Genomic DNA, 57,671 nt, shown 5'->3' with positions numbered 1-57,671 from the left:
AACTTTTGGCGGTGATAAAATGGGATCCGAAAAGCTGACAGTGGGAAAAGCATTAAAGTTTGCACGCCATGATTTTTTAAACGATTTACAACTTATGTTACTAAACCTGGACCTTGGCAATTCATCTGAAGCTAAAAAAACACTAATGGATACAACAGAACGCATGAGGCAACTATCGATGCTGGAAAAACTGCGTTTGCCCGAGACGGAAGTTTGGTTAACGACTTTCGAATGGAGGCATACTGCCTTTTCAAAAGTACTACAAAGTAATATTACAGCTGCTGAACGTTCAATCGACGATGCAGCACTAACCGATTATTTGGAACGTTTGATCAAAAGTGTCGAAACGGTTGTAGATCCATGGAATGAATACAACGTTCATATAACCGTGAATGCCAGTGAAATGAATTGGTCTATTCAGTTGAAAATAGATGGTCCACTTAAAGGCGTTCCGCTAATTCCAATGGCCGCCAATGGTATTGAAGTGACTGAGGAAATTCAAGATGAGCAATGCATGTTCACAATCAGTGGACAATAGGAGGAAGTAAAATGTTTGTCGATCACGTAAAGGTATATGTTAAAGGTGGTAACGGCGGGGATGGAATGGTTGCATTCCGCCGGGAAAAATATATTGCTTATGGAGGTCCAGCAGGTGGAGACGGAGGTAAGGGCGGCGACGTAATCTTCAGGGTGGATGAAGGATTACGGACGCTAATGGATTTCCGTTACCAACGCCATTTCAAAGCTCCTCGAGGTGAGCATGGCGGAAGTAAAAGCATGCACGGTAAGGGCGGAGAAGACATGGTCGTAAAAGTACCGCCGGGCACAATTGTGAAGGAAGTTGAGTCCGGAATTATCATTGCGGACCTTGTTGAACATGGCCAAACTGCTGTCATCGCAAAAGGTGGCCGTGGGGGACGTGGGAACTCACGCTTCGCAACACCACAAAACCCTGCTCCAGAACTCTCCGAAAAAGGGGAGCCGGGAATCGAAAGAGAAGTCACTCTTGAGTTGAAAGTTCTTGCGGACGTGGGATTGGTAGGTTTTCCGAGTGTAGGGAAATCGACATTATTATCCGTTGTGTCTGCAGCTAAACCTAAAATTGCCGATTATCATTTCACAACGCTTGTACCGAATCTTGGCATGGTTGAACTAGAAGGCGGAAGAACCTTCGTCCTTGCAGATTTGCCGGGTCTTATTGAAGGTGCGCACGAAGGAGTCGGGCTTGGTCACCAGTTTTTACGACATATCCAGCGAACGCGGGTCATTATCCATGTTGTCGACATGTCTGGACTTGAAGGCCGTGACCCCTTCGAAGATTTTCAGACAATCAATGAAGAATTGGAAAAATATAATTTGCGTTTGATGGAGCGTCCACAAATTATAGTCGCGAATAAAATGGACATGCCTGATGCTGAGGGAAATCTGAAGGAATTCAAGGAAAAGTTAGCTGACGAAGATGCGTTGATCTTCCCGATTTCGGCACTCGCTCACGAAGGGTTGGATCAGCTACTATTTGCCGTTGCCGATCTGCTTGAAACAACTCCAGAGTTTCCGATGTATGAAATTGAAGACGAGGAAGAGGAGAATCGCTCCGTTCTTTACAAACATGAAAAAGAAACGGCTGATTTTAAAATCACTCGTGATGATGACGGTGCATACGTACTTTCCGGTTATGCAATTGAACGTCTATTTAAGATGACTGATTTCAACTTTGATCAATCCGTCCGTAAATTTGCCCGTCAAATGCGCGGAATGGGAGTCGATGATGCACTTCGTGAACGTGGTGCAAAAGACGGGGATACGGTTAGACTTCTTGACTTTGAATTTGAGTTCCTAGAATAATGTCTTTTATAGTTATTGTGTCCAACATCTACTCCGGGTGGCAACCGCCACCCTCCGCTTTTGATTTAAGGAGGCATTCCATGAAACCATTGGGGGAAGGGCAATTTTATCTTGTAAGAGAAGATGTGCTCACTGAATCGATGTTGAAAATGCTTGAAGCGAAAAGATTGCTCGCTAGCGGTGAGGAAAAAACAATTCAAGAGGCGACCAAACGGGTTGGACTTTCCAGAAGTGCTTATTATAAATATAAGGATACTGTATTCCCGTTTGAGTCGATTGCCCGTGAGCGTGTCTTAACAATATTCATTCAATTAGAAGATCGGAAGGGTTCACTTGCATTGCTTTTACGAGTCATCTCGGAGGCAAAGTGTAATGTGCTGACAATCCACCAGACTATACCGGTGCAGGGTCGAGCAAATATTACGCTTTCATTGGATGTAACCGAAATGGAGATTAGAATGGAGGAGTTCATGCATAGGTTGAAAGCCCCGAATTTTATTGACTCCGTTCATCTGATCAGCTCAGGGGCATTATAATAATCAGTTGCTTTAGGAGGTACTGAAAATGGTTGAAAAACAATACACGCCAACGGTCGCTTATTTGGGTCCTGAAACGTCATTTACTCATGTGGCTGCAACACTCCTCTTTGGAGATGTGGGCCTGGTACCACAACCAACGATACCCGATTGTATTGAAGCTGTAGCGGAAGGGAAAGTCGCTTATGCGATTGTTCCTCTTGAAAATGCACTCGAAGGGTCAGTACCGATGACAATCGATTATTTATTCCATGGGAGTGAGTTGTTTATCAACGCTGAAATATCAACTCCAATTGAACAGCATCTCATGGTGAATAAAATACGGAAGGATGAGTCGGGACAACTGCAATCGATTCATTCCCATCCAGTGGCGCTTGCTCAATGCCATAAATATTTGCAATATCATTACCGCCGTACGCCATTGATGCAGACTACATCTACTGCCGCAGCTGCAAAATACGTTTCCGATAACCCGGAACTAAATATTGCGGCTATCGGTAATCGATTGTCTGCTGAAAAATACGGACTACATATAGCAGAAGAAAATATCCATGATTTCCATTTTAATCATACCCGATTTGTTGTTTTGTCCCAGCGAAAGGGCTTTTTGGATATACCTTTCAAGTCGGAGTCGTCAAAAACAACATTAATGGTGAAATTGCCGGAAGACGATCGTTCGGGGGTGCTTCACCAAATACTTTCCGTTTTTGCCTGGCGCAAACTCAATTTAAGTAAAATTGAATCCAGGCCTATGAAGACGGGATTAGGAAATTATTTTTTTATCATAGATGTATTGGAAGATGAAGAGCATCCTATGTTGAGAGGCGCACTTGAGGAACTTACATCATTAAATTGCGCTGTTCGCTCATTCGGATCGTATTATACGTTTTAACCAAGGCCCTTGAACCGAATTAATTTCGGCTCGGGGTCTTTTGTATTTAGTAGATACAGATTGTTTTTTGATGAATAATAGATCCAATTCCGCAATATACATAGTATGAGAGGGCGCCAATCACGAATTTGCGTCACATAGACGGGCGTTCGTTCATACGATGGATTGATGGAAGGGGGATTTTGTTAGTGGATGTCCATATTGTTGTAAAAGGGGATACGTTGTGGAAGATTGCACGACAGTACGGTATCCCTTTTGAAGATTTGAAAAGGGTCAATGCCCATTTGGCGAATCCGGATTATATTGTACCAGGAATGAAAATATTCCTACCGAAGAAGGCGGAACATAAGCCGGGCGGGAAAGGTCCGGAAAAAATGCCTGAGAAACACCATCATCAACCTGCAGCGCCGCCAATGGAGAGGCACCATCATCAACCTGCAGCGCCGCCAATGGAGAAGCACCATCATCAACCTGCAGCGCCGCCAATGGAGAAGCACCATCATCAACCTGCAGCGCCGCCAAAGGAGAAACACCATCATCAACCTGCAATTCCGCCAATGGAGAAGCACCATCATCAACCTGTAGCTCCGAAGCAGCCAATTCCTTTGCCGCATGAGAAAGAAAAGGTGAAGCCTATGCCGCCAGCAGCGCCGCCGCAAATGAAGCCACCTGTTCCACAACCGCCTGTAATGCAACCACCGAAGCTACCGGAAACGCCACCAGCACCACCAGTGATGCCGCCACCTGCACCGCCGGTAATGCCGCTACCAGCACCGCCGGTAATGCCGCTACCAATGCCGCCAATGGCTTTTCAGCCTTGTTTTCAGCCTTGCTGTCAACCGATAATGCCTTTTCATTGTGGTTGGGTGCCGATATACGATGCCGATTGCATGCCGATTATGCATCCAGGTTTTGCACAGCCAACACCACTCCCGGCGATGCAAATGCCTCCACAGCAACTTGGAACTCCATCTTTCCCTGCTCAATCGGGAGTAATGCCACCGTTGATGGATATTAGTGAGGAAGAAGAGTACGAGGAATCGCCGATTCACCCAGGGGGTGGAATGGGTGTTTCACCAAATTATCCAATTAGTGGGTGGGAGTTAACTGAGTCTCCAACAATGGAATCTCCAACAATGGAAATGCCAATGGAGAACGAGATGATGAATCTACCACCTGAACAACAGCCATATATTCCGCAAATGATTTCGCCTGGATTCCAACCAAATCAAGGCGGTATGTTGCCGCGTCCTCAGGACGTGTTTGGAGCTAATTTCCCATGGCATATGTATTGTTCTTGTGGATGCCATCAGTTCCCAGGACATTTTCCGGGATTTGATAGTGGATTCTACCCAACGAATATGATGCCGATGCAATCAATGCCGGCGATGCAACCGATGATGCAACCAATGCAACCAATGCAGCCGATGCAAATGTTTCCAACGCAAATGTACCCAATGAATATGCAACAGTTCAATTTAATGGATAATAACGGCTGCGGATGCTGACCGGCGTATGGCGCTGGAAAAGAACATTCGTAAAGTAAAGGATAATGTATGGAAATTGCAAGAAGGCGAAGCCTCCTACTCATTAAAAAAATATAAAACCCGATCTACGGCAGTGAAAGTAGAGTATGTACATCGGCAGCTCCAGACAATCAGATTCCCGCATATTGTTCCGATCATTTCGACGGAAGATCCGTTATATATCATGCAGCCTTGGATTGAAGGAACAAAACCAGTCAACTTTAGAAAAAGGGTAGACCGAACGGATTCACTAATGGCTCTTCAAGCGTTGCATGAGACAAAAGAGATGATTGATTGGGATGCTTCCCCGTATCTGCATAGATATCAACTTATTGATAAATGGCAAGAAAGATTGGAACGTTTCATCGATAATCGCAATGCAAGTGAAAATTACCTTGGTAAAAAGACGGTCGACGAAATTATTCTATATGGAAAGAAAGCTCTTCCTTTGATAAAGAAGCAATACCGTCAACCCTTTGGCCAAACTTTACTTCACGGCGATGTCGTACACCATAATATTTTGCGTGATGAAAATGGAATGATTCGCTTTATCGATTTTGATCTTGCATGTACGGGGCCTCCCGGAACTGAGCTTGCGCTTTGGATGCATCGTGTACTACCGAATATCGGCTATAACCTTGAATTTCTTTTAGCGGAACAATCCGCCTTAAATGATTTAGATAATGCTTCAAAATCAATGCTGCTTTATCCAAATGAGCTGTTAAGGGAATGGCTTCACCTTTTAAACTTACCTAAGAACAAGCAATATAATCTTGCAAGGAAACTCATACCATTTACAGAAAGCGCCCTCTCTTCCTGGCCGAAGCTATGGTATGATGTCGAACGGAATATGAACTAATTCAGTGCAACCCATTATAGATGAGCCAATAAGCCGCTTTGACAGCGGCTTATTTTTTTTGCTCCCACACACCGGGGGAGGCATTAACACATCTATAGATAGAAAATCCGTTCGTATGCTATAATAGTTTCTATACTTTAGGGGGGCTTATAACAGACGACTCAAGGTTAAAAAATAGAAGAAATTTCAAGTTTATTATATTTTTTTGTATAACGAAATTAGCGGTGATAGAGAATGAAATATTATTCTATTGGCGAATTCGCTGAATTGATCGGGAAAACGAGTCAGACATTAAAAAAATGGGATTAACAAGGGGTTTCCAAGCCGCATCATGTTAAAGCGGTTATCGATATTATTCGTACGAACAGCTCCGTCACTTCTTAGGCGTTTAAAGGTGAACGACAACTGAATAAAGTGGTGAGGTTATTGCAGGGTTAGCTCGCAGAATCAAAAAGATGACCTGGATAAAAATTGAGAATGTCAAAACGTATTATGTTGCAATAGGTTATCAATTTGAAATCATAACGGATGTTGAAAGCAGGATGAACTGCAATAAAAAGGGATTAAACAAACTAATCGTTAAGCAAACAAAGCCAAGAAGATGATTAGGAGTTGTTAGAGAATGATTCTTGCGAAGAAAATCAGACTCCGACCAACTAAAGAACAAGAAAAACAGTTATGGAAGTCTGTAGGTACTGCCAGATGGGCGTATAATTGGGCGTTAAACAGACAACAGGAAAACTTCATGCAGGGAGACAAGTTTATTTCCAATAATGACCTGCGGAAAGAACTGACAAAACTGAAACAAATGGAAACATTTTATTGGTTATTTGACGTATCAAACAATGTTACAAAACAGGCGATAAAGGATGCTTGTATAGCATATAAAAATTATTTCAAGGGGAAGGCCAAGTATCCTAAATTAAAAAGTCGTAAAAAATCAAAGCTATCCTTTTATAATGATACCGGCAAATTAAAAGTGAAAAGGAATTTGGTGTTGATCGAAAAGGTAGGTTGGATAAAAACAAGTGAGCAGATTCCGATGGGGGTTTCTTATACCAATCCGAGAATTAGTTTTGACAATAAATATTGGTATATTTCCGTGGGGATTGAACAAGAATTTGAACAGCCTGAACTAACAGATGAAATCATTGGAATTGACTTAGGGATTAAAGAGTTGGCTGTTTGTTCCAATGGTCAAGTATTTAAGAATATCAACAAAACCAAAGAAATAAGAAAGACCGGGAAACGCTTGCGTAGGTTGCAACGAAGCGTATCGCGCAAATACGAGATGAATAAGGAGGGAGACCGTTTCGTCAAAACGAGCAACATTATAAAACTTGAAAACCGGATACAACACCTACACAGGCGATTATCCAATATCCGAAACAATCATATTCACCAGGCAACTAACGCTATCGTGAAAACCAAACCAAGCAAAGTTGTGATGGAGGACTTGAATGTGAGTGGCATGTTGAAAAACCGCCATCTTTCAAAAGCAATTGGAGACCAGAAATTCCATGAGTTCATTCGCCAAATGAAATATAAGTGCGAAAAATATGGAATTGGATTCACTAAATCGGATCGTTTTTACCCGTCCTCCAAAAAGTGTTCATCATGTGGAACGATTAAAAAAGACCTGAAACTGTCTGATCGTGTGTTTTCATGTGAATGTGGATTGAAGTTGGATCGGGATAGAAATGCATCATTAAATTTGGCAAGCTATGAAGGATTAACAGTTTTGTCACCAACAAGACACTGTTAATGTGTAGGGTTCGTTGTACCCGAATTTACGCTTGTGGACTGTTAGAACAAACGAAATTAGCTTCGGCAAAATCGGACAGGATGAAGCAAGAATCAAACAGGCTTTATAAAATTTTATAAGGTTTTGGCAACGGAGAATGATTTGTACGATTATATTAAAGGGATTGTCACACGTGTGACACCGGAATACATAACGCTCGAGCAGGGGGGCGTTGGATGGCAGATTATGACTCCTAATCCATATGCATTCCACAGGACTGAAGAAATTCAACAAGTATTTACCTACTTGCATGTCCGTGAAGATATGCAGTGGCTGTTGGGATTCAAATCACTGGAACAGCGCGAACTGTTCAAAAAACTCATCACTGTTTCGGGTATCGGTCCGAAAGGCGCACTTGCAATTTTGGCGAGTGGCATCCCATCACAAGTAATTGGTGCAATTGAAAGGGAAGATGAAACCTTCTTAGTCAAATTCCCAGGTGTTGGTAAGAAGACTGCGAGGCAGATGATCCTTGACCTAAAAGGAAAACTTGGAGATCTTTTCTCCGAAATCGAAATGCCGGATACGGAGGCTACACTTCTTTCAATGGCTGAAAATGACGCGTTGGAAGAAGCGATCCTTGCATTGCAGGCGCTTGGCTATTCTCAGCGGGAACTGACCAAAGTGAGAACAGAGATGCAAAAGGAAGAATTGGATACGGAAGGTTATATGAAACTTGCGCTACGCTTATTATTGAAACAGAAGTAGGTGGAATCTGTTTGGAAGGAGGAATAGGCAGGCATGGAACGAGTCATTTCAAGCGAGAATTCCAATTATGACGATAGCTTCGAACAATCGTTGCGCCCGCAGACGTTGCAACAATATATTGGACAGGAAACTGTAAAGGACAATCTGAGTATTTTCATCCAAGCCGCAAAGGGTAGAAATGAAAGCCTGGATCATGTCCTTCTTTATGGTCCTCCGGGACTTGGAAAGACAACATTGGCGACAGTTATTGCCAATGAGATGGGTGTCAATGTGAAAATGACAAGCGGCCCCGCTATAGAACGGCCAGGGATCTTGCAGCCGTCGTCTCATCATTGGAGCCGGGAGATGTCCTTTTCATCGATGAAATACATCGCTTGAACCGGTCAATCGAGGAAGTGCTGTATCCGGCAATGGAAGACTTTTGTCTCGATATTGTTGTCGGGAAAGGGCCATCCGCAAAGTCGATAAGACTTGACCTACCTCCATTCACACTGATAGGTGCTACAACAAGAGCAGGCTCTCTATCCGCGCCGCTTAGAGACCGTTTCGGAGTACCACTTCGTCTTGAGTTTTACAGCGAAGAACCGTTAAAAGAAATTGTCACAAGAAGTGCAAACCTATTCGACGTCGCTATCGATGAAGGTGCGGCTGTAGAAATTGCCAGAAGGTCAAGAGGGACACCGCGGATTGCGAACAGACTACTACGGAGGGTACGGGACTATGCACAAGTCAGGGGAAATGGAAGCATTACTTTTGCAATTGCTAAAGAGGCCCTTGAAATGTTGCAAGTCGATTCCCATGGCTTGGATCATATCGACCATAAATTACTCTTAGGTATGATTGAGCGATTTCGTGGCGGCCCGGTTGGAATTGATACGATTGCTGCAAGTATTGGGGAAGAGTCGATTACTATTGAAGACGTTTACGAACCCTATTTGCTGCAAATCGGCTTCATCCAAAGAACACCTCGTGGTAGAATCGCTACACGACTTGCCTACGAACACTTCGGCCTAACAGCCCCCGAAACAATAAATTAAATGTACTTAGTTAAAGATAGAAGGAGTCTTCGCAAATTATGGATGTAAATGATTTCGACTTTGAATTGCCGGAAAGTCTAATAGCACAAACACCATTAAAAGATCGTACAGCAAGCCGACTAATGGTACTGGACAAAGTTACAGGAGAAATTGAACATCATCAATTCCGTCAAATTGTCGATGAGCTACAGGCAGGAGATGTACTCGTACTTAACGATACACGCGTCCTTCCCGCCCGTTTAATCGGAATTAAGGAAGATACCGGTGCATCAATCGAAGTCCTTCTCCTAAAAGAATACGGCCAAGACGAATGGGAAACACTTGTGAAACCTGCAAAACGGGTCAAAGTCGGAACTGTCATATCGTTTGGTAATGGTACGTTACAGGCAGAATGCACTGAAATATTGGAACAAGGTGGCCGAGTATTCCAATTCCGTTATGAAGGCATCTTCTATGAAATTTTAGATGAACTCGGACAGATGCCTCTACCTCCATATATCACCGAAACACTCGATGATCAATCGCGCTATCAAACTGTTTTTGCAAAAGAAAGAGGATCCGCTGCAGCTCCTACTGCCGGTCTTCATTTTACTGAAGAGATCCTGCAGGAAATCAGAGACAAAGGCGTTGGTGTTGAGTTTATCACTTTACATGTAGGTTTAGGTACATTCCGTCCAGTCAGTTCTGATACGATAGAAGAGCATACGATGCATTCCGAGTATTATCACGTAACCGAAAGCGCTGCAAACGCGATTAACGAGGCAAAGTTAAGTGGTGGAAATGTCATTGCTGTTGGTACAACCTCTGCTCGCACACTTGAGACAATTGCTTCGCAAAATAATGGGAAAATTGTTCCTACGAGCGGTTGGACTTCCATCTTCATCTATCCGGGGTATGAATTCAGTATTCTTGACGGGATGTTGACGAATTTCCACTTACCGAAATCGACGTTAATTATGTTAATATCGGCCATGACGACGCGGGATCATATTTTAGCTGCATATAAAGAAGCAGTGAAAGAGAAATACCGATTTTTCAGTTTTGGTGACGCAATGTTTATCAAGCCTCCAAAAAAGTAATGGGAATAAGATTCCTAAATTAGAAAGGGTAGTAGTTAATGGCAGCAATCACATACGAACATATTAAGACGTGTAAACGGACGGGTGCCCGTTTAGGTATCGTCCATACGCCACATGGATCATTCGAAACTCCTGCCTTCATGCCTGTCGGAACGCAAGCAACCGTCAAGACAATGTCTCCAGAAGAGCTTAAAGCGATGGGTGCAGGAATAATTCTTAGCAATACGTATCACCTATGGCTAAGACCGGGACATGACGTCATTAAGGAAGCTGGCGGCCTTCATAAATTCATGAATTGGGATCGGCCAATCTTAACGGATTCAGGCGGTTTTCAAGTATTTTCATTGAGCGAATTCCGTAAAATAGAAGAGGAAGGTGTCCATTTCCGTCACCATTTGAATGGAAGCAAACTTTTCCTCAGCCCGGAAAAAGCGATGGAAATTCAGAATGCACTTGGTTCGGACATCATGATGGCATTTGACGAATGCCCTCCATATCCCGCGACATTTGAATATATGAAAGCGAGTGTCGAACGTACATCTCGATGGGCGGAACGTTGCCTGAAGGCGCATGCCCGTCCTGAGGATCAAGGTCTTTTTGGCATCGTGCAAGGTGGGAATTCGAGGAACTTCGTAAACAAAGTGCAAGAGACCTTGTTTCATTGGACTTCCCGGGTTATGCTATCGGAGGATTGTCCGTCGGTGAACCGAAAGATGTCATGAACCGTGCGCTTGAATTCACAACTCCTTTGTTGCCGGAAAACAAACCGCGTTACTTGATGGGAGTCGGTTCTCCGGATTCATTGATCGATGGTGCGATACGCGGAGTTGATATGTTCGACTGTGTTCTACCTACGCGTATTGCTAGGAATGGAACACTTATGACGAGCGAAGGACGCCTCGTTGTGAAAAATGCGAAATACGAGCGCGATTTCGGACCATTGGATCCGAACTGCGATTGCTATACTTGCAAAAATTACAGTAGGGCATACATCAGGCATTTGATCCGTGCGGGTGAAACCTTCGGTATTCGATTAACGTCTTATCATAATCTCCATTTCTTATTGAATTTAATGGAGCAAATTAGGGAAGCAATCCGCAATGACCGTCTCGGAGATTTCCGAGAAGAGTTTTTTGAGCAGTATGGATTTAATAAACCAAATGCAAAAAACTTTTGAATCTTGTATAATAAACCGAGAGAAAAGGGGGAATAAAATGGGTGACTCATTAGGAACTTTGCTTCCGATTATCGCAATGTTTGCAATTATGTGGTTTTTGTTGATCCGACCTGCACAAAAAAGGCAAAAACAGACTAAATCAATGCAGGAAAGTTTAAAACGCGGTGACAAGGTTATTACAATTGGCGGAATTCACGGTGTAATCGACGCAGTGGATGAAGGTTCTGTATTCTTGAAAGTAGCGGACGGTACAACTTTGCAATTCGATAGACAAGCTGTTGGTCGTGTTGTGGATGCAAGCGCATCTTAAAACTTTTAAAGAGGCAGTCACACAGTTATACTGTGGTGCTGCCTCTTTCTTATTTTGTATATTCCGAACTACGATTAGGCATCCTTACTTGGATAGGAGGGATTGCTTTGTCTGATTTAGTAATAATTGGTGCAAGGACAGTATTTTTGTATGTGTTAGTATTAATCATTCTCCGGGTAATGGGAAAACGAGAAGTAGGGGAATTAAGTGTTATTGATGTAGTTGTGTTTGTTATCATCGCGGAAGTCGTAGCAATTGCTCTTGAATCGCCTGAAAATAAATTAAGCCATACGATATTGCCCATGCTTATCCTCTTAGGTATCCAGTTGTTAACTTCTTATATTTCTTTGAAGAGTAAGAAATTTAGGGATCTTGTTGATGGAGATCCAACTGTTATCATTGAAAATGGTGTCATACTAAGAAAAGGAAATGAGGAAACAAAGGTATAATATGGATGATTTATTCCAACAACTTCGTGAACAACAAATTGGTTCGGTACGTGAAGTCTCCTACGCTTACTTAGAACCTTCGGGAAATCTTTCGGTTTTTAAGTATGATCAAACTCAGCCAGTTCTTGCGCTTATTTCAGATGGTGTAATCCAAAGCAGTCATCTTCAAATTATTGGGAAATCCAAGGGGTGGCTCGTTGACGAATTGCAAAAACAAGGTGTCAATGATGTCAAGCAGGTTTTCTATTGCTCATTTGAAGATGGAAGGCTCCACCTCCAACTAAAAGAAGAGTATCAATAAAGTTTTGCAAGTCGTTTTAGCATTAATACATCATTTTTCTTCACTTGGCCGAATAAAAGCAGGATTACAAGAAGGAATGCTGTCGTAATTATGCATTCAAACAACAAGCCGAATTGTCCGATTGGAAGGAAAATAGGACGCATGACAGCTGTCAGGATGAATGATACATATGGCAATGCAAACATTGTAAAACCTGCAGCTGCGGCTTTGTTTTTCCTTAGTGTGGCGATATGGAGGAAAGAGGTGACAAGCACACCAAAGCCGATCGCCAGAACGGCCCCTGTTTCCTGTAGCCCGGGTTGTGATGCCAAAACGAACATCACTCCCAATTTTGCAATTCCTCCATAGACTGAATTCATCATTCCTGCTTTTGCATCTCCAGTCGCTTGCAAAATGGAATACAAAGGCCCCTGAATATAGTAGAAGAAAAAAACAGGTGCCAATAATGTCATATAGGATCCGCCTTCGGTAATTTTGAAGAGCTTTTCTGCAAGATCCTGTCCATGAACGTAAAATACTGCTGCTGCAAAAGCGCCAGTCAAGGCGGATAGTCGTAATGCCAGTTGAATCCGTTCTTGTAGCTTCTTTTTATTGCTCGAGGCTGCAGCCCCGCTCACGGCTGGTACAAGCACTACAGAAAGGGCATACGGAATGAATGAAGGGAAGAGCAACAGAGGTATCAGAACCCCTGAGATGATACCGTAAAGCGATGTGGCGGCAACGGCCCCGACTCCAGCCATGGAAAGGGCACGTAAAAAGATAATTGGCTCTAAAAACCAAGTGAATGTACCGAATAATCTGCTTCCCGAAGAAGGCAGGGCAATAGACAAAAGTGGTTCCATCGGGAATTTCTCTTTCTTTTGAACGGGATACCGTTCACGTTTCTTATGCTGCTGATATTTATACCATAAATAACAAGCTGAAAGAGCCTCCGCAAGAAGGGTGATACCCATTGCATATGCGGCATTCATAGCGGTGTTATCTGGCGTTAAGAACATCGGCAACATCCAAGTTATTAAGGCGATACGGCAAATTTGTTCAATAATTTGGGACCATGCTGTTTCTTCAATCCTAACAATCCCTTGAAAATATCCACGTATAAGACCGCAAACTGCCGCGATCGGTATAATGGCGATTCCAACGTATAAAGTAGTTGAAGAAGCCGCATTCCCTAATAATGTTTCTGATAAATAAGGAATAAATAAAATGGATAATGGAAGGAAAATGACCCCAGTTATAATCGTTATGACGGTTGCTGTTCTCATGACAGCCGGCAACTTGGCGGTTTCTCCATTTACCTTCAGCTCTGCAATTACTTTTGCGACGGCAATTGGGACACCTAATTGGACAAGGGATAAAAAGAAGATAAAGGCAGGATAGGCAGTCATATAAATACCTACAGCCTCTTCGCCAGCTACCCGCATAAACTGGATTCGAAAGACGAATCCTAATAGCTTGGTCATAAAAACGGCAATCATTAATATGGCGGTTCCACGTATGAAAGTGGACATTCATAAACAACTCCTTCTAAATTCCGGTCATTTCGTTTACACTAAATCTATGCACAAGTTTGTCTATTTACGACTGAACAGGAAAGGATGGGGAGTGTGATGATTCAATTCGGACAATTATTCAATCATGCAATACCCGCAATCGAAAGCAAAAGGGATGAATTCCGGTTATATGGCTATTCGACTGTAACAAGTGAAGAAATATGGAAATTCTGTATCCGTAGAAAATGGCGCAAAAAAAATATCGAACAGATGCCCATCCACGAGATTGTGAACGGCATCCTTCGATTGTCAGCTGCTGAGTTTATGACCTTTACTCAAATTGAAGAGCAACGGGATGCGAATTGGTTCTCAGATTTACATAGCGAGGAGCTTCAATTGCTTTTATCACCAAATAGTAAGGAGTAAAGTTTTACATTTATGGAACGAAGCTATTTGACAGATGGCTGTCACTGTTTCATAATTGGAGTATTGTATTTTTAAAAACTGTACATGGCAATCATTTCACAGCTCCGTACAGAGGGGGAACAATTTTATGAAAAAAAGAAGTAGGATAGTGGCGTTTTTACTCGTGCTTGTTTTATTCGGGTCATTAGTAGGCGTTTCTATTAAACCAATTATAAAAGATGTACGACTTGGCCTCGATTTACAAGGAGGATTCGAAGTCCTTTATGAAGTTCAGCCTCTGAAGGAAGGTCAACAGATTACGGAGTCCGTAGTCGTGGATACCTCAGGCGCTTTACGGAACCGCGTTGACGTCCTCGGTGTTAGTGAGCCAGTCATCACAGTTGAATCGAATAATCGGATTCGAGTTCAACTCGCAGGTGTCGAGGATCAGGAAGAAGCTCGTGAGCTATTATCGACTCAAGCGAATTTAACATTCCGCGATGCAGACGATAACCTTCTTCTAGACGGAACCGATCTAAAAGAAGGTAAAGCAAAAGCTAACTTTGGACAATATGGCGATCCGGTTGTTACGCTTGAAATGAAAGATCCGGACAAGTTCGGAAAAGTAACGTCGGAAATTGCAAAAAAACCGAAACCTGAAAACGTCATGGTTATTTGGATGGACTTTGTAGAAGGTGTTGACTCTTTCAAAGAAGAGGTAATGAAAGAAAAAACGAAGTTCATATCCGCACCATCTGTAAGACAAACAATCAATTCATCCAATGTTGAAATTTCAGGAAGCTTTACTGTTGAAGAAACAAAGAAATTGGCTGGAATCTTGAATGCCGGTGCACTTCCTGTCCATCTTGAAGAAATCTACTCCACTTCCGTTGGTGCTCAATTCGGTGCACAAGCGTTGGATAAAACGATTTTGGCAGGAATTATCGGTATTTCATTAATTTTCATTTTCATGTTGTTTTATTACCGTATTCCTGGAATTGTGGCAGTTATTACATTATCCATCTATATCTATTTAATTCTTGTTGTTTTTACAGGCATTAATGGTGTTCTTACACTTCCTGGTATTGCGGCCTTGATGTTAGGGGTCGGTATGGCGGTTGATGCGAATATCCTGACATACGAAAGGATTCGAGAAGAACTGCGGGTAGGAAAGTCAGTGAAATCTGCCTTTACGACTGGGGCGAAATCTGCATTTACCGCTATCTTGGATGCCAATATTACAACCTTGCTTGCAGCAGTTGTTCTATTCATATTCGGGACAAGCTCAGTTAAAGGTTTTGCTACAATGCTCATTATAAGTATAATGGTCAGCTTCTTGACAGCTGTATGGGGCTCAAGGTTATTGTTAGGCCTACTTGTTCAAAGTGGTGTTCTTGACGGGAAAACAGGTCTCTTCGGTATTTCGAAAAAACGAGTCCATCCAATTGAAGAAGGTGTGGACACGCTTGACCTTACAACGAAATTCGATCGATTTGATTTTGTTAAGACGCGCAAGATGTTCTATGTCCTTTCCATTGTATTAATTATTGCAGGTATAATTGTATTAGGGATCTTCAAGTTGAATCTTGGAATCGATTTTGCAGGTGGTACACGTGTCGAAATCTTATCGGATACTCCATTAACGACAGAGGAACTCTCAAATACACTTGAGGAAATAGGCCATCCTGCGACGGATATCGTTATTTCCGGTGATACGAACAATATTGGTGTTGTACGTTACAAGGAAGAGTTCAAACAAGAAACTGTTAATAAAATCAAAAGGGATCTAATGGCTCAATATGGTGCAGATCCTAACATTTCAACCGTTTCCGATACGGTTGGTAAGGAATTAGTGAAGAATGCTTTCTATGCATTGCTTTATGCTGCACTTGGTATCGTCGTCTATGTTGCATTCCGATTTGAATGGCGGATGGGTGTTGCCTCCATTGTCGGTCTAATCCATGACGCATTCTTCATGGTTGCCGTATTCAGTATTTCAAGGCTTGAAGTGGATATCACATTCATAGCCGCGGTACTGACGATTGTCGGTTATTCAATCAATGACACGATTGTCACCTTTGACCGGATCCGAGAGAACTTGCATAAGGTTGGCAAAATCAAAGACGCAAATGAATTGGCGGTAATTGTCAATAAATCATTACGTCAAACATTGAGCCGTTCAGTGAACACTGTATTGACCGTCATCTTTGTTGTAGTAGCATTAATTGCACTTGGTGCGGAGGCAATCCGTCCATTCTCAATTGCATTGTTGATCGGTTTACTTGCGGGAACTTATTCATCCATCTTCATCTCCGCTCAAATCTGGTTTGATCTGAAGAAGAAGGAACTGCAAAAGACGGGAACAATAAAAGTTGATAAAGAGAAAAAGAAATGGGGATCAGACGAACCTGTTGTCTGATTTAGAAAGCATGTACAATGTTTAAATCCATAATGGAACAGGGTATACATAAATGTATATCCTGTTTTTACTTGTATGAAAGGGATGTGGTGAAGTATGAAGATGCAATGGTCGTTGATAATAAGTCTTATTTTTGCAATTATCATTGCCGTTTTTGCTATACTGAATGTTGAGTCGGTACAAGTGAATTACCTATTTGGAAAAGCACATCTTCCACTCATCCTTGTTATACTGTTCACAGCATTTTTAGGTGCTGCCATAAGTGGATTCATAACAATGTTCAGATCAATTAAAGCAAATCGACGAATCAATGAGTTGAAAAAGGAAATGACAGCGAAGGAAATCCTAATTGCTAATCAGCAAAATGAAATAGCGGCTTTGCTACAACATATAGCTGACGTTGAAGTTAGGAATGACAATATCGATGAAAAGCAGTAAATATTGCATCCATATCTGAATATGTGGATGTTTTTTTATTTGTAAAAGAGTTAGCGAATTGTTAATTCGGGATAATTCCTTTCAGTGGTCACTTATATCCTCTATAATAAGCATTAAAGGAAGTGATGAGCGTTGATAGAATCGATGAAAACCTGGACGATCAACCGTCCAGATGAACATATCGTAAATTTATTCATGAACGAGTTAGGCATTCCGTCAATACACGCAAAAATCTTAGTGTCGAGAGGTATTACAGATCTCGATCAGGCTAAGTCATTTTTACATATAGACGAAAGTTGCCTGCATGATCCTTACTTACTTTTTGACATGGAAAAAGCGGTTACGCGAATCATGCATGCTATTGAAAGGGACGAAAAAATAACTGTTTACGGTGATTATGATGCTGATGGAGTTACGAGTGTGACCGTCTTGACAACTGCTCTTGAGCAATTAGGTGCAACTGTCGATTTTAAAATACCTAATCGTTTTGAACACGGTTATGGGCCTAATATTGAATTATTCAAAGTGATGAAAGAGGAAGGAACTGCTCTTATTATCACCGTGGATAATGGAATTTCTGGTTTGGAGGCGATAGCGTTTGCAAAGTCCGTTGGAATGGATGTTATCGTCACTGATCACCATGAAATCGGCGATGAGCTACCAATTGCGGATGCCATCATCCACCCACGGCATCCTGAAGGGATCTATCCTTTTGGGGAGTTGGCGGGAGTCGGCGTGGCGTTTAAATTGGCATGTGCCCTGTTGGGGGAAGTGCCAGAAGAACTTTTTGAGATAGCTGCAATCGGTACTGTTGCAGACCTTGTTCCGTTGAAAGATGAAAATAGGTACATCGTCAAGGAAGGCATAAGACGGATGCGGATGTCCCATAGACCGGGTATCCAGGCTCTAACAAAAGTTAGCGGAACGGAGCAATCTTCCTTATACGAAGAGTCATTGGGCTTTATGATCGGTCCAAGGATTAATGCTCCAGGGCGCTTAGGTAGTGCGAATCCAGCCGTCCATCTATTAAAAACGGAAGATATGATGGAAGCTGTGTCCATTGCAGAGCAATTGGATTCGTTGAATAAGGAGAGACAGGCGCTTGTCGCAACTATTGCGGAAGAGGCTGAGCAAGAGCTTATTGAAATGTACGGGGACATGCTGCCGTATGTTATCGTCCTCGCGGGGGAAGGATGGAACCCAGGGGTAGTCGGCATAGTCGCCTCCCGATTGACTGAAAAATATTATCGACCGTCAATAATACTATCAATTGATAAAGAATCAGAAAGTGCAAAAGGATCCGGACGTAGCATTCAAGGTTTTGATTTGTTCAAGGAATTGTCGAAGAACGCCGATTTACTGCCGCATTTTGGAGGCCATGAAATGGCGGCAGGTATGTCACTTTCCCTTGAAGATGTCAATTCGCTAAGAGACCGTTTGAATGAACAAGGGAAAATGGCGATGACAGATGATATTCTGACACCACGTCTAAAAATTGATGTGCCACTTGAGATAGGTGAAATAGAAGTTGATGTGCTAGAAGGGTTAGAATCGCTACGACCTTTCGGGGTAACTTTTGAAAAGCCAGTTTTCCTAATCGAGGATCTGTCTGCAACAACGATTCGAAAGATCGGTGCAAATAAGAATCATTTAAAACTTGAATTGTCGGATGGTAAAAATAGCATTGATATTATCGGATTTGGAAATGGGGCTATCGCCGATGAGATAAGCCCTGGAGTTAAATTATCCGTTACAGGGGACTTGCAAGTGAATGAGTGGAATGGCAGGAAAAAGCCTCAATTGCTGTTAACGGATTTACAGTCAAATGAACGTCAACTATATGACTTGCGTGGAATTCGTGAACCGAATAGATGGATTTCAATTATCCCTCAAAAGAACAATCTTTTCATCGCTTTTCAGGAGGCGTCGATTGGTCATTTTCAATCCTTGCTTAAAAATGTCCAGATTCATCAATTCGGACAAGTGGAATTGATGGAAACGGACCATGTGATCCTATTGGATATGCCAGAGTCTACGGACCAGTTAAAAGAGTTAATCGACCTTACGAAACCAAAACGGATATATGCGCATTTTCATGTCAATGAATCTGTGTACTTTGAAGGAATTCCTTCCCGAGAGCAATTCGGTTGGTATTATAGTTTTCTTAAAAAACGGGGCACCTTCGACCTGCGAAAGCAGGTTCAGGAATTATCCAAGCATAAAGGATGGAAGGTTGACACAATTTATTTCATGACAATGGTGTTTTCGGAGCTTGGATTTGTTAAGATAGAGAGTGGACTTGCTTCAGTACAAGAAGATGCGTTAAAGAAGAAACTTTCCGAGGCTCCTTCCTACCAAAAGAGGGAGAGACAGATTGAACTTGAAAATAAGCTTGTTTACGCTCCGTATACGGAATTGAAAAATTGGTTTGATGAAGTTTGTAAAGAAACAGCTAACAGGGAGGAACAATTATGGATTTGAAAAGTTTTGTAACAATCGTGCCTGATTATCCGAAAGAGGGTATCAGTTTTAAGGATATTACAACGATTATGGATAATGGGCAAGCTTATAAATATGCTACCGACAAAATTGTCGAGTTTGCAAAAGAAGTAGGGACAGATATCATCGTTGGTCCTGAAGCAAGAGGTTTCATCATTGGATGCCCAGTTGCTTATGCACTTGAAGTGGGTTTTGCTCCTGTCCGAAAACCTGGGAAACTGCCACGTGAAACGATTGCAGTGGAATATGATCTTGAATACGGTAAAGATAAATTGACAATCCATTCGGATGCCATTAAACCCGGGCAGCGGGTATTGATTGTTGATGATTTACTTGCGACAGGTGGAACAGTCGGCGCGACAGTGGAACTTGTCGAAAAATTGGGCGGCGTCGTAGCTGGATGTGCGTTTTTGATTGAACTTTCCTATTTGAATGGTCGCGAAAAGTTAAAAGGGTATGAAGTTAGTGCGTTAATGTCATATTGAAATATAAAATATGAAATAGTAGGGTCCTTCGCGAAACAGCGAAGGATCTTTTTTAGTTCTCAGGGCTTTACATTCATAGCCATTTATACATACAATAGAAATATGTTTAATTTTTTTGCGGAAAAGGTTGAAAGGAGTAATAAAATGGCGAAAAATCGTGACATGACGACAGATGAGATTTTCGAACTGATTGCTTCCTATATGAATGAGCAACATGTCGCGTTCGTCAAAAGAGCGTATAGGAGCGCAAAGGCTGCTCATGATGGGCAGTTCAGAAGTTCTGGCGAGCCATATATTCTGCATCCCATCCAAGTAGCTGGCATTTTAGCAGAATTACAGATGGACCCATCTACAGTTGCAGCGGGTTTCCTTCATGATGTTGTAGAAGATACAGACGTCAGCAGGGAAGATATAATTCGCGACTATGGAGAAGAAGTTGCGATGTTAGTCGATGGTGTTACAAAGTTGGAAAGACTGAAGTTTAAGTCGAACGAGGAGAAGCAGGCAGAGAATCACCGAAAGATGTTCGTTGCGATGGCGAGGGATATTAGGGTTATTCTTATAAAGCTCGCGGATCGTCTTCATAATATGCGTACGTTGAAACATGTACCTGAGGAAAAGCAACGAAGGGTAGCGGCAGAGACTTTAGATATTTTCGCTCCACTCGCACATCGCCTTGGAATTTCAACGATAAAGTGGGAGTTGGAGGACACTGCACTTCGTTATTTGAATCCACAGCAATATTATCGGATTGTCAATATGATGAAGAAAAAGCGTGATGAACGTGAGAATTATTTATTGAATGTAATGGATTTAGTACGCAAAGAAATTGGCGAAATGGAACTTGAAGCTGAAATCAGTGGAAGGCCAAAGCATTTGTATTCCATCTACAGGAAAATGGTACTTCAACAAAAGGAATTCAATGAAATATATGACCTTCTTGCAGTGCGAATCATCGTCAATAGCATAAAAGATTGTTACGCAGTTCTTGGGATCATTCATACATTGTGGAAGCCGATGCCGGGACGGTTTAAGGATTATATAGCAATGCCAAAGCAAAATCTTTATCAATCAATCCACACAACCGTCGTTGGTCCCGCCGGTGATCCGCTTGAAGTGCAAATCCGTACAGGGGAAATGCATAGGATTGCGGAATACGGGGTTGCTGCACACTGGGCATATAAAGAGGGGAAAACAGTCTCCGAAAAGCCTAATAATATCGATTCCAAGTTAAAGTGGTTCAGGGAAATCCTTGAATTCCAAAACGAATCATCGAACGCGGAAGAATTCATGGAATCATTGAAATTCGATTTGTTTTCCGACATGGTATACGTATTTACACCGAATGGTGATGTAATTGAAATTCCACAGGGCTCCGTACCGATTGACTTTGCATATCGGGTCCATTCCGAAGTTGGAAACCGGACGATTGGTGCGAAAGTAAATGGAAAAATGGTTCCATTGGATACTGAATTATTCACAGGTGATATCGTTGAAATACTTACCTCTAAACAATCATTCGGACCAAGTCGAGACTGGTTGAAAATCGCGAATACTTCGCAAGCAAGAAATAAAATTCGTCAATATTTTAAAAAGCAATTAAGAGAAGAGAATATTGTAAAAGGCACGGAAATGGTCGAAAAAGAAGTGAAGATGCAGGAATTCGATTTGAAAGCTGTGCTGACACAGGAAAATATTCAGCGCACTATCGACAAATTCAGCTTTACTTCTGAAGAGGACATGTATGCTGCGATTGGGTCCAACGGGATCACAGCTCAACAAGTTGTAAATAGGTTGGCGGAGAAGATACGTAAGGAACGTGACCATCAGGAGACAATTGATAAAATCGTTTCGGATATGAAGTCTCCACAACAAGTACGTACGACTGAATCTGGTGTTATTGTAAGAGGGCTTGAGAATTTGCTGATTCGCCTGTCAAGATGTTGCAATCCTATCCCAGGAGACGGTATTGTTGGATTTATCACGAAAGGTCGCGGCGTTTCCGTTCACAGGTCAGATTGTCCGAATATCCATACCGAAGAGGATACTGACAGGCTAATTGATGTCGAATGGGCGGTCGACTCGAGTGAAGCAAGAAAAGACTTCCAAGTGGATATTGAGATTTCCGCTTTCGATAGACAAGGACTTCTTAATGAAGTGATGATGGTTGTTGCTGATACTAAAACACCAATGGTCGCTGTAAGTGGGAAGGCCGATAAGGAAAAAATCGCAAAAATCAATATGACGATAAAAATAACGGATGTTACTCATTTACACCGGATTGTCGATCGTATTAAACAAATACGCGATATCTTTTCGGTGGAACGTATAATCCATTAATGGGAAGGTGTTTTACTTGAGGGTCATCTTACAAAGATCTGGTAAAGCGTCCGTAACAGTCGCTGGGGAAGTGACAGGCTCAATTGATAAGGGTTATGTCCTTCTTGTAGGCGTTACACATGAAGATACAAAACAGGATGCTGATTATATAGTTAAGAAAATAGCTGGCCTTCGATTATGGGAAGATGATGAAGGAAAGATGAATCATGCCATCGATAAGGTAGAAGGTGCCATTCTTTCTGTTTCCCAATTCACTTTGTATGGAGATGTAAGAAAAGGACGCCGTCCAAGTTTCATCGAGGCAGCAAGACCGGAACATGCGGAGCCGCTTTGGAACTATTTTAATGATGCTTTACGTGAGCAGGGCTTGCAAGTCGAAACAGGAATTTTTGGTGCCATGATGGACGTGGAATTAGTTAATGATGGCCCGGTTACAATTATTATCGAATCAAAATGAAAACCGCAACTCCTTATAAAGGGGCTGCGGTTTTTTGTTAATTCTTATCGAAATATTGAATGATACCTTGATAAATACCATGTGTTGCCTGCTCGCGGAACTTTTCGGTAATAAGGATCCGTTCCTCCGAAGGATTGGACAGGAAACCTAATTCTACAAGAATTGAATTCTTCTTATTCTCACGTAGGACTAAATAATTGGCAGGTTGCGCGCCGCGATTACGGAGGTTAATGGATTTCTCCAGTCCACTGTTCACCGCTGCTGCAAGTGCTTTTTGGTTGCTATTCGTGTAATAAGTTGTGAATCCAGTAATCGATGTATTCGGGTTTGCATCATAATGCAGGCTGATAAAAGCATCAGCATTTGCTTGCAAGTTGATGGAAACACGTTTACGTAGCGAGATGTACGTATCGGAATCACGTGTCAGTATGACATTGGCGCCGGCGGCTTTTAACTTTGCAGATAAGGACTGTGCAGTCATCAGTGTAAGAAGTTTTTCATCGGTGCCGTGCAATCCCGTTGCTCCACGGTCATTGCCTCCGTGACCTGCATCTACAACGATTGTTAATCCTTTTAAGGTCCCTGTAGGACGATCGGACTTTCCATCATTACTTTGTAAATCTGCTTTTGTGACTTCACCAGAAGAAACAACCCATTTAGCAATAAATGCAGTTTCCCCGGCCGGTAATGCGACCTTATACCAATCGCCCTCTTCCGCTACTACGGTTAAGTTTTCCCCTGCAAATGCTCGTTTGACAATAGTAGAAGAGGTGGTTGCCGATTGCCTAATATTCGTTCCATTTGTTAAAACAGTCACTTTACTGACTGCGGATGAATCAGATTGTAGATTACTCTTTGGACCAATTGTACCGTGGAAGGAATAGACCCAAGCATCAGTTTTATTATCAAGTTTTATCTTAACCCAATTTCCGTCAACTTGAATTACAGGATAAACCTCCCCGCTTCGAATCAACCCGATTTTCTTCGAAGATAGTCCTGGTTCTTGTCTGACGTTCAGTGCATCGACTGACACGGTGAACTGTTCGGCCTCCGTTGCTTGTTGTTTTGAAGTAGTCCCGGCTTGTCCACTATCACTTTGTGAAATCTCCGTAATGTAATCTGTATGTACCCACCCGTCATTTCCGTTACTGACGATGGAAGACCAATCACCTTTTCGCCCGGTTACTTCAACTGCCTCCCCGGCCATTAACTGCCCAATTACAGAAGAGCTAGTTGATGGTTCGATTCGGATATTCAAAGCATTTACTTTTGAGACTGCCGTCTTTTTCGAAGTCCCAGCCGCCCCTTGGTCCACTACAAGCCAAGATGCAATCCACCCTGTACCTGACCCGACTTAACTTCATACCAATCCCCGTTGGTAGACATCACTTCAACTCGATCGCCTAATTTCATCGAAGCGGTCACAGAATAAGTCAGACCTGGTCCCGAACGGACATTTAGTGATTTAGTATTGATGATGACGGTTTCGCCTTTTGCAGAAATTGTAGGAAAATCGTAATTGACGGCGATGATTAGGATGAAAGCCAAAATCCATTTGCATAATTTCGACAAACTATCACTCTCCCTTTCTATCTATTGTAGAAGTTTTCCATAGAAAAAACCAGATGGAAATGAAAAAGGTTGACACTTCGGCTGCGAATGATTAAGATAAGGATTAATTCAAACTAAGAGTTGTTTCAAAACAAAGGTTAAATGAAAACAAAATTACGCTGATGACATGGAAAGTAACTATATTGCGGGCTGACAAGAGAGGGGGGACGTGGCTGAAATCCTTCCTACAGACGGATAAAGTGAACAACACCATCGAAGCTCCGTGCTGAACGATTCATTTTCAGTAGGTGTGGACGGAACCGGCCGTTATCCGGATACGAGTGGGCATTTTAGTATGCCAATTTGGGTGGAACCGCGGAAGCTTGCATAGCTCTCGTCCCTTGTGAAAACAAGGGATGGGGGCTTTTTTTAGTTCCATAATGTGAAATATTGGAAGGGGTAGTCAAATGAATTTTAAAGTACCAAGGGGGACCCAGGACATTCTCCCATCAGAATCATGGAAATGGCAACAAGTCGAATCGATCATACGTGAAGTATGCGACATGTATCGCTACAAAGAAATCCGCACACCAATTTTCGAACAAACTGAGTTGTTTCAAAGAACAGTTGGAGATACTACCGATATCGTAACGAAAGAAATGTACACATTCACAGATCGTGGCGATCGTTCAATGACGCTTCGACCTGAAGGCACAGCACCTGTCGTTCGCTCATTCGTCGAGAACAAAATGTTCGGCTATCCGGACCAACCCGTCAAACTATATTATCAAGGTCCGATGTTCCGATATGAGCGCCAACAAGCTGGACGATATCGTCAATTTGTTCAGTTCGGTGTGGAAGCAATCGGTAGTGCTGACCCGGCAATCGATGCTGAAGTAATATCTTTGGCAATGGAAGTCTATAAACGCGCAGGTTTAACAGACATCAAGCTTGTCCTTAATTCATTGGGAGACAGCGAATCTCGAAATGCACATAGAGAGGCCCTTGTTACACATTTCTCACCACATATCGGTGAATTCTGTAAAGATTGTCAATCACGGTTAGAGAAAAATCCACTTCGTATACTTGACTGTAAAGTTGACCGTGAGCATCCATTAATGGCTTCGGCGCCATCATTGACGGATTACTTAAATGAATCATCGACGGCTTATTTTGAACAAGTAAAAAGCTATTTAGAAGAAATAGGTATCCCGTATGAGCTTGACCCGAACTTAGTCCGTGGTTTGGACTATTACAACCACACTGCATTCGAAATCATGAGCACTTCAAAAGGCTTCGGCGCCATCACGACGCTTTGCGGCGGTGGCCGATATAACGGATTGGCCGAGGAAATCGGCGGTCCATCCGCACCAGGAATAGGATATGGAATGAGCATTGAACGTCTACTATTAGCGCTTGAAGCTGAAGGGAAGTCCTTTATGCAGGATCCCGAGTTGGACGTCTACATCGTAACGCTCGAACAAGCGGCACGTCGGAAAGGTTTCAAATTACTGAACGAACTTCGTAAAGCTGGGATTCGTGCGGATATGGATTATATGGATCGTAAAATGAAGGCGCAAATGAAATCGGCCGATCGATTCAATGCTAAATCTGTAATTGTAATTGGAGAAGATGAAGTGAACGATCAAGTTGTCCAACTGAAAAATATGGGCGATGGTTCGCAGCAAAAAGTATCCGACGCGGCAATTATTGAAACAATAAAAGAACAGTTGAAATAAGGAAGGTTGATGATTTTATGCAACGTACACATTATTGTGGAGAATTAACAGAGAAAATCATAGGGCAAACAGTTACATTGCAAGGTTGGGTACAAAAAAGAAGGGACCTTGGCGGACTTATCTTTATCGACCTTCGGGACCGTTCGGGGATTGTTCAAACCGTTTTCAATCCTGATTTCTCTAAAGAAGCACTTGAAATTGCAGAATCGATTCGAAGTGAATTTGTAATTGAGGTATACGGCAAGGTAGTTGAACGGGAAGAGAAACAAAAAAATGACAAGCTGCTAACAGGATCTATTGAAGTGCATGTCGAAAACATCCAAATTATTAACGAGGCTAAAACTCCTCCTTTCATTATTGAAGACGAGACGGATGTAAATGAAGAAATCCGGTTGAAATACCGTTACTTGGATCTACGCCGCCCACAATTGGCGAAAGTATTCAAAATGAGATCAGATATTACTAAGACAGTCCGTAATTTCCTTGACGGTGAAGGGTTCCTCGAAGTGGAGACACCTATATTGACAAAGTCCACACCGGAAGGCGCAAGGGACTATCTCGTACCAAGTCGTGTTCATGACGGACAGTTCTACGCATTGCCACAATCGCCTCAGTTATTTAAACAAATGCTGATGGTATCCGGGTTTGACAGATATTATCAAATCGCGCGCTGCTTCCGGGATGAGGATCTACGTGCGGACCGTCAACCTGAATTTACACAAATTGATATGGAAATGAGCTTCATGACAATCGAAGGCATCATCGAATTGAATGAACGACTTATGAAAAGAGTAATGAAAGATGTAAAGGGAATTGATATTGAAACTCCTTTCAAGCGGTTGCCATACGATGAAGCAATGAGTAGATTTGGATCGGATAAACCAGATACGCGTTTCGCAATGGAATTGCAGGATGTGTCTGAGGTCGTGAAGGATTCTTCATTTAAAGTGTTTGCTGGAGCCGTGGAATCGGGTGGGCAAGTTAAGGCCATCAATGTAAAAGGTTCTGCTAATAGCTATTCACGAAAAGACATTGATGCACTTGGCGAATTTGCTGCGCGTTACGGAGCGAAAGGTCTTGCTTGGCTAAAAGTCGACGCAGAAGGATTGAAAGGTCCAATTGCAAAATTCTTTGAAGGTGAAGCTGCGGAAGAATTAGTGAAGTTGCTTGATGCGCAAGAAGGTGACTTACTCCTGTTTGTTGCAGACAAGAAGTCAGTTGTTGCGGATGCACTTGGAGCACTACGTTTGAAACTTGGTAAAGACTTGAATTTGATCGATGAAACGAAATTTAATTTCTTATGGGTAACCGAATGGCCATTATTTGAATACGACGAAGAAGAAGGCCGTTATTACGCTGCGCATCATCCATTCACTATGCCTGCAGATGTGGAAGGTCTTGTATCGAATCCAAGTGCCGTAAAGCACAGGCATATGACCTTGTTTTGAACGGCTACGAGCTTGGCGGGGGATCATTGCGGATTTACAAGCGGGATGTACAAGAGAAAATGTTTAAGGCACTTGGATTTACCGAAGAAGAAGCTCGCGAACAGTTCGGTTTCTTGCTTGATGCATTTGACTATGGTACTCCTCCACACGGCGGTATCGCTTTTGGCTTGGACCGAATCGTTATGTTATTATCCGGTTCAACAAATCTACGGGATACTATTGCATTTCCGAAGACAGCGAGTGCAAGCGACTTGTTGACAGAGGCGCCAAGCGAAGTAGATCCTACACAACTTAACGAGTTAGGAATCTCCATTCAGTCGAAATAAAATTAGTGGAAAAGTAACTATTCAAAATATGCAATAAATTACCTATGTAGAAATCGTTGAATACAGTATCAAAATGTGATAGGATACAATTAATACGAATCCTAAAGTGTTCGTTATTTGCTAATCAGTTTTGACCGAACATTTTTATCGTAGGGAGCTTGTATTCCACTTTGGATGGAACGCCCGTAACTTTAGGGACTTCAGAATAAATGGATATGGCACCCACCTGCAGAGTGCGGGTTCAAAACGATACTTCAAAGACGGCACGTTTGGGATTCGTTAACGTTTTTATACATTTATTTAATTCACTATACCCCTCTTGCGGACCTGCGGAGGGGTTTTTGATTGACATAAGAAAGGCGGAATTTAAGTGTTGCATCAATTTTCTCGTAATGAATTGGCGTTTGGTCCAGAGGGCATTGATCGGATGCGTAATACAACAGTGGCTATACTTGGTGTAGGCGGAGTTGGTTCTTTTGCAGCTGAGGCCTGTGCACGTAGTGGTGTAGGTAGAATCATTCTTATCGACAAAGATACAGTAGATATAACGAATGTGAATCGTCAGCTTGTTGCTACACTTTCTACAATCGGTCGTTCGAAAGTGGAAGTGATGGAGGAACGGATTGCTGATGTGAATAAAGATTGCGAAGTGATAGGACTCCATATGTTCTATACTGAAGAGACATATGAAGAGTTTTTTAGCTATAATCCTGACTATGTGATTGATGCTTCGGATACGATCAGTTATAAAATCCATCTTATTAAGGAATGTGTTTCCCGGGAATTAAAATCATTTCAAGCATGGGTGCTGCGAATAAACTGGATCCAACACGCTTTCGGATAGCGGATATTTCGAAGACGCATACGGATCCGATTGCGAAAATTATAAGACTTAGATTGAAAAAAGAGGTATTAAGAAAGGTGTACCTGTTGTGTTTTCGGATGAGAGCCCGATTGTTATACGGGAGGATATCGCGGAAACAGTAGGGAAGCCTGATGCGGCAATTCGTAAGGCGAAGATGCCGCCTGCTTCGAATTCGTATGTTCCTTCAGTGGCGGGTCTTGTTTGTGCGAGTTGGGTGTTGAATGACATTGTTAAGGATATTCCGATTGAGCGAGTGAAGGATAAAAAGTAATGAAAAGGGTTGTCCGGATATTCATATCCGGACAACCCTTTTATGCGTTTATTTTTTCTTCCTAAATTCTTTAAGGCGTTGGTAGATGCCTGCGAGTTTTCTTCTTCGCCGGCGATTACGGGGGTGTAGAATTCTGTATCCTTTATCTTATCAGGCAAGTATTGCTGATCGACCCAACCGCCGAAGGAGCCGATTGGTGAATCATGCGGGTACTGATACCCTTCATGTCCCAATTCCGCTGCTCCTGCATAATGCGTGTCACGAAGGTGTAAGGGGATATCGCCTGTCTTACCATCATTTATCGCCCTTATTGCGGCGTCAACTGCTTTATATGCTGAATTGGACTTTGAGGCGAGACACATCTCGATAACGGCGTTCGCCAAAGGAATACGTGCTTCAGGCATGCCTAACCGAACAGCAGCCTCGGTTGCAGCAAGAACGTGAGGCCCAACTTGAGGGGCAGCTAAACCTACATCCTCATAGGCCATAACAAGCAATCGTCTTGAGACGGCGATCAAGTCCCGGTTTCAAGTAAGTTCGCCAAATAGAAAATTGCTGCATCTACATCGCTCCCACGCACTGATTTCTGCAAAGCCGATAAAAGGTTATAATGGTGGGATCCTTTTTATCACCAACGAGTCCGATACGGCCAATCAGATTATCGATTAGCCAATCCTCGATTAGTATTTTTCCGTCTTCTTCATCACTTGCAGAAACGATTGACTCCAACAACGTGAGTGCTTTCCTTGCATCACCATTTACCCCCTCTGAGATTTTTTCGATTTGATCATCAGTCATCTCGATTGGTGTTTTTCCTCACCGCGTTCTTTATCATGTAAAGCTCGCTCTATTAATTTAATAACATCTTTAGAATCAAGCCGCTTTAACTGTAAAATTTCGCCGCAGCGTGACCTGATAGCAGGGTTTACGCTATGGAAAGGATTTTCAGTTGTGGCTCCGATAAGCACTATGGATCCTTTTTCAACATGCGGAAGCAGTGTATCCTGTTGTAGTTTATTGAACCGATGGATTTCATCAAGAAATAGAATTACTTTACCTGTAATCCTTGCTTCGGCAACTACATCCTCCACTTCTTTTTTTCCGGAAACTGTGGCATTTAAAGAGATGAATGGCAATTGGGTCGTTCCAGCAATGGCAAATGCCAGTGATGTTTTCCCAATTCCAGGTTCGCCGTAAAGCAACATAGAAGGGACATGGCCTTTTGAAATCATTCTGTAAAGTGCTGTGTCTTTTCCAATGATATGCTGTTGTCCTGCGATTTCATCTATAGTTTTTGGTCGCATTCGGAATGCCAATGGTTCGTTGTGCAAAATAATCACTCCCCGTACATCTGTTCCTTCATTATACATGAGTATTGGGGATAAGTCATTTGGAGGAAGCGGCAAGGTCAATTATGCTATAATATTTTGAAGTGTAGTTAAAGAAAAGGACGTTGGTAATTATGAGGATTTCTACGAAAGGTCGGTATGGACTCACGGTTGTTGTAGAGCTTGGGAAAAAGTATGGGGAAGGCCCTTTGCCATTGCGAAAAATAGCAGAAGAACAAAATCTATCAGAAGCTTATTTAGAGCAACTCATACCTACTTTGCGCAATAGCGGAATTGTGAATAGTGTCCGTGGTGCTTACGGGGGCTATAAGCTTTCGAAACCACCGAGTGAGATAACAGCCGGAGATGTGATTAGATTGCTTGAAGGCCCAATTCAGGTTGTTGAAGGAATTGAGGAGAGCAATGTACCACAACAGACACTTTGGAATCGAATCGGGGACGCAATTAGGGAAGTCCTCGACAAAACGACGATTAAGGACCTTATTGAATCAGAAGATGAATCTAATTTAGACGGATATATGTTTTATATATAATCCTGTGAAGGAGACGAATCAAGACAATGATATATTTAGATCATGCTGCCACAACTCCTATACATCCGGAAGTCAGTGCGGCCTATATGCGCGCAATGGACACGGTATTCGGCAACCCCTCGAGCATCCATACATTCGGTCGTACTTCACGTAAGCTTTTAGACGAATCAAGAAAGACGATTGCGGAAGCATTACACGCAGAACCGCCTGAAATCATCTTTACTTCAGGAGGCACTGAAGCAGATAATATTGCTGTTTTTGGCACAGCAAATTCAATGAAAGAAAAAGGCAATCATATAATTACCACTGCGATTGAACACCATGCGGTTCTGAATTCTTGTAAAGAATTAGAGAAATCCGGTTTTCAAGTAACATATTTACCTGTTGATAAAAACGGGAAAGTAAATGTAAAACAAATAGAGGCTGCATTAACAGATCAAACAATCCTTGTGTCAATCATGTATGGAAACAATGAGATTGGTACGATTCAACCGATCAAGGAGATTGGTGAAGTATTGAAGGAACACCAGGCTATTTTTCATACCGATGCTGTACAAGCATTCGGAGTAGTGGAACTGGATGTGAATGAACTACATGTTGATTTACTAAGTGCATCTGCCCATAAGTTGAATGGACCTAAAGGTGTCGGCTTCTTGTACCAAAGAAAAGGACTTCAAACGAATCCGCTACTCTTTGGTGGTGAACAGGAGAGGAAAAGAAGAGCGGGAACGGAAAATGTACCCGCGATTTCAGCCTTTGCAGAAGCTGTGAAAATAGCTCAACAAGAGATGGCTCAAAACCGTATCAAATATGCGGGCTTTGAAAAAATCCTAACAGAGACTTTTGAAATGAACAATGTATCCTATGAAGTGAATGCAAACGGAGCAGAAAGACTCCCGCATGTTATAAATATAAGTTTCCCAGGAACAGATATTGAATCCCTGTTAGTAAATATGGATATGGCAGGAATTGCGGTATCAAGCGGTTCCGCTTGTACAGCAGGATCTCTTGAGCCATCCCATGTTTTATCCGCAATTTGTGGAAGTGAATCTGCAAAATTAAGGAATTCCGTACGATTCAGCTTCGGACTTGGTCTTGAAGAAGACGCTATCCGAGATGCGGCACAAAAAACTTCAGAAATCGTAAACCGACTAGTGAAATGAATTTAAAAAGGATGAATAACAATGAGAACTACAACTAAACCGATTGCTGAAACAAGAGTAGTCATCGGGATGTCCGGCGGTGTTGACTCTTCCGTAGCGGCACTACTATTAAAGGAACAAGGATATGACGTCATCGGAATTTTTATGAAAAACTGGGATGACACAGATGAGTTTGGGGTTTGTACCGCAACTGAGGACTACGAAGACGTAATCAGTGTATGTAATGAAATCGGAATCCCTTATTATGCAGTCAACTTTGAACAACAATATTGGGATAAAGTCTTTTCCTATTTCCTTGAGGAATACAAAGCCGGAAGGACGCCGAACCCAGACGTAATGTGTAATAAGGAAATAAAATTCAAAGCGTTTTTAGATCATGCAATCAGTCTTGGAGCGGATTTCTTGGCAACAGGCCACTATGCACAAGTCGTAGAAACAGAACAAGGGGTAGCGATGTTAAGAGGGAAAGATGAAAACAAAGACCAGACCTACTTCCTTAATCAGCTCAATCAGGAGCAATTGCAAAAAGTGATGTTCCCGATTGGCGACCTCGATAAATCAGAAGTTCGTAAAATTGCTGAGAGAGCTGGACTTACAACAGCGAAGAAAAAAGATTCAACAGGCATTTGCTTTATCGGTGAACGGAATTTCAAGGAATTCCTTGGCCAATACTTGCCAGCTCAACCAGGCGAAATGAAAACGATGGACGGAAAAACCGTCGGAAAACATGATGGGTTAATGTATTATACAATCGGACAGCGTCATGGTCTTGGAATCGGTGGTGCTGGTGATCCTTGGTTCGTTATTGGAAAGGATCTTAAAGAAAATACATTGCTTGTCGGTCAAGGATTCCATCATGATGCACTTTATTCCGATAGCCTAACTGCCATTAATATCAGTTTTTCAACTGCTCGTAAGATGCCGAAAACATTTGAATGTACGGCGAAATTCCGATACCGTCAACCTGATACGAAAGTGACAGTTGAACTATTGGAAAATGGTGAGGCAGCCGTTACGTTTGCCCAACCAGTAAGAGCGATTACTCCTGGTCAAGCTGTCGTGTTTTATGACGGAGAAGAATGTCTTGGTGGTGGAACAATCGATACAGTCATCAAAAACGGCGTGCAATTAGATTACGTAGGATGAGAGGAAATTCGATGGAATACAATGAACTTGGAATAAAAGCCCTGCAAGAAGGGGCGTATGAAAAAGCGATAGAAGCTTTCATGAAAGCGGCTGAGGAGGAACCGGACAATCCGGTAGGGTACATTAACATAGCAAATGTATTTGCTTCCCTAGGTGACACGGAAAGGGCGGAGCGATTCTTTCAAAAGGCGATTACTTTAGACGAAAATGCTGGTTCAGCTTTATATGGATTAGGCAATCTCTATTTTACGAATGACCGTTTTGAAGAGGCGGCAAAGTTGTATGAAAAAGCAATCCGAGCCGGTTTAAATGAAGCTGATGCTTTTTTCATGCTTGGAAAAAGTTTAAAGCAATCTGGTAATAGTAAACTTGCATTGCCGTATTTTCAAAGGGCAGCTGAATTGGCTCCTGATGACCTTGAAATTAGGCTAGCCTATGGAATTCTCCTTGCTGAAATGGAATTATTTGAGGAAGCAGGCAAAGAACTTCGATTTATCCTTGAAAAGGACGAGGCGAATGTTGATGCCCATTATAATATCGGTGTGTTGTATGCAGTATCGACAAACCGGAAAGAGGATGCTATTCATCATCTTGAGAAGGCATTCACACTTGAACCGGAACATACCCAGGCACGATATATTTACGACATGATCAAAATGGGCGAACAATCATAACAGCTGATGGTTAAGGTGGTGGAAGGTATGGAAGGAAATGCAGAGGCGATGTTCATAGTTGGAAGACCGGTAGTTACAATCTTCCACAATCCCGATAATCTATTTTCAATTGTCAAATTGAAAATAACGAAAACAAATAGCGGTTATGCGGATCGGGAAATTGTCATAAAAGGAAATTTTCCACCGCTCGCAAACGAAGAGGATTATCGATTAACGGGGGTACTTGTCAACCATTCGACGTACGGACAGCAATTCGATGTCCACACCTTCTCCAAAGAATTGCCAGAAACCGAAACTGGGATTGTCCATTATCTATCAAGTGATTTATTCCCCGGTATTGGTAGAAAAACTGCGGATACAATTGTTAAAACTTTAGGAATGGACGCTATCAAACAGATTCTTGAAAATCCGTCTGTTTTTGGACCGTATTCCTAAGCTCTCAGAAGAGAGGAAAGAAACCCTTGTTACAGTACTGCAGGAAAATTTAGGGTTAGAACGTTCGATGGTTCAATTGAATGAATGGGGTTTTGGCCCCCAACTTTCCATGCGGATTTACCAGACATATCGCGAGGAAGCAATTGAATTATTAAAAGAAAACCCTTTTCGGTTGATAGAGGACGTTGAAGGAATTGGTTTTCAACGAGCGGATGAATTAGGTAAACAATTGGGTATCACGGGTAGCCACCCTTCACGTGTGAAAGCTGCCATTCTTCATTCGATCAACCAAGGAGTCCAGTCCGCCGGCCATGTTTTTTTAGACGCAGAAATGATTTTGCCGGAAGTGAAGCGACTACTTGAAAGTAGCCAAAGGGAAGAAGTGACTTTTCAGCAAATTTCTCAAATGGTCATTGAATTGGTGGAGGAAGGGAAGCTCTGTGGCGAAGGTAAAAGGCTATATGTCCCTTCTCTCTATTTCTCGGAAATTGGCATCGCTTCGAAGTTGGAACGAATTATGGAGAATGACCATGCCGACAAATTTCCGGTATCCGAAATCAGAAAAGCAATTGGTGAAGCGGAAGAACGTCTTGGCGTCAGTTATGCAGAAACTCAAGTTGCTGCAATTCAGGAGGCTATTCATTCTCCAGCAATGATTCTTACTGGTGGTCCGGGTACTGGTAAAACAACAGTAATTCGGGGATTAGTTGAAGTATATGCCGAGTTGCACGGTCTTTCATTAGACCCCAAAATCTATGCGAAAAAAGAAGAAAGTTTTCCAATTGTTTTAGCGGCTCCGACAGGTCGTGCGGCTAAAAGGATGTCTGAATCCACGGGCCTTCCTGCGATGACAATCCATCGCCTTCTTGGTTTCACTGGCCAAGAAAGAGATGATGCAATCGGAAAGGAAGTGGAAGGGCGACTCATCATAATCGATGAAATGTCGATGGTCGATACATGGTTAGCGCACCAGTTGCTGAAGGCATTACAAAACGATATCCAAATCCTTTTCGTTGGCGACCAGGATCAGCTTCCCCCTGTAGGGCCCGGACAAGTTTTAAAAGATATGCTTACCTCAGGAAAAATCCCGGTTGTCGAACTGACCGAAATCTATCGTCAAAGTGCCGGATCCACAATTATTGAAATGGCCCATATGATTAAAAACGGCGACTGGGTAGATGATATCACCCGGAAAACAGGAGATCGTTCATTTATCAAAGCATATGGAGATCAAATCCTTGAAGTGGTCGAACAGGTGGTCAAAAATGCAATTTCAAAGGGCCACCATATCAAAAACATCCAAGTACTTGCACCAATGTACAAAGGGCCTGCAGGTATAGACGGGTTAAACAAGATGATCCAGCAGATGGTCAATCCTCCGGGTCCTGACCGGAAGGAAGTCGTATTCGGGGAGACTGTTTACCGTATCGGGACAAAGTGCTCCAGCTTGTCAACCAACCTGAAAGTAATGTTTTCAATGGCGATATGGGTGAAGTTATCTCTATCATCAAAGCTAAAGAAACAGTGGATAAAAAGGAAATGCTGATCGTTTCATACGACGGGATTGAAGTGGAATATGAACGTAATGACTTAAATCAGATAACACTAGCTTATTGCTGTTCAATCCATAAATCCCAAGGTAGTGAATTTCCAATTGTCGTCATGCCAATTGTCCGAGGCTATCGGAAAATGCTCCGGAAAAATCTTTTATACACAGGGATTACACGGGCCAAAAACTTTCTAATTCTATGTGGAGAGCCTGAGGAATTCAAAATTGGAATAAATCGGACAGACGAACTGGAGCGCCAGACGACTCTAAAGGAAAGATTACGCAAAGAGTCTATCGTGGAAAATGAAGATGTCATTGAAACAAGCCAACTGGCGAAACATAGTGAAACCTTAGACAATCCTGATTCCGATGTTAAAAAAGAATACAGACTTACAAGAGAAACAATTCTTGGCATTGACCCGATGATTGGTATGAGGGGAATAACCCCATACGACATTTCCGAGGCAATAGATTGACACATCGCACTCTATTCCCTATAATCCTAAGTATCATATAAAATTCGTTGACGGAGAAAGTACGCCTATCGCCATGTTCAGAAAGGAATCCCCAGGCTGCAAGGATTCCCATGGCCATTTGCCGGAAAGCTACTCCCGAGAGCAACTAATCCTTGCCGTTAGCCGCGTTAAGGCGTCTTGAGATACCGGTTTTCACCGGTAAATTAGGGTGGTACCACGAAAAAATCTTCGTCCCTTGTACAGGGGAGGAGATTTTTTTGTTTTTATTTAATTTTATTTTTGCTTTTGCTTTCAAATCTTTGATTGTTAAGTATGTCTAGTTGCTTGAAGTGGAAGGCGGCGACTCCAGCAAAAGCGTAGCGTTACGAGCAATGTTTACTGCGACCCTAAGGGAGCAGGAAGTTGTAAGTCGCTGCCTTAATTTCTGCAAAAAACGCAGAAATACGGCAAATCGAACTCTTCGTGGTTCGATTGGAAAGCGTCCGCCTGCAACGTAAAGCAACGGTTTATAATAACCCAAGGAGGAAATTTCATGAAAAAACTAACATCAGCTGAAGTCAGAAGAATGTTTCTTGAATACTTCAAACAACATGGCCACAGCGAAGAACCATCAGCACCCCCTAGTGCCAATCGACGACCCTTCACTTCTATGGATCAACAGCGGAGTCGCAACACTAAAAAAATATTTCGACGGACGTGTCATCCCAACTAACCCACGTATCGTCAACGCCCAAAAATCAATCCGAACAAACGACATCGAAAATGTCGGAAAAACTGCTCGCCACCATACATTCTTCGAAATGTTAGGGAACTTCTCAATCGGTGACTACTTCAAAGAAGAAGCAATCATCCGTGCATGGGATTTCCTAACGAATGAAAAATGGATCGGCTTCGACCGGAATTACTTTCCGTCACCATCCACCCGGAAGATGACGAAGCATACGCAATTTGGAAAGATAAAATCGGTATTCCCGAAGAGCGCATTATCCGATTAGAAGGGAACTTCTGGGATATCGGAGAAGGACCAAGCGGCCCGAACTCAGAAATTTTCTATGATCGAGGCCCATCATATGGCGATGATTTTTCGGATCCGGAATTGTATCCAGGCGGTGAAAATGAACGCTACTTAGAAATCTGGAACTTAGTGTTCTCCGAATTCAACCATAATCCTGATAACACGTACACGCCGCTACCAAAGAAAAATATTGATACTGGAATGGGACTTGAACGTCTTGTTTCCGTCATCCAAGAAGTGCCGACAAACTTTGACACGGATCTATTTATGCCGATCATCCATTCTGTAGAAAACGTTTCCGGCGAGAAATACGGCGAGAACGAAGTAAAAGACACAGCATTTAAAGTGATTGCTGACCATATCCGTACTGTTGCGTTTGCGATCGGCGACGGGGCACTACCTTCCAACGAAGGAAGAGGATATGTCTTACGTAGACTTTTACGTCGCGCAGTACGCTTCGCAAAACAATTGGGTATCAATAAGCCATTCATGTATGAACTCGTCCCTGTCGTTGGGGAAGTAATGGAAGACTTCTATCCACAAGTCAAAGAAAAAGAAGCTTTCATTATGAAGGTTATTAAGAATGAGGAAGAACGCTTCCATGAGACTTTGCACGAAGGATTGTCTATATTGAACACTGTTATGGAAAAAGCGAAAGCTGCTGGCCATTCAGTCGTATCTGGTAAAGATGCATTTAAGCTTTATGACACATACGGCTTCCCGTTTGAGCTAACAGAAGAGTTTGCAGAAGAAGCAGGAGTGACAGTCGACCGTGTCGGCTTTGAAGAAGAAATGGAGAATCAACGGAAACGTGCTAGGGCGGCTCGACAAGATGTCGATTCAATGCATGTTCAATCAGAAGTGTTAGGGAATCTTCATGAATCAAGCGAATTTATCGGATATGATAATTTGGCTTGCGAGTCACAAATCAGCGTTTTATTGCATAATGGTGATTTGGTTGCGCATGCTTCTGAAGGGGATGAAATCCAATTCATCCTTGAACGTACACCGTTCTATGCAGAAAGCGGAGGGCAAATCGCGGATAAAGGAATCGTTGAAAGTGTGGCATTCATCATCGATGTGAAGGATGTGCAGAAAGCGCCGAATGGCCAAAACTTGCATTCCGGAATTGTTCGTTCAGGCGAAGTTTCGCATAGCACCAATGTACATGCAGAGGTGGATGTGGAATCACGTAAATTGACGATCAAAAACCATACAGCAACTCATCTTCTTCATAAAGCGTTAAAACTCGTACTTGGAGAACATGTTAATCAGGCTGGATCGTATGTTGGACCGGATCGTCTACGTTTCGACTTCTCACATTTTGGTCAAGTCACAAAAGAGGAATTGGAACGGATTGAAGAAATCGTTAATGAAAAGATTTGGGAAGATATCTCCGTTCAAATTGAACAGAAACCGATTAATGAAGCAAAAGAAATGGGTGCAATGGCTTTATTCGGTGAGAAATATGGGGATGTAGTTCGTGTAGTTTCCGTGGGAGATTTTTCACTTGAATTATGCGGTGGTTGCCATGTGCCGGCAACTTCTACAATAGGCCTTTTCAAAATTGAATCGGAAAGCGGAATTGGTGCAGGTACAAGACGAATCGAGGCAGTTACTGGCAAACAAGCCTACCTCTCATTCAAAATGGAAGAGGGACTATTGAACAGCGCTGCGACAATTTTAAAAACTAATCCAAAAGAGATTGTAACGAAGGTCCAATCCACGTTGATGGAGGTAAAAGAGCTTCATCGTGAAAATGATTCACTTTCCGCGAAATTGGGGAATAGCCAACTATCAGATATATTGGCAACTTCACAACAAATTGACGATGTGACAGTAATATCAGCCAGAGTGGATGTTAAGGATAACAATGCACTTAGACAAATGATTGATGAATTGAAACAAAAGATTGTAAAAGGTGTAATTGTACTTGGTGCGGCGTCGGAAGGAAAGGTTTTACTCGCATCTGGAGTGACAGAAGACTTGAAAGGCGGGAAATTCCATGCCGGAAAAATCGTCAATCATGTAGCTTCTCAGTGCGGCGGTAAAGGTGGAGGTCGTCCAGATATGGCGATGGCAGGTGCAAAGGATGCTTCTAAACTTGATGTAGCCCTCCAATCCGTGTATGATTATGTCAAATCCGTTTAACCGGAAATAGGCATCGGGTATAGAGAAGTGGGACAGATATCCGATTAACAAACGGACGATTGGAAAGTGGGGTGTCGACTATGAATTCATACGACAAAACGATGAAATTCAACTTTCCTGAGGAATCGATGGAGCAAGAAGTAAAATTGGTCATGCTTCATGTGCATAAAGCACTAGAGGACAAGGGTTACAATCCTATTAACCAGATTGTCGGTTATCTTCTTTCTGGCGACCCAGCTTATATTCCTCGTCATTATGAAGCCCGTAACCTCATCCGGAAATTGGAGAGGGACGAAATTCTTGAGGAGCTTGTGAAGTTCTACATCCGTGAAAACGGAGGTAAATCCAAGTGAGGGTAATGGGGTTGGATGTTGGTTCCAAAACGGTCGGTATTGCAATCAGCGATGCACTTGGGTGGACAGCCCAAGGCATCGAAACGATTAAGATTGATGAAAGTGCCGGCCAATTTGGTATGTCAAGAATTCAGGAGCTTGTTACTGAATATGCAGTTACTTCTTTCGTTGTCGGTTATCCGAAAAACATGAACAACTCGATCGGTCCAAGAGGGGAAGCATCTGAAAGATACGCGGAACTTTTAAAGGAAACGTTCGGTCATCCTGCTGTACTGTGGGATGAGAGACTTACGACAATGGCAGCGGAACGGATGCTGATCGAAGCGGATGTCAGCAGAAAGAAAAGAAAAACCGTCATCGATAAGATGGCAGCAGTCATGATACTACAAGGGTATCTTGATTCAAAAAATAGATGAGGTGATTTATATGGAACATGGACAAGAAACAATGACAGTAGTAGATGAGCACGGTGTAGAGCATGTATGTGAAGTTATTTTCACATTCGATTCGGAAGATTTTGGAAAATCATATGTCCTTTACCACATTTTAGGTGAAGATGAAGTCGGCGAAGATGAAGAGGTTGAAATCCATGCTTCTGCTTTCATCCCATCAGAAGATAACGAAGACGGAGAGTTATTGCCAATCGAAACAGACGAAGAGTGGGATATGATTGAAGAAATGTTGAACACTTTCCTTGCTGAAGACGACGAGGACGAAGAATAATTCATATGTGCACGGACGGAATGGTGCAGGCCATTCCGTTTTTTTCAATGAAAAGAACCTTTATCCAAGTTTTCAGTTCAATAGTTAGATAGCACGAAATGGGGTTACGCAGAATGGAAAATGGGTCAAAAAAAAGAAGCGATGTTTGAAAAGATGCTCGAACAGAAAAAAGAAGTGAAAATTGTTAGGCGCATCGTGTTTGTTCTCACATTGTTAATCATAATCGGGGGGCTTCTTGGTGGCCGTGCAGTTTATAAATACATAAACGAAGCACTACAGCCTGTTGACCCTAACTCCGAAGAGATAATAGATGTTGAAGTTCCGATAGGATCTGGGTTAACATCGATTGCCGAAATGCTGGAGGAAAAAGGTCTAGTCAGGAATGCGAAAATATTTAAGTATTATGCAAAATTCAACAACGAGGCGCAGTTTCAAGCGGGTTCGTATGGATTGACAAAGGCAATGACTTTGGATGAATTAATTGAAAGTCTAAAAACAGGTAAAGTCTATAGGACACCAATTTTCACTATGACTGTTCCAGAAGGCTTAACATTGGATCAGATAGCAAATGTAGTTGAAAAACGGGCCGGAATCCCTGCAAAGGACTTTTTGAAGTATGTGAATAACGAGCAGACGATTGCGGATCTTATGGGTAAATACCCTAAAATTCTAACTGAAGATATTTTGGCTGAAGACGTTAGATATCCACTTGAAGGGTATTTATATCCAGCTACGTATCCATTCTACGAAGAGAAGCCATCAGTTGAAACGGTTGTCACTACGATGTTGGATGCAACATCTTCGAACATTACACCTTACTTCGCTTATTTAGAGTCAAACGGAAGGTCTGTTCATTGGTTACTTACATTCGCCAGTTTACTTGAAAGGGAAGCCACGGCAACTACGGATCGAGAGGCAATTGCAAGTGTCTTTTATAACAGATTGGAAAAAGGCATGATGCTTCAGACAGATCCAACTGTTTTATATGCGTTAGGCATGCATAAAGATAGGGTTTTATTTGCCGATTTGGAAGTTGATGATCCATATAACACATATAAATACGTTGGACTTCCTCCTGGACCAATAGCGAATTCTGGAAAGTCTTCAATCGAGGCAGTAGTTGACCCTGCAATTACGGAGTACTTCTATTTCCTTGCAGACAAGGAAGGAAAGAATTACTTCGCGAAGACTTACGAAGAGCATTTGGCTAATATTGCAGAACATCTATCAGGCGATTGAGCCGCAGAAAGAATGGAAGTGATCATCGTGAGTGAGTACACAACATATATTTCCAATTTGACTGAAGCCGAAAGTCCGTTGATTCAAGAAATGGAGAATTTTGCAGAAGAAAATAGGATTCCGATAATGGATAGGAACGGGATTGACACGTTTGTCGGTCTACTTCGAATCCAGCAGCCAAAGTTTATACTTGAAATCGGCAGCGCAATAGGATATTCTGCTATCCGGATGGTATCGTCAATAAAAGAAGTGTCCATCGTTACCATCGAACGGGACAAAGAAAGGTATGAGTCCGCAGTCGAGTATATCGAGCGAAGTGGATACAATGATAGGATTACCATCATTGAAGGCGATGCTTTACTGATGGATGAAGATCTTATTCCTGCACGTCAGTATGATGCTCTGTTCATTGATGCTGCGAAAGGCCAATACAAACGGTTTTTTGAGAAATATTCAAAGCATGTTGCTCCGGGCGGTGTCATTTATTGTGATAATATGTTTATGCATGGTGCGGTACTGATTCCGGATGAAGAATTACCGAAACGGAACCGTACGATGATTCGAAATCTAAAGGAATTCACTACTTGGATCATGGGGCATCCTCAGTATGAAACGTCACTGCTTCCAGTTGGTGACGGAATTTTAATTGCAGTTAAAAAGAGGGACTGGGGTTTCCCTGCATTTGAGGGAGGAAAATAAATGGATAAGAGCAAACCTCTTGTCATTGGCATTGCCGGTGGTTCAGGATCGGGGAAGACCAGTGTTACGAACCGTATTTATAATGTGTTCAAGGAACACTCAGTTGTTGTTATTGAACAGGATTATTATTATAAGGACCAATCCCATTTGGAGTTTGAAGAAAGACTTTTGACAAACTACGATCATCCACTTGCGTTTGATACAGATTTGTTGATTGCTCATATCGGTAAACTTTTAGATCGGGAAGCAATAGAAAAACCGGTGTATGACTATGCTTTGCATACAAGGTCTGATCAGAAGATAACGATTGAGCCGAAGGACGTCATCATTCTTGAGGGAATTCTTGTTCTTGAGGATGAAAGGCTGCGTGATCTGATGGATATTAAGCTTTTTGTCGACACGGATGCTGATTTACGCATTATTAGGCGTCTTTTGAGAGATATTAACGAAAGAGGCAGAACAATCGATTCTGTTATCGAGCAATATCTATCAGTTGTTCGTCCAATGCACAATCAGTTCATTGAACCGACAAAACGGTATGCAGATATTATCATCCCGGAAGGCGGTCATAATGAAGTTGCGATTGACCTTATGGTAACGAAAATAAAAACAATTCTTGAATACGGCACGAAATTGTAATATGATAAAGTCAGAATTCAATATAAATGGCCCTATGTCGCATACCTTTAGCAGGAGCGGCATAGTGTTTTTATGAACAGGAATATGAGGAGTGTTGTAAAATGGTATCAGAGAAAAAATATCCAATGACAGTATCAGGCAAAAAAAAGCTTGAAGATGAGCTTGAGTTCTTAAAAACTGTAAAACGAAAAGAAGTCGTTGAACGCATTAAAGTTGCTCGTAGCTTTGGTGACCTATCGGAAAACTCGGAATATGATTCCGCGAAGGAAGATCAGGCATTTGTTGAAGGAAAGATTTCTACACTCGAGTCGATGATTCGTAACTCTGTCATTATCACAGAAAACGAATTGAATACTGATGAAGTACAACTTGGGAAAACGGTTACATTTAAAGAACTACCTGATGGTGATGAAGAGACATACACGATTGTAGGCTCAGCAGAAGCTAATCCGATTGAAGGGTTAATCTCTAACGATTCACCAATCGCAAAGGGCTTGATTGGCCGTAAAAAAGGCGACGAAGTTAAGATTGTGACTCCAGGGGGAGAAATGTCGGTCGTTATTGTTGAAATAAAGTGACCTTTAATGGCCGCCTTCAATATGAGGGCGGTTTTTTCCCTTATAGGGGTTTAGTTTGCCTTGACTAACTGTAAAGGGGGATGGTTGTATGAATGGAACTAATTCAAATTATTCACGAACGAGCCGTAAAAAAAGAAAGAACCGAGGCAACCAATTATTAAATATTATGATTGGACTTGTTGTTGTATTGATAGTGATCGTCGGGGCCAATATTTTTATCGGCAGTAAAAACGATGATAGTAAGGATCAAACAGCAAATCAAGATGCACAAGAGAACATCGAAGAGAACTCAAGTGAAAACGATGCAGATACTGACGGTGAAAATGGAATGCCGGCTGATGATGAAGATCAATCCAATGATAGTGATGTGAATGATGAAAGCACGGACGATGGAGGATCTGATGGTTCGGGAGCGGGAACATCCGGAGACGGAAATACTGACGAAGCTAACGATGAAGATACCATAACTATTGTCCCGAATGATGAAGAGATAATTGATGAAACAATTATTAACAATGCTTGGCAGCCAATCGGAACAGTTCAAACAGGCGATCATATTTCAATCTATGAAATAGGTACTGTTGACTGGGATGAAAAGAAAAAAGCAATCGCCTATGCAACTGGATTTCCGGAGGAATCCTTAATCTATTGGAAGATTAAAAATGGCGGTGGGCCACAAAAATCGATTGGGATTGTCTCAACTAGGGACGAAGTGGAGAAATTCCGTGTTTATCTCGAATGGGTGGATGAAAAGGGTTGGCAGCCAGTGAAAATGGATATTTTAAACACATTGGACTTTGAATATTGAACTGAACTACAGTCGGAGGGCAACTAGATGAAAATAGCAATTATAGGTGCAATGGAAGAAGAAGTAGAAATCTTAAGAGGAAAAATCGAAACACAGCATGCAAGCGTGATTGCAGGGTGTGAGTTCATTGAAGGAAAGATTGGCAATCATGATATCATCCTTGTGAAAAGTGGGATTGGTAAAGTAAACGCGGCAATTGCAACGACATTGCTAATACAACAATATAAGCCAGATGCAATTCTAAACACTGGATCCGCAGGTGGTTTTGCTGAAACCCTTGAAGTTGGAACAATTGTCATCTCGGATGAGGTCAGACATCATGACGTGGACGCGTGCGTCTTTGGTTATGAAATCGGCCAAGTACCGGGAATGCCACCGTCTTATCTATCAGATCCGAAGCTTGTCCAAGCCGCAAGGGAAGCCGTTGAGGAAATTGGGGAACACGCGCATGCGACAGGACTGATTGCTTCAGGGGATGTATTCATGAGCGACAGTGAACGTGTTAATCTCGTGAAAAGTCAGTTTCCGAAAATGATTGCTGCTGAAATGGAAGCAGCAGCGGTTGCACAGGTTTGTCACCAATTTGGAACACCTTTTGTTGTAATCCGAGCATTATCCGATATTGCCGGTAAGGAATCTTCAATCAGTTTTGATGAATTCCTACCCCTTGCAGCAAAACATTCTTCTGAAATTGTCATGCATGTCTTATCGAAATTATAATTGATATATGGTAAGATAGAAGTAAGGTATTTATTGTCTATAAGGAGGTTATGATAGATGTTTTATCTAATGGCTGGCGTGTTTTTTCTATCCACAGTTCTCGCTGTTATAATCGCTCGTGAGGTAAGTGCAGACTGATATCCTAAATGCGAGATGTAAAAACAAAATGCATTAAATTGGCGTTTCCTTTCACGCGGCCGGGGGCCCTGTGTAAGGAAACGCCTTTTTACTTCGTATAGACTCCGGTCGCCCTGCGTTTTTGTTTACGTATAGACTCCGAGCGCCAGTCCCTCAAGTCGGTTCAGACATGCCAAAAAGGCAAAGTGCGCCTTTCCGGCATGTCTTCCACCGCTTGTTGGGAATAAGCAGGCGCCCTCCGCTTTTGGTTATTCATTGTATTCATGCTTAAATAGCTGATACAATTTGACAATGGCCCTTTTCTCGATACGGGAAACATAGCTTCTTGAAATATTGAGTTGCTGGGCAATGTCCTTTTGGGTCATCGGTTGATCATCCAATAATCCATATCTTCTTTGGATGATTTCGAGCTCCCTTCCATCCAACTTTCCAAGATGGCGATAAAGCCGTTCTTTAAGCTCTTTCTGTTGGACGGTTTCGACTGGAGCTTCCTCTTCGGTTTGCAACAAATCTGCTATCTGAAGGGACTGCCCATCCTTGTCTGTCCGATTGGATCAAAAAGCGATACGTCTTTTTGCACTTTTTTTTGGGTTCTTAGGTACATGAGTATTTCATTTTCAATACAACGGGCTGCATATGTCGCTAATTTCGTTTTACGGTCAAGTGTAAAACTGTTTACAGCCTTCATAAGCCCGATTGTACCAATGGAAATGTAATCGTCCAGTTGTTCGTGTTTTGGGTGGAATTTTTTTACTACGTGAGCGACGAGGCGCATATTCCTTTCTATTAGCTCATCTCTTGCGCTCTCATCACCTTCTGCCAATCGCTTCAAACAATCCGCTTCTTCCGCTTTGGATAACGGGCGACGGAATGCCTGCCCCGGATATAGCCGACCATTGCCGGGATTTCGACCCACAGTTGGACGAGTGTCATAACAAATCCGCTCATCGGTCCACCTCCTGTGTCGTTATATGACAGCATATGCGCTGACGGCTTGTATTAATTCGGCGTGGTGAAGCGAATGATTGAAAAGGATTTGTCTCTCTTACAATGCATGTGAAACGCTTCTGTTGTGGTATAATACACTTTGAATTGGAGATATAACGGAGTGGATAACTTGTATAATTACTTTCTGCCGGATGAGTATGTTAAAGACATCTTTCAAATTTCGCCGGATAAACTAATTGAAAAAGGAATTAAAGGAATCATTACCGATTTAGATAATACGCTTGTGGAATGGGATCGGCCAGAGGCGACTCCCGAAATTTCGGAGTGGATGAAAATGATGCAAGACGCGGGTCTTCAAGTGACGATTCTTTCGAATAACAATCATGCCCGTGTGCAGACATTCTGTGATCCACTTGGTACACCATTCATATGTGACGCCCGTAAACCATTGGCAAGAAACTTTAAAAAGGCACTTGCCACGATGGGCTTACAAAAGGAAGAGGTTGTAATGGTGGGAGATCAGCTTATGACAGATGTGTTAGGTGGCAATCGATTTGGCCTGCGTACGATACTTGTTGTTCCTGTAGCAAGCTCAGATGGCTTTGTTACAAAGTTTAACAGGATGATTGAAAGAAGAATCTTGGCCAGACTCAAACGTCTTGGAAAGATTGAATGGGAGGAATAAGGTTGGAACAACTTAAATGTATAGGTTGTGGAATAGAAATTCAAACGGAGGATCCGAAAAAGGAAGGTTTTGCTCCTCCATCGTCATTGGAGAAGGAGGAAGTCATTTGTCAACGCTGTTTCCGACTTCGCAATTACAATGAATTGCAGCCCGTCTCATTATCTGGTGACGATTTCCTCAAGATTTTGAATGGTATTGGGAACAAAGATGGCCTTGTCATTAAAATCGTTGATATTTTTGATTTTAACGGTAGCTGGATAAATGGATTGCAACGATTCGTTGGCGATAAGGATATATTGTTAGTCGGCAATAAATCCGACGTCCTTCCCAAATCAATCAATCGCAATCGACTTATCAATTGGATGAAAGCTGAAGCCGCAAAATTGGGGCTGAAGCCAATCGATGTGTTACTTATTTCCGCACATAAAGGGCATGGCATGGAAGAGGCAATGGAAGCTATCGATAAATATAGAAAAGGGAAAGATGTCTACGTTGTCGGTTGCACGAATGTTGGAAAGTCAACGTTCATAAATCGAATCATAAAGAATGCAACAGGTATGGGTGAGGTTATTACGACATCCCATTTCCCTGGGACTACGCTCGACTTAGTTGAAATTCCTCTTGACGACGGAAAGGCTATATATGATACGCCTGGAATTATTAACGACCATCAAATGGCCCATCATTTAGATGCCAAAGATCTTAAGGCGATTACTCCGAAAAAAGAGTTAAAACCAAAAGTGTTCCAATTGAATGCTGAGCAGACTCTATTCATAGGAGGGCTCGCTAGGTTCGATTTCCTTAAGGGTGACCGTTCCTCTTTCACAATCCATATATCGAATGACCTTCCTATCCATCGTACAAAGTTGGAAAATGCGGATTCATTATATGCTTCGCATTTAGGTGATTTACTTTCACCACCAAGCGGAGAATCACTTGAGAAAATGCCGCCACTTGTAAGACATGAATTTTCCATTAAAAAACCGAAAATGGATCTTGTCATTTCGGGCTTGGGCTGGATCACTGTGCAGCATCCCGGAGTAGTTGTTGCAGTACACGCACCCGTGGTGTTGATGTAGTGCTCCGTCCATCACTTATTTAAGGGGGGACAGTCCATGAAGAAGTGGTATGCAGTTATTGGTGACCCAATTGCACAATCGATGTCTCCAGAAATGCATGAAGCCTGGTTCAGAGAAAACCAGATTAACGCATCCTATATACCGGTACATGTGAAGGCAGATGAATTGGAAGCTGCTGTAAGTAGCCTAAAAAGATTGGGATGCAGCGGTTGGAACGTAACTGTTCCTCACAAGACTGCCATTATTCCTTTTATAGATAAATTGGACAAACCGCAAGTCGAATGAATGCTGTGAATACAGTAAAAGTGCTTGAAGACGGTACTCTTTACGGTATGAATACTGATGGACAAGGATTTGTCCGTTCATTGCAAGAAGTCTACGCATTAGGGGAAACTATCGGTAATGTACTTGTCATCGGTGCGGGAGGAGCGGCAAGTGGTATATCTTTTGCCTTGGAGGACGCCGGTTTTGGTCCCATCACTTTTACGAATAGGACCTTTGAAAAAGCTTTGCAGTTATCTGGTGGTTTTTCTTCAGGTTCTGCTTTATCATTTAAAGATGCCGAATCGGCAATCGGCAAATTTGAATTGATCGTACAAACGACGTCCGTTGGCATGAATTATGCCCGCAGCGGAATCCCTTTGGATCCCTCGGGAATAACTGAAGGAACAATTGTCGCGGACATCATCTATAATCCGTTCGAAACTGATTTTTTACGAATTGCTCGTGAATCGGGCGGTAAGACATTGAATGGTATCGGAATGTTCGTCCATCAAGGTGCCCTATCATTTGAGTTGTGGACAGGCATTACCCCTGATACGCGTAAAATGATTCAGTCCATTTCAACAAAACTTGGAGGAAATTAAATGTTATCTGGAAAACAAAAAAGTTATTTACGTAGTGAAGCACATCATCTTCAACCTATTTTTCAAATCGGAAAAGGCGGTTTGACAGATCAAATTATTAAACAGATTGAGGAAGCACTTGAAGCAAGGGAATTGATAAAAGTGAGCATTCTTCAAAATTGTGAAGAGGATAAGAATGAAATTGCTTCAAAACTTGAAAGTGCTGGAATTGAAGTTGCGCAAGTGATTGGTAAAATCCTTGTGCTTTACAAAGAATCGAAAGAGAAAAAACGGATTGTCCTTCCATAAGGAGCGGATTATGAAAAAGGTTGGACTATTGGGAGGCACTTTTAACCCTCCCCATATCGGACATCTGATTATCGCCAATGAGGTGAAACATGCTCTCGGCCTTGACGAAGTACGGCTTATGCCGACCTCTATCCCGCCGCATAAGTCGAACCCGACAGATGCGACACCTGAGCAGCGTCTTCGCATGGTGGACCTCGCTGTAGAAGGGACGAATGGTTTGTCTGTTTCCGCTTTTGAAGTTGAGCAAGGTGGGGTTTCATATACCTTTGAAACCATGAAGCGGTTAAAGGAACATGAACCGGGCAGTGATTTTTATTTTATTATCGGTGGGGATATGATTGATATCCTCCCAAATTGGTATAAAATAGAAGAACTTGTAAAAGTCGTCAAGTTTGTTGGAGTTGGTAGACCGGGTACAATCGGAAAATCAGATTTTCCGATTAGAATGGTTCAAATTCCTGAAATCGAACTTTCCTCGACACTCATTCGGGAGAGGATTGGGTCAAATGGGACAATTCGATTTCTCGTTCCGGAAAAAGTTGAAAATTTTATCCGTTTGGAGGGACTCTATGGAAACCCGACAAATAATTGAGGAAATCAAAAAACGTCTTTCTTTAAAACGGTTCGAACATGTTATTAGAGTTGCGGAAACTGCAAAAGTCTTGGCTGTTCGCTTTGGAATTTCAGTCGAAAAGGCAGAGTTAGCTGCTTTGTTACATGATGTTGCGAAAAACATGGAACCAGCAGATATGCGTAAACTAATTGAAGAAAATGGTGAAGATAGTAGGCTTCTTGATTTTCACCATGAAATTTGGCATGCAGCTGCAGGGAAGATCATAGCACGTGATGAATTCGGGGTAAAAGAATTGGATATACAGAATGCCATACGTTACCATACAACTGGCAGGGCAGGAATGTCTGCCCTTGAGAAAGTAATTTATGTTGCAGACCTGATTGAACCGGGGCGAACATTCCCCGGAATCGAGGAGCTTCGAAAGACAGCCGAATTATCGATTGAAGAGGCGATGAAGTCTTGTATCATTCATTCGGTCGGTTATCTAATTGACAAGCGGATAACAGTTTTCCCTGACTCTTTCGAATGCTATAATGAGCACGTACAAAGATGAACAGTCAACTACGAAAGGAAACGTGAAATATGACAACATTATTGGAAATAGCATATAAAGCAGTAGACGACAAGCACGCACAGGAGATCGTCGTTTTAAACATGGAGGGTGTTTCACTCATAGCAGATCAATTCATCATCTGCCATGCGAACTCAGAACGTCAGGTACAAGCAATCGCAAGGGAAGTAGCAGATAAGGCTTCTGAAAATAACTATGTTGTGAAAAGAGTAGAAGGCCTGGAAACTGGAAGATGGGTGCTTGTAGATTTAGGTGATGTAGTTGTACACGTATTCCATAAAGATGAACGTGGCTATTATAATTTGGAAAAGTTATGGGGAGACGCCCCTTTACTGAAAATGGCCAATGAGCAATAAAGAAGCCTACACAAATTTCGCACTCGTTTACGATGAGCTAATGACTGATATTCCATACGATGCTTATGTGGAATTACTCTCACTTTCATTAGATGGGTTGAAAAATCGCAGAATCATCGATATCGGCTGCGGAACTGGATTACTCTCCGTGAAACTTGCAAAGGCAGGAGCGGATGTTACTGGAATTGACCTCTCGGCGGATATGCTTGAAGTTGCGAAGAAAAGAGCAAATGCCCTTTCAATGCCAATTCAATTTATAGAGCAGCCTATGCAGGAAATTGAAGGTACGCCGGAATATGATGGGGCAGTCATTGCGATAGATTCCCTGAATTATCTTCCCGATCGCGAGAGTGTACTCCAAACCTTTAAGGGAATTCATTCGATACTAAAAAACGGTGGTTTGTTGATGTTTGATGTGCATTCCACCTTTAAGACGGATGTCATTTTCATGGAAGGGCCTTTTACATTTGATAATGAACGAATTGCCTACATTTGGGAAACGGAGGAAGGGATACGGAGCATTCGGTCTACTCCAATCTAGCTTTCTTCGTCAAGGAGGAAAATGGTCTTTATCGGAGGTTCAATGAAAGTCATCTTCAGACAACATACCATGTTCATGATTATGTAGAGATGTTGCAGAGTGCCGGGTTTAAGGTGGAGCGTATTTTTGCAGATTGGGAAGATGAACCACCATATGAAGAAAGTGAAAGAATTTTTTTTCAAGTCCGTAAATGAAACTTCCTTTTTAGGAAGTTTTCGTTTATAGTGGTATAAGACTCCATATGGATGCCTCGAAGAAAGGGTGACAGTGCTGCTTACTTCATTTTCTTCAGGTAAATGGCGTAGGATCATCACCCCCATTGCAGCAATCGCTGTACTTTCCGCAATACTGTTCTTTCCCCGAGGACAGGCTGATAATCATCCGATTATCGTAAGCGGTCAATCCCCAATTATTAATGTTTTAGAGGAAGAACTTCCTGAAGAGGAGCCCACGGATAGTAAGGATGAAATTTTCCCGGTATTGATCATGGTTGATATTCAAGGAGCCGTGAAATATCCTGGTGTATATTCCTTAGTCGAAGGGGATCGCCTGATCGATGCGATACATGCTGCGGGAGGTTATTTGCCGAATGCAGATTCCCGAATGTTGAACCATGCGATGAAATTGGTAGATGAATTATTCATTTATATACCAAGGGAAGGCGAAGAAATGGATTTTTATGATTCTAAAAATGTATCGATGCCTCATTCGGGCATAGGCCAACAGAATAATGATGGAAAAGTTAATATTAATCTTGCAGACGTTCAGGAGTTAATGACGATTCCGGGAATCGGGCCGTCGAAAGCTGCGGCGATTGTAAAATATCGTGAAGAAAATGGTTTTTTTAACTCTCCTGAAGCGATAATGGTAGTGTCTGGAATTGGACAAAAGACATTTGAAAAACTTGAGTCTTTTATTTCAACCAACTAAGAAATAGTTTGGAGGCATACATATGGAGCGTATTACATGGGATCAGTTTTTCATGGCGCAATGCCATCTTCTTGCGGTCAGAAGCACTTGTACAAGACTTGCTGTCGGAGCGACAATTGTTAGGGATAATAGAATTATTGCAGGGGGCTATAACGGTTCTATTTCTGGTGGAGACCATTGTATCGACCACGGATGCTATGTCGTCGATAATCATTGTGTCCGTACAATCCATGCTGAGATGAACGCATTATTGCAATGTGCGAAGTATGGTAGTCCAATAGACGGAGCAAGCATCTATGTCACCCATTTCCCTTGCCTGCAATGTTCGAAAGCGATTATTCAAGCGGGAATTCGAACAGTCAATTATGCAAAGGATTACAGAAACAACGAATATGCGATAAAGCTATTTGAGCAAGCTGGAGTTGAATTAAATCATATCCCTAACGATGAAAGTAAAGTCGATTTCACCAAGGATGGAAAAGTGGAGTTGCTCACTGACATACTTGATGAAATGAAAGCATTGGGCGCACCTACAGATAAACTGTCCTCATTTAAGAGAAGGGTGGATGACCTATTCGGCAATTGATTGGTGAAATACGTCCAATTTATGTTTGTATACCGGTTGCCGTATCGGCTTTTGCCGCGTACGGTCCGGTTCAGATTTTATTACTCAATCTTCTTCTTTTCCCGTTTTTCTTCGTAGAAAAAAAGATTTGCTCACACCGCTTTTTGCGTTAACAGCAACGTTTTTTTCTTATTTTCTCATTTCCATGCAAATACCCGAGCTTAAACAGGCGGTACACCCATAACCATAACACTAACCTGGACAGATCAGGTGAAAATAGATGGTGGAGTTTTGAAGGGCTTTGCTAAAACTAATTCCAATGAAATTGTTTATTCGAAATTGAAGTTTACAAATGAAAAACAGAAAAGACAGTTCGAGGACATCCACATACCTTCATATCAGTTTACTTTATCCGGAGCTTTCCAAGACTTGCCTCCAGCTGCACATGACTATTCTTTTAACATGGAGAATTACTTAAAAGCGAATGGTGCAATTGGAATGTTTGAGGCTGAACAAATCGCTAACTATAAAAAAAATACTGGCATACAAACTGTATTATCGGAGCATAGGTGGCGGGTGAAACAGCATATAAAGGATAACTTTCCTGAAAGCCTGGTGGTCGAGGCCGAATCTTTATTAATTGGTGATAGGAGCGGTATGGACGAAGAACTAGGCAGCGAGTTACAGGACATTGGGCATAACCCATCTGTTTGCAATATCCGGTCTTCATGTAGGTTTATTGACCTTTCTATTTGGGCTCTGCTTATCAGGTTGTCTTTGAGGAAGGAAACTGTAGATACTCTCTTAGTGATCCTGTTGCCTCTGTACGCGGTAATTGCAGGAGGGGCCCCATCTGTTTGGCGTGCTGTTTCCGTTACGGTTCTCATTCTTTTGACAGCCTCTGGACGGTTTAGGATGCGAATGGATGATGCGCTTGCCGTAAGTGCAGCCTGTTTATCCTATTACAGCCATGGGTCGCTTTTCAACCAGGATTTCAACTTTCTTACTTGGCTGCATTTTCATTAGTCTATTCAACCAAAATTCTTTCCGTCAGAAATCAGGATTAGCCATTTCGTTTCTTGTTACAATGATTACCCAATTGGCGCTATATCCAGTTATTTTATATCACTTTTATGAATTGTCACTGTCGTCTTTTGTTGTTAATTTACTATACGTTCCCATTTATTCGGTAATCATATTGCCGATAAATATACTTTTGCTTTTGTTAACGTACTTGTCACCATCGATTGCAGCAATCATTTTCTTCATTTATGAACCACTTAGAAATTGGCTTGGGTTATTTACAGAGTTCTTATCGTCTTTACCATATCAGATGTGGGTCCCAGGCAAACCGCCTGCGGTGCTGGCCGCTTTAATAGTTATGGGAGTGTTCCTCTTTTTATCTCGTTTGAGCGTGGGAAAAATCCGTTTCGATCCTTTTGTTTTATACTTGTTCCGGCAGTAGTCCTGCATATATACCCTATTTGGACCCGTCATTGAAGGTTACTTTCCTTGATGTTGGACAAGGGGATGCTATCGTTATTGAGCTTCCTCACCGACAGAAAGTCTACGTTATTGATACAGGAGGAAATGTAAACTTTGGTGAACCTAATTGGCGTACCCCGGAAAAGGAATTTGAAGTTGGCAGGAAAATCGTTGTTCCTTTTTTGAAGGGAAGAGGCATAAATAAAATAGATAAATTGATACTTAGCCATGCGGATAGTGATCATATAGAAGGTGCTGACGAAGTACTTGAGGAAATATCCGTAAAGGAGATCCACATCTCCCTAATAGTGAAAAGGAACTGACAATGGAAGAAGTGCTTCATATTGCTATAGAAAAGAAAATCCCTATTTTTGCAATGAACGAAGGATATCATTGGCAGGAAGGGCCGACTGTGTTTAGCTATATCGCTCCCCAAAAGGGTTTGTATAAAGGGAATGATAGTTCACTTGTTCTATTAATGGAAACTTCCGGTCTATCATTTCTTTTTACAGGGGATTTAGAATTCGAAGGGGAAAAGAGGATAGTAAGAGAATACGAGCACAAGAATTGGGGCCAATTAATACTTAAAGCCGGTCATCATGGCAGCCGTACATCAAGTTCAGATGCATTTATCAAAACATTACATCCTGAACTAACCATACTTTCCTACGGCAGGAATAATCGATACGGTCATCCTCATCCGGAGGTACTTGCCACTTTTGAACAGAATAATTTGCAAACGATATCAACGGCGGATTATGGATCTATCACGATTACGGTGAGGAAGGATAGGTATTCCATACAAACTTCACGATAAAAAAAGACGGATATGTCCATTCCGATTAAGGATGGACTATCCGTCTTTCCTAGACCATTAACGTCCGACGACGTCAATGATTGTAGCAACAACGAAAATTGCAGAAAAAGCCACGAAAGCTACAATGAATCCAATACCTGAGTCAATTAAATCATTGCGTTTGGACTGTACGTCTTGTTCAAACTCATTCATTGCTACACCTCCTAATTCCTTTATAGTATAGATGATTAACCAAAAAAAATCTATATCAAACGTTCTTTTAAGTCGGGTATATGACAATCGACACAAAATGTTCATAGTCGTGAAATGGTAATGTATAATGGGGAAATGTAAGTGATTGGAGTGATTAGAATGGTAAATGCAATCTGGAAAAGCATTAGCGAGGGGAAGATTGAACCTGTTTACTTGTTGATGGGTGTCGAAAGACATTTAATCGATGAGACGATTAAGCGGCTAATCCAAGCCTTGCCAGATGGAGAAGAGGATGCGGTTGTCAGATTCGATTTGGATGAAACACCGATTGAAGCAGTAATTGAAGAAGCGGATACACTCCCATTCCTCGTAGAAAGAAAATTAGTCATCGCGAATAATACGTCTTTCCTAAAGGCTGCAGATAAAACAAAAGAGAAAGTTGTACATAATATTACTTTGCTGGAAGAGTGGCTATCAAATCCATCACCTACAGCTACAGTTGTTTTTTTGGCCCCTTATGAAAAACTTGATGGCCGGAAAAAAATCACAAAACTTATGATGCAAAAATCTACCGTAGTAGAAGCATTGCCGCTCGTCGGTCGAGACTTGACAACATGGATTCAAAATGAAGCAAGTTCGTTTGGTATCAAAATAAGTCCCGAAATTGCACAAGTACTTATCGATATGACAGGAGACAGTCTTTTGGCACTTTCTTCAGAACTTGAAAAAATTGCGATGTATATGGATGGAAAGGGCGAAGTGACAAAAGAAATAGTAGAAATGCTCGTCCCTCGTCTGCCCGAGATGGATGTTTTTAGATTGACAGATGCATATATGAACGGAAATATTAAAGAGACCATTAAGATTTACCATGATTTGTTAGGGAATGGCGAAGAACCGATCATGTTAACTTCCCTGATTGCAGGACAAATCAGACTGATGATCCATGTCGCGTCGTTGGCAAAAAAAGGATATCATCAACAACAAATAGCAAAAACTCTAAACGTCCATCCATACCGCGTAAAACTCGTAATGGAAAACAGAAGCATACCTAAGATGGAAAGGCTGTTAGTGATTCTCGAAAAACTCGCCGATATCGACTATAAACTAAAATCAACAAGTGGCAAAAGAGAAAGAGTATTAGAGATTTTCTTCATGGAACCTTTAAAGGGATAAATAGAAAAGGCTGTCCATTTCATTATGAAATGGACAGCCTTATTTTCATCCAGCTCCGGGTGGCAGCTGCTCGGGTCATAAGTCGGCTCTGCTGCACGGCAAAAACCGCCGTTTCGCAAATCCGCCTTATGCCTGTCGCAGCTAATCGCCACCCTCCGCTTTTGTTCATTACAAAGCTTTTTTTGTAAGACGAGCTTTTTGACGAGCTGCTGTATTTTTGTGGATTAGACCTTTACGAGCAGCAGTATCCAACTTCTTAACTGCGTCTTTCAAAAGTTCTGCAGCGTTCTCTTCTTTATTGATGATCGCAGTGTCAGCTTTACGTACAGCTGTACGCATTGCAGATTTAACTTGTGAATTCTGTTCATTCGCTGCGGCACTTTGTTTAACGCGCTTAATTGCACCTTTGATGTTTGGCATTCCATTCACCTCCAATTTCAGGTAACGCAAGAGTCTTTCCATAAGTAACTTCCGGATTCTCTTTACAACATTAACATTTTAGCAAAATCACTGGAAGAACGCAATAAAAATATGCAAAGAATATTTCCTTGACGCATCGTGCAAACTGCATATTGAGGTGATAACAATGGATAAATACGATTTTTACCGTACCGACCTATTAGTGGAAAACGAAGAAATGGTTCGCCACCGGACGGAAAAGAAAAAGAAAAATTAAAGGAGTCCGAAGGCATCCAGTTCGATGAAACAAGAAAGGGCAGAGTGATTTTGACATCCGTCAAAATAAATGCCGAAGGTGAAAAAAGAATTGGGAAAAAAAGAGGCACTTATTTGACATTGACAAACCCAACCTTGACTCATACCGATCGCGAGGGACTTGAAGAAATGGGGGGATTGCTCAAATCGAAACTAACTGAAATGACCAAGGAAATAGCAAATCTGAAGAACGGCAAAATCCTTTTGGTCGGGTTAGGAAATAGAGAAGTGACACCT

The 57,671-nt window shown here is 42.1% G+C and carries 48 protein-coding genes, 1 other RNA gene, 13 pseudogenes and 2 other annotated features (1 of these 64 cut by a window edge); of the genes and pseudogenes, 55 read left to right on the top strand and 7 right to left on the bottom strand.

Annotated elements, in window-relative coordinates:
* Nucleotides 1-19: 19 nt before the first annotated feature.
* The 14 genes and pseudogenes from QNH10_RS15750 (at nucleotide 20) to QNH10_RS15685 (ending at nucleotide 12,523) form a co-directional block, all read left to right on the top strand.
* A complete protein-coding gene (locus tag QNH10_RS15750; RefSeq protein WP_283732294.1) occupies nucleotides 20-538 on the top strand; it encodes a Spo0B domain-containing protein in 519 nt (172 codons plus the stop codon).
* 11 nt (nucleotides 539-549) lie between these two features.
* On the top strand, nucleotides 550-1,845 hold the full coding sequence (gene obgE, locus QNH10_RS15745; RefSeq protein WP_283732293.1) for a GTPase ObgE: 1,296 nt from the start codon (nucleotides 550-552) through the stop codon (nucleotides 1,843-1,845).
* A gap of 80 nt (nucleotides 1,846-1,925) precedes the next feature.
* Nucleotides 1,926-2,381, top strand: a complete 456-nt coding sequence (locus QNH10_RS15740) for an ACT domain-containing protein (protein WP_283732292.1) — start codon at nucleotides 1,926-1,928, stop codon at nucleotides 2,379-2,381.
* Between the two features lie 28 nt (nucleotides 2,382-2,409).
* A complete protein-coding gene (gene pheA, locus QNH10_RS15735; RefSeq protein ID WP_283732291.1) occupies nucleotides 2,410-3,273 on the top strand; it encodes a prephenate dehydratase in 864 nt (287 codons plus the stop codon).
* 188 nt (nucleotides 3,274-3,461) lie between these two features.
* On the top strand, nucleotides 3,462-4,781 hold the full coding sequence (locus QNH10_RS15730) for a LysM peptidoglycan-binding domain-containing protein (protein WP_283732290.1): 1,320 nt from the start codon (nucleotides 3,462-3,464) through the stop codon (nucleotides 4,779-4,781).
* A 7-nt stretch (nucleotides 4,782-4,788) separates the two neighbouring features.
* Nucleotides 4,789-5,658, top strand: a complete 870-nt coding sequence (locus QNH10_RS15725; RefSeq protein ID WP_283732289.1) for a phosphotransferase — start codon at nucleotides 4,789-4,791, stop codon at nucleotides 5,656-5,658.
* A 234-nt stretch (nucleotides 5,659-5,892) separates the two neighbouring features.
* Nucleotides 5,893-6,236 (top strand): annotated as a pseudogene (locus QNH10_RS15720) (MerR family transcriptional regulator); the annotation flags it as partial.
* A 44-nt stretch (nucleotides 6,237-6,280) separates the two neighbouring features.
* Nucleotides 6,281-7,423, top strand: a complete 1,143-nt coding sequence (locus QNH10_RS15715) for an RNA-guided endonuclease InsQ/TnpB family protein (RefSeq protein ID WP_283732288.1) — start codon at nucleotides 6,281-6,283, stop codon at nucleotides 7,421-7,423.
* Nucleotides 7,424-7,564: 141 nt separating this feature from the next.
* Nucleotides 7,565-8,170, top strand: coding sequence for a Holliday junction branch migration protein RuvA (gene ruvA / locus QNH10_RS15710; protein ID WP_283732287.1), 606 nt, complete (start codon nucleotides 7,565-7,567; stop codon nucleotides 8,168-8,170).
* A 33-nt stretch (nucleotides 8,171-8,203) separates the two neighbouring features.
* Nucleotides 8,204-9,207: pseudogene (gene ruvB / locus QNH10_RS15705) on the top strand (Holliday junction branch migration DNA helicase RuvB).
* A gap of 38 nt (nucleotides 9,208-9,245) precedes the next feature.
* Entirely contained in the window at nucleotides 9,246-10,286 is a 1,041-nt protein-coding gene (gene queA / locus QNH10_RS15700) for a tRNA preQ1(34) S-adenosylmethionine ribosyltransferase-isomerase QueA (protein WP_283732286.1), read from the top strand.
* A 38-nt stretch (nucleotides 10,287-10,324) separates the two neighbouring features.
* Nucleotides 10,325-11,463: pseudogene (tgt, locus tag QNH10_RS15695) on the top strand (tRNA guanosine(34) transglycosylase Tgt).
* A 37-nt stretch (nucleotides 11,464-11,500) separates the two neighbouring features.
* The gene (gene yajC, locus QNH10_RS15690; RefSeq protein WP_283732284.1) at nucleotides 11,501-11,773 is read left to right on the top strand and encodes a preprotein translocase subunit YajC; all 273 of its coding nucleotides are present in this window, start codon (nucleotides 11,501-11,503) and stop codon (nucleotides 11,771-11,773) included.
* Between the two features lie 107 nt (nucleotides 11,774-11,880).
* Nucleotides 11,881-12,523 (top strand): annotated as a pseudogene (locus QNH10_RS15685) (DUF421 domain-containing protein).
* On the opposite strand, the gene QNH10_RS15680 reads toward QNH10_RS15685, so the two are convergent.
* On the bottom strand, nucleotides 12,517-14,034 hold the full coding sequence (locus tag QNH10_RS15680) for a putative polysaccharide biosynthesis protein (RefSeq protein WP_283732283.1): 1,518 nt from the start codon (nucleotides 14,032-14,034) through the stop codon (nucleotides 12,517-12,519). The pseudogene QNH10_RS15685 and the gene QNH10_RS15680 overlap by 7 nt on opposite strands.
* Nucleotides 14,035-14,133: 99 nt before the next feature.
* Between QNH10_RS15680 and QNH10_RS15675 the strand changes: the two genes are divergently transcribed.
* The 7 genes from QNH10_RS15675 to dtd all read left to right on the top strand — a co-directional run bounded on the left by QNH10_RS15675 (nucleotide 14,134) and on the right by dtd (nucleotide 23,059).
* Nucleotides 14,134-14,442: a post-transcriptional regulator gene (locus QNH10_RS15675; protein WP_283732282.1), complete on the top strand. Its 309-nt coding sequence runs from the start codon at nucleotides 14,134-14,136 to the stop codon at nucleotides 14,440-14,442.
* A gap of 127 nt (nucleotides 14,443-14,569) precedes the next feature.
* Entirely contained in the window at nucleotides 14,570-16,840 is a 2,271-nt protein-coding gene (gene secDF / locus QNH10_RS15670; protein ID WP_283732281.1) for a protein translocase subunit SecDF, read from the top strand.
* A 96-nt stretch (nucleotides 16,841-16,936) separates the two neighbouring features.
* The gene (locus QNH10_RS15665; RefSeq protein WP_283732280.1) at nucleotides 16,937-17,278 is read left to right on the top strand and encodes a LapA family protein; all 342 of its coding nucleotides are present in this window, start codon (nucleotides 16,937-16,939) and stop codon (nucleotides 17,276-17,278) included.
* A 132-nt stretch (nucleotides 17,279-17,410) separates the two neighbouring features.
* Complete coding sequence (gene recJ / locus QNH10_RS15660) at nucleotides 17,411-19,759, top strand: single-stranded-DNA-specific exonuclease RecJ (RefSeq protein ID WP_283732279.1); 2,349 nt, start codon at nucleotides 17,411-17,413, stop codon at nucleotides 19,757-19,759.
* Nucleotides 19,750-20,262, top strand: coding sequence for an adenine phosphoribosyltransferase (locus QNH10_RS15655; RefSeq protein WP_283732278.1), 513 nt, complete (start codon nucleotides 19,750-19,752; stop codon nucleotides 20,260-20,262). The genes recJ and QNH10_RS15655 overlap by 10 nt, the downstream gene beginning before the upstream one ends.
* Nucleotides 20,263-20,406: 144 nt before the next feature.
* Entirely contained in the window at nucleotides 20,407-22,602 is a 2,196-nt protein-coding gene (locus QNH10_RS15650; RefSeq protein ID WP_283732276.1) for a RelA/SpoT family protein, read from the top strand.
* Between the two features lie 16 nt (nucleotides 22,603-22,618).
* The gene (gene dtd, locus QNH10_RS15645) at nucleotides 22,619-23,059 is read left to right on the top strand and encodes a D-aminoacyl-tRNA deacylase (RefSeq protein WP_283732275.1); all 441 of its coding nucleotides are present in this window, start codon (nucleotides 22,619-22,621) and stop codon (nucleotides 23,057-23,059) included.
* Nucleotides 23,060-23,096: 37 nt separating this feature from the next.
* Here dtd and QNH10_RS15640 read toward each other — a convergent pair whose 3' ends face one another.
* Both QNH10_RS15640 and QNH10_RS15635 read right to left on the bottom strand, forming a co-directional pair.
* Complete coding sequence (locus tag QNH10_RS15640) at nucleotides 23,097-24,374, bottom strand: N-acetylmuramoyl-L-alanine amidase family protein (protein ID WP_283732274.1); 1,278 nt, start codon at nucleotides 24,372-24,374, stop codon at nucleotides 23,097-23,099.
* On the bottom strand, nucleotides 24,374-24,631 hold the full coding sequence (locus QNH10_RS15635; RefSeq protein WP_283732273.1) for an SH3 domain-containing protein: 258 nt from the start codon (nucleotides 24,629-24,631) through the stop codon (nucleotides 24,374-24,376). Before QNH10_RS15635 ends, QNH10_RS15640 begins: the two co-directional genes overlap by 1 nt.
* 152 nt (nucleotides 24,632-24,783) lie before the next feature.
* Nucleotides 24,784-25,015: a binding site (T-box leader), on the top strand.
* A 62-nt stretch (nucleotides 25,016-25,077) separates the two neighbouring features.
* Between QNH10_RS15635 and hisS the strand changes: the two genes are divergently transcribed.
* The 4 genes and pseudogenes from hisS (at nucleotide 25,078) to QNH10_RS15615 (ending at nucleotide 29,259) form a co-directional block, all read left to right on the top strand.
* Entirely contained in the window at nucleotides 25,078-26,349 is a 1,272-nt protein-coding gene (gene hisS / locus QNH10_RS15630; RefSeq protein ID WP_283732272.1) for a histidine--tRNA ligase, read from the top strand.
* Nucleotides 26,350-26,366: 17 nt separating this feature from the next.
* A pseudogene (gene aspS / locus QNH10_RS15625) lies at nucleotides 26,367-28,123 on the top strand (aspartate--tRNA ligase).
* A gap of 95 nt (nucleotides 28,124-28,218) precedes the next feature.
* Nucleotides 28,219-28,403, top strand: a non-coding RNA gene (gene ssrS, locus QNH10_RS15620) — 6S RNA.
* 90 nt (nucleotides 28,404-28,493) lie between these two features.
* A pseudogene (locus QNH10_RS15615) lies at nucleotides 28,494-29,259 on the top strand (tRNA threonylcarbamoyladenosine dehydratase).
* A gap of 48 nt (nucleotides 29,260-29,307) precedes the next feature.
* Here the strand turns inward: QNH10_RS15615 and QNH10_RS15610 are convergent.
* Nucleotides 29,308-30,590, bottom strand: a pseudogene (locus QNH10_RS15610) (replication-associated recombination protein A).
* A 131-nt stretch (nucleotides 30,591-30,721) separates the two neighbouring features.
* Between QNH10_RS15610 and cymR the strand changes: the two are divergent.
* The 15 genes and pseudogenes from cymR (at nucleotide 30,722) to mtnN (ending at nucleotide 45,509) form a co-directional block, all read left to right on the top strand.
* Entirely contained in the window at nucleotides 30,722-31,141 is a 420-nt protein-coding gene (gene cymR / locus QNH10_RS15605; protein WP_283732271.1) for a cysteine metabolism transcriptional regulator CymR, read from the top strand.
* Nucleotides 31,142-31,167: 26 nt separating this feature from the next.
* Entirely contained in the window at nucleotides 31,168-32,304 is a 1,137-nt protein-coding gene (locus QNH10_RS15600; protein WP_283732270.1) for a cysteine desulfurase family protein, read from the top strand.
* 21 nt (nucleotides 32,305-32,325) lie between these two features.
* Nucleotides 32,326-33,450: a tRNA 2-thiouridine(34) synthase MnmA gene (gene mnmA, locus QNH10_RS15595; protein ID WP_283732269.1), complete on the top strand. Its 1,125-nt coding sequence runs from the start codon at nucleotides 32,326-32,328 to the stop codon at nucleotides 33,448-33,450.
* Nucleotides 33,451-33,461: 11 nt separating this feature from the next.
* Nucleotides 33,462-34,124: a tetratricopeptide repeat protein gene (locus QNH10_RS15590; protein WP_283732268.1), complete on the top strand. Its 663-nt coding sequence runs from the start codon at nucleotides 33,462-33,464 to the stop codon at nucleotides 34,122-34,124.
* Between the two features lie 27 nt (nucleotides 34,125-34,151).
* A pseudogene (gene recD2, locus QNH10_RS15585) lies at nucleotides 34,152-36,584 on the top strand (SF1B family DNA helicase RecD2).
* 38 nt (nucleotides 36,585-36,622) lie between these two features.
* Nucleotides 36,623-36,823: a binding site (T-box leader), on the top strand.
* A 293-nt stretch (nucleotides 36,824-37,116) separates the two neighbouring features.
* Nucleotides 37,117-39,750, top strand: a pseudogene (alaS, locus tag QNH10_RS15580) (alanine--tRNA ligase).
* Nucleotides 39,751-39,830: 80 nt separating this feature from the next.
* Nucleotides 39,831-40,103, top strand: a complete 273-nt coding sequence (locus QNH10_RS15575; protein ID WP_283732267.1) for an IreB family regulatory phosphoprotein — start codon at nucleotides 39,831-39,833, stop codon at nucleotides 40,101-40,103.
* Entirely contained in the window at nucleotides 40,100-40,519 is a 420-nt protein-coding gene (gene ruvX / locus QNH10_RS15570; protein ID WP_283732266.1) for a Holliday junction resolvase RuvX, read from the top strand. The genes QNH10_RS15575 and ruvX overlap by 4 nt, the downstream gene beginning before the upstream one ends.
* A gap of 10 nt (nucleotides 40,520-40,529) precedes the next feature.
* A complete protein-coding gene (locus tag QNH10_RS15565) occupies nucleotides 40,530-40,826 on the top strand; it encodes a DUF1292 domain-containing protein (RefSeq protein WP_283732265.1) in 297 nt (98 codons plus the stop codon).
* A 120-nt stretch (nucleotides 40,827-40,946) separates the two neighbouring features.
* Nucleotides 40,947-42,065 (top strand): endolytic transglycosylase MltG, encoded by a 1,119-nt coding sequence (gene mltG / locus QNH10_RS15560; protein WP_283732264.1) that lies wholly within the window; start codon nucleotides 40,947-40,949, stop codon nucleotides 42,063-42,065.
* A 27-nt stretch (nucleotides 42,066-42,092) separates the two neighbouring features.
* Entirely contained in the window at nucleotides 42,093-42,764 is a 672-nt protein-coding gene (locus QNH10_RS15555; protein ID WP_283732263.1) for an O-methyltransferase, read from the top strand.
* Nucleotides 42,765-43,403 carry a uridine kinase gene (udk, locus tag QNH10_RS15550; protein WP_283732262.1) on the top strand — a complete coding sequence of 213 codons (639 nt, stop codon included), beginning with the start codon at nucleotides 42,765-42,767 and terminating at the stop codon, nucleotides 43,401-43,403. It begins immediately after the preceding gene.
* Nucleotides 43,404-43,504: 101 nt separating this feature from the next.
* Complete coding sequence (gene greA / locus QNH10_RS15545) at nucleotides 43,505-43,981, top strand: transcription elongation factor GreA (protein ID WP_283732260.1); 477 nt, start codon at nucleotides 43,505-43,507, stop codon at nucleotides 43,979-43,981.
* Nucleotides 43,982-44,069: 88 nt separating this feature from the next.
* Complete coding sequence (locus QNH10_RS15540) at nucleotides 44,070-44,789, top strand: YrrS family protein (protein ID WP_283732259.1); 720 nt, start codon at nucleotides 44,070-44,072, stop codon at nucleotides 44,787-44,789.
* Nucleotides 44,790-44,816: 27 nt separating this feature from the next.
* Entirely contained in the window at nucleotides 44,817-45,509 is a 693-nt protein-coding gene (mtnN, locus tag QNH10_RS15535) for a 5'-methylthioadenosine/S-adenosylhomocysteine nucleosidase (RefSeq protein WP_283732257.1), read from the top strand.
* Nucleotides 45,510-45,895: 386 nt separating this feature from the next.
* On the opposite strand, the pseudogene sigK reads toward mtnN, so the two are convergent.
* Nucleotides 45,896-46,595, bottom strand: a pseudogene (sigK, locus tag QNH10_RS15530) (RNA polymerase sporulation sigma factor SigK).
* Between the two features lie 169 nt (nucleotides 46,596-46,764).
* Here sigK and QNH10_RS15525 point away from each other — a divergent pair.
* The 13 genes and pseudogenes from QNH10_RS15525 to QNH10_RS15465 all read left to right on the top strand — a co-directional run bounded on the left by QNH10_RS15525 (nucleotide 46,765) and on the right by QNH10_RS15465 (nucleotide 55,352).
* Complete coding sequence (locus QNH10_RS15525) at nucleotides 46,765-47,280, top strand: YqeG family HAD IIIA-type phosphatase (RefSeq protein WP_283734661.1); 516 nt, start codon at nucleotides 46,765-46,767, stop codon at nucleotides 47,278-47,280.
* Nucleotides 47,268-48,382, top strand: a pseudogene (gene yqeH / locus QNH10_RS15520) (ribosome biogenesis GTPase YqeH). Before QNH10_RS15525 ends, yqeH begins: the two are co-directional and overlap by 13 nt.
* Before the next feature lie 13 nt (nucleotides 48,383-48,395).
* Nucleotides 48,396-49,225, top strand: a pseudogene (gene aroE, locus QNH10_RS15515) (shikimate dehydrogenase).
* Entirely contained in the window at nucleotides 49,226-49,513 is a 288-nt protein-coding gene (yhbY, locus tag QNH10_RS15510; RefSeq protein ID WP_283732256.1) for a ribosome assembly RNA-binding protein YhbY, read from the top strand.
* 10 nt (nucleotides 49,514-49,523) lie between these two features.
* Nucleotides 49,524-50,105: a nicotinate-nucleotide adenylyltransferase gene (locus QNH10_RS15505; RefSeq protein WP_283732255.1), complete on the top strand. Its 582-nt coding sequence runs from the start codon at nucleotides 49,524-49,526 to the stop codon at nucleotides 50,103-50,105.
* A complete protein-coding gene (gene yqeK / locus QNH10_RS15500; protein ID WP_283732254.1) occupies nucleotides 50,083-50,640 on the top strand; it encodes a bis(5'-nucleosyl)-tetraphosphatase (symmetrical) YqeK in 558 nt (185 codons plus the stop codon). The genes QNH10_RS15505 and yqeK overlap by 23 nt, the downstream gene beginning before the upstream one ends.
* Before the next feature lie 29 nt (nucleotides 50,641-50,669).
* Entirely contained in the window at nucleotides 50,670-51,014 is a 345-nt protein-coding gene (rsfS, locus tag QNH10_RS15495; protein WP_283732253.1) for a ribosome silencing factor, read from the top strand.
* The gene (locus QNH10_RS15490) at nucleotides 51,004-51,555 is read left to right on the top strand and encodes a class I SAM-dependent DNA methyltransferase (protein WP_283732252.1); all 552 of its coding nucleotides are present in this window, start codon (nucleotides 51,004-51,006) and stop codon (nucleotides 51,553-51,555) included. Before rsfS ends, QNH10_RS15490 begins: the two co-directional genes overlap by 11 nt.
* Before the next feature lie 267 nt (nucleotides 51,556-51,822).
* Nucleotides 51,823-52,485 (top strand): helix-hairpin-helix domain-containing protein, encoded by a 663-nt coding sequence (locus QNH10_RS15485; protein WP_283732251.1) that lies wholly within the window; start codon nucleotides 51,823-51,825, stop codon nucleotides 52,483-52,485.
* A 22-nt stretch (nucleotides 52,486-52,507) separates the two neighbouring features.
* The gene (locus tag QNH10_RS15480; RefSeq protein ID WP_283732250.1) at nucleotides 52,508-53,071 is read left to right on the top strand and encodes a ComE operon protein 2; all 564 of its coding nucleotides are present in this window, start codon (nucleotides 52,508-52,510) and stop codon (nucleotides 53,069-53,071) included.
* Between the two features lie 441 nt (nucleotides 53,072-53,512).
* A pseudogene (locus tag QNH10_RS21265) lies at nucleotides 53,513-54,515 on the top strand (ComEC/Rec2 family competence protein).
* Between the two features lie 31 nt (nucleotides 54,516-54,546).
* Nucleotides 54,547-54,858, top strand: coding sequence for an MBL fold metallo-hydrolase (locus QNH10_RS15470; RefSeq protein ID WP_283732248.1), 312 nt, complete (start codon nucleotides 54,547-54,549; stop codon nucleotides 54,856-54,858).
* A 2-nt stretch (nucleotides 54,859-54,860) separates the two neighbouring features.
* Nucleotides 54,861-55,352: a ComEC/Rec2 family competence protein gene (locus tag QNH10_RS15465; RefSeq protein WP_283732247.1), complete on the top strand. Its 492-nt coding sequence runs from the start codon at nucleotides 54,861-54,863 to the stop codon at nucleotides 55,350-55,352.
* Nucleotides 55,353-55,409: 57 nt separating this feature from the next.
* Here the strand turns inward: QNH10_RS15465 and QNH10_RS15460 are convergent, their stop codons facing one another.
* A complete protein-coding gene (locus QNH10_RS15460; protein WP_283732245.1) occupies nucleotides 55,410-55,544 on the bottom strand; it encodes a YqzM family protein in 135 nt (44 codons plus the stop codon).
* Nucleotides 55,545-55,703: 159 nt separating this feature from the next.
* Here QNH10_RS15460 and holA point away from each other — a divergent pair, with 159 nt between their 5' ends.
* A complete protein-coding gene (gene holA, locus QNH10_RS15455) occupies nucleotides 55,704-56,720 on the top strand; it encodes a DNA polymerase III subunit delta (RefSeq protein ID WP_283732244.1) in 1,017 nt (338 codons plus the stop codon).
* A gap of 168 nt (nucleotides 56,721-56,888) precedes the next feature.
* Here the strand turns inward: holA and rpsT are convergent, their stop codons facing one another.
* Nucleotides 56,889-57,140 (bottom strand): 30S ribosomal protein S20, encoded by a 252-nt coding sequence (gene rpsT / locus QNH10_RS15450; protein WP_283732243.1) that lies wholly within the window; start codon nucleotides 57,138-57,140, stop codon nucleotides 56,889-56,891.
* A gap of 270 nt (nucleotides 57,141-57,410) precedes the next feature.
* Between rpsT and gpr the strand changes: the two genes are divergently transcribed.
* Nucleotides 57,411-57,671, top strand: the 5' portion of a protein-coding gene (gene gpr / locus QNH10_RS15445; protein ID WP_283734660.1) for a GPR endopeptidase. 678 nt of this gene lie beyond the right edge of the window; only the first 261 of its 939 coding nucleotides appear in the window; its start codon is at nucleotides 57,411-57,413; the stop codon falls past the right edge of the window.

The sequence above is a fragment of the Sporosarcina thermotolerans genome, assembly GCF_030067815.1.
Classification (GTDB): domain Bacteria; phylum Bacillota; class Bacilli; order Bacillales_A; family Planococcaceae; genus Sporosarcina; species Sporosarcina thermotolerans.
Note: the sequence above shows the minus strand (reverse complement) of the source record. Positions and strands in the feature narration are given on the sequence as shown.

What these genes read in the sequence shown, in the direction of transcription:
- secDF (WP_283732281.1), top strand. Translation starts at nt 14,570, where the DNA reads ATGAAAAAAAGAAGTAGGATAGTGGCGTTTTTACTCGTGCTTGTTTTA.
- QNH10_RS15680 (WP_283732283.1), bottom strand. Translation starts at nt 14,034, where the DNA reads ATGTCCACTTTCATACGTGGAACCGCCATATTAATGATTGCCGTTTTT.
- QNH10_RS15465 (WP_283732247.1), top strand. Translation starts at nt 54,861, where the DNA reads ATGGAAGAAGTGCTTCATATTGCTATAGAAAAGAAAATCCCTATTTTT.
- hisS (WP_283732272.1), top strand. Translation starts at nt 25,078, where the DNA reads ATGAATTTTAAAGTACCAAGGGGGACCCAGGACATTCTCCCATCAGAA.
- yajC (WP_283732284.1), top strand. Translation starts at nt 11,501, where the DNA reads ATGGGTGACTCATTAGGAACTTTGCTTCCGATTATCGCAATGTTTGCA.
- QNH10_RS15655 (WP_283732278.1), top strand. Translation starts at nt 19,750, where the DNA reads ATGGATTTGAAAAGTTTTGTAACAATCGTGCCTGATTATCCGAAAGAG.
- QNH10_RS15740 (WP_283732292.1), top strand. Translation starts at nt 1,926, where the DNA reads ATGAAACCATTGGGGGAAGGGCAATTTTATCTTGTAAGAGAAGATGTG.
- mnmA (WP_283732269.1), top strand. Translation starts at nt 32,326, where the DNA reads ATGAGAACTACAACTAAACCGATTGCTGAAACAAGAGTAGTCATCGGG.
- yqeK (WP_283732254.1), top strand. Translation starts at nt 50,083, where the DNA reads ATGGAAACCCGACAAATAATTGAGGAAATCAAAAAACGTCTTTCTTTA.
- QNH10_RS15725 (WP_283732289.1), top strand. Translation starts at nt 4,789, where the DNA reads ATGGCGCTGGAAAAGAACATTCGTAAAGTAAAGGATAATGTATGGAAA.
- QNH10_RS15650 (WP_283732276.1), top strand. Translation starts at nt 20,407, where the DNA reads ATGGCGAAAAATCGTGACATGACGACAGATGAGATTTTCGAACTGATT.
- QNH10_RS15480 (WP_283732250.1), top strand. Translation starts at nt 52,508, where the DNA reads ATGGAGCGTATTACATGGGATCAGTTTTTCATGGCGCAATGCCATCTT.
- QNH10_RS15675 (WP_283732282.1), top strand. Translation starts at nt 14,134, where the DNA reads ATGATTCAATTCGGACAATTATTCAATCATGCAATACCCGCAATCGAA.
- QNH10_RS15505 (WP_283732255.1), top strand. Translation starts at nt 49,524, where the DNA reads ATGAAAAAGGTTGGACTATTGGGAGGCACTTTTAACCCTCCCCATATC.
- QNH10_RS15600 (WP_283732270.1), top strand. Translation starts at nt 31,168, where the DNA reads ATGATATATTTAGATCATGCTGCCACAACTCCTATACATCCGGAAGTC.
- yhbY (WP_283732256.1), top strand. Translation starts at nt 49,226, where the DNA reads ATGTTATCTGGAAAACAAAAAAGTTATTTACGTAGTGAAGCACATCAT.
- rpsT (WP_283732243.1), bottom strand. Translation starts at nt 57,140, where the DNA reads ATGCCAAACATCAAAGGTGCAATTAAGCGCGTTAAACAAAGTGCCGCA.
- QNH10_RS15460 (WP_283732245.1), bottom strand. Translation starts at nt 55,544, where the DNA reads ATGAATGAGTTTGAACAAGACGTACAGTCCAAACGCAATGATTTAATT.
- QNH10_RS15590 (WP_283732268.1), top strand. Translation starts at nt 33,462, where the DNA reads ATGGAATACAATGAACTTGGAATAAAAGCCCTGCAAGAAGGGGCGTAT.
- pheA (WP_283732291.1), top strand. Translation starts at nt 2,410, where the DNA reads ATGGTTGAAAAACAATACACGCCAACGGTCGCTTATTTGGGTCCTGAA.
- mtnN (WP_283732257.1), top strand. Translation starts at nt 44,817, where the DNA reads ATGAAAATAGCAATTATAGGTGCAATGGAAGAAGAAGTAGAAATCTTA.
- rsfS (WP_283732253.1), top strand. Translation starts at nt 50,670, where the DNA reads ATGACAACATTATTGGAAATAGCATATAAAGCAGTAGACGACAAGCAC.
- holA (WP_283732244.1), top strand. Translation starts at nt 55,704, where the DNA reads ATGGTAAATGCAATCTGGAAAAGCATTAGCGAGGGGAAGATTGAACCT.
- QNH10_RS15575 (WP_283732267.1), top strand. Translation starts at nt 39,831, where the DNA reads ATGAATTCATACGACAAAACGATGAAATTCAACTTTCCTGAGGAATCG.
- greA (WP_283732260.1), top strand. Translation starts at nt 43,505, where the DNA reads ATGGTATCAGAGAAAAAATATCCAATGACAGTATCAGGCAAAAAAAAG.
- obgE (WP_283732293.1), top strand. Translation starts at nt 550, where the DNA reads ATGTTTGTCGATCACGTAAAGGTATATGTTAAAGGTGGTAACGGCGGG.
- QNH10_RS15540 (WP_283732259.1), top strand. Translation starts at nt 44,070, where the DNA reads ATGAATGGAACTAATTCAAATTATTCACGAACGAGCCGTAAAAAAAGA.
- QNH10_RS15750 (WP_283732294.1), top strand. Translation starts at nt 20, where the DNA reads ATGGGATCCGAAAAGCTGACAGTGGGAAAAGCATTAAAGTTTGCACGC.
- queA (WP_283732286.1), top strand. Translation starts at nt 9,246, where the DNA reads ATGGATGTAAATGATTTCGACTTTGAATTGCCGGAAAGTCTAATAGCA.
- mltG (WP_283732264.1), top strand. Translation starts at nt 40,947, where the DNA reads ATGGGTCAAAAAAAAGAAGCGATGTTTGAAAAGATGCTCGAACAGAAA.
- QNH10_RS15665 (WP_283732280.1), top strand. Translation starts at nt 16,937, where the DNA reads ATGAAGATGCAATGGTCGTTGATAATAAGTCTTATTTTTGCAATTATC.
- QNH10_RS15565 (WP_283732265.1), top strand. Translation starts at nt 40,530, where the DNA reads ATGGAACATGGACAAGAAACAATGACAGTAGTAGATGAGCACGGTGTA.
- cymR (WP_283732271.1), top strand. Translation starts at nt 30,722, where the DNA reads ATGAGGATTTCTACGAAAGGTCGGTATGGACTCACGGTTGTTGTAGAG.
- QNH10_RS15715 (WP_283732288.1), top strand. Translation starts at nt 6,281, where the DNA reads ATGATTCTTGCGAAGAAAATCAGACTCCGACCAACTAAAGAACAAGAA.
- udk (WP_283732262.1), top strand. Translation starts at nt 42,765, where the DNA reads ATGGATAAGAGCAAACCTCTTGTCATTGGCATTGCCGGTGGTTCAGGA.
- QNH10_RS15490 (WP_283732252.1), top strand. Translation starts at nt 51,004, where the DNA reads ATGAGCAATAAAGAAGCCTACACAAATTTCGCACTCGTTTACGATGAG.